43 protein-coding genes and 2 tRNA genes are annotated in these 57,671 nt (G+C 55.0%); 17 read left to right on the forward strand and 28 right to left on the reverse strand.

Features of this window, described 5'->3' with window-relative positions:
- Window positions 1-163 precede the first annotated feature (163 nt).
- Both C5O23_RS08095 and C5O23_RS08100 read left to right on the forward strand, forming a co-directional pair.
- Window positions 164-2,641, forward strand: a complete 2,478-nt coding sequence (locus C5O23_RS08095; RefSeq protein ID WP_107032445.1) for a hypothetical protein — start codon at window positions 164-166, stop codon at window positions 2,639-2,641.
- Between the two features lie 39 nt (window positions 2,642-2,680).
- Entirely contained in the window at window positions 2,681-4,546 is a 1,866-nt protein-coding gene (locus tag C5O23_RS08100; RefSeq protein WP_107032446.1) for a hypothetical protein, read from the forward strand.
- A 126-nt stretch (window positions 4,547-4,672) separates the two neighbouring features.
- Here C5O23_RS08100 and C5O23_RS08105 read toward each other — a convergent pair whose 3' ends face one another.
- Complete coding sequence (locus tag C5O23_RS08105; protein WP_107032447.1) at window positions 4,673-4,846, reverse strand: histone H1; 174 nt, start codon at window positions 4,844-4,846, stop codon at window positions 4,673-4,675.
- Between the two features lie 239 nt (window positions 4,847-5,085).
- On the opposite strand from C5O23_RS08105, the gene C5O23_RS08110 reads away from it, so the two are divergent.
- The 7 genes from C5O23_RS08110 to C5O23_RS08140 all read left to right on the forward strand — a co-directional run bounded on the left by C5O23_RS08110 (window position 5,086) and on the right by C5O23_RS08140 (window position 14,769).
- On the forward strand, window positions 5,086-6,387 hold the full coding sequence (locus C5O23_RS08110; RefSeq protein ID WP_107032448.1) for a M16 family metallopeptidase: 1,302 nt from the start codon (window positions 5,086-5,088) through the stop codon (window positions 6,385-6,387).
- Window positions 6,388-6,530: 143 nt separating this feature from the next.
- Window positions 6,531-6,998 carry a ribosome assembly cofactor RimP gene (gene rimP, locus C5O23_RS08115; RefSeq protein WP_107032449.1) on the forward strand — a complete coding sequence of 156 codons (468 nt, stop codon included), beginning with the start codon at window positions 6,531-6,533 and terminating at the stop codon, window positions 6,996-6,998.
- 71 nt (window positions 6,999-7,069) lie between these two features.
- A complete protein-coding gene (nusA, locus tag C5O23_RS08120) occupies window positions 7,070-8,431 on the forward strand; it encodes a transcription termination factor NusA (RefSeq protein WP_107032450.1) in 1,362 nt (453 codons plus the stop codon).
- A gap of 84 nt (window positions 8,432-8,515) precedes the next feature.
- Entirely contained in the window at window positions 8,516-11,611 is a 3,096-nt protein-coding gene (infB, locus tag C5O23_RS08125) for a translation initiation factor IF-2 (RefSeq protein WP_107032451.1), read from the forward strand.
- A gap of 69 nt (window positions 11,612-11,680) precedes the next feature.
- Window positions 11,681-12,175 carry a 2-amino-4-hydroxy-6-hydroxymethyldihydropteridine diphosphokinase gene (folK, locus tag C5O23_RS08130; protein WP_107032452.1) on the forward strand — a complete coding sequence of 165 codons (495 nt, stop codon included), beginning with the start codon at window positions 11,681-11,683 and terminating at the stop codon, window positions 12,173-12,175.
- 91 nt (window positions 12,176-12,266) lie between these two features.
- Window positions 12,267-13,715: a lipopolysaccharide biosynthesis protein gene (locus C5O23_RS08135; protein WP_107032453.1), complete on the forward strand. Its 1,449-nt coding sequence runs from the start codon at window positions 12,267-12,269 to the stop codon at window positions 13,713-13,715.
- 31 nt (window positions 13,716-13,746) lie between these two features.
- The gene (locus C5O23_RS08140; RefSeq protein WP_107032454.1) at window positions 13,747-14,769 is read left to right on the forward strand and encodes a TIGR00180 family glycosyltransferase; all 1,023 of its coding nucleotides are present in this window, start codon (window positions 13,747-13,749) and stop codon (window positions 14,767-14,769) included.
- A gap of 680 nt (window positions 14,770-15,449) precedes the next feature.
- Here C5O23_RS08140 and hpf read toward each other — a convergent pair.
- From hpf to C5O23_RS08160, 4 genes are all read right to left on the reverse strand, one after another.
- Window positions 15,450-15,743 (reverse strand): ribosome hibernation-promoting factor, HPF/YfiA family, encoded by a 294-nt coding sequence (gene hpf / locus C5O23_RS08145; RefSeq protein WP_107032455.1) that lies wholly within the window; start codon window positions 15,741-15,743, stop codon window positions 15,450-15,452.
- Window positions 15,733-16,665, reverse strand: a complete 933-nt coding sequence (locus C5O23_RS08150) for a tyrosine-type recombinase/integrase (RefSeq protein ID WP_107032456.1) — start codon at window positions 16,663-16,665, stop codon at window positions 15,733-15,735. The genes hpf and C5O23_RS08150 overlap by 11 nt, the downstream gene beginning before the upstream one ends.
- 158 nt (window positions 16,666-16,823) lie before the next feature.
- Window positions 16,824-18,029 carry a PspC domain-containing protein gene (locus tag C5O23_RS08155; RefSeq protein ID WP_107032457.1) on the reverse strand — a complete coding sequence of 402 codons (1,206 nt, stop codon included), beginning with the start codon at window positions 18,027-18,029 and terminating at the stop codon, window positions 16,824-16,826.
- 1 nt (window position 18,030) lies between these two features.
- A complete protein-coding gene (locus C5O23_RS08160; protein ID WP_107032458.1) occupies window positions 18,031-18,405 on the reverse strand; it encodes a PadR family transcriptional regulator in 375 nt (124 codons plus the stop codon).
- A 214-nt stretch (window positions 18,406-18,619) separates the two neighbouring features.
- Between C5O23_RS08160 and pncB the strand changes: the two genes are divergently transcribed.
- Window positions 18,620-19,834, forward strand: a complete 1,215-nt coding sequence (gene pncB / locus C5O23_RS08165) for a nicotinate phosphoribosyltransferase (RefSeq protein ID WP_107032459.1) — start codon at window positions 18,620-18,622, stop codon at window positions 19,832-19,834.
- Between the two features lie 304 nt (window positions 19,835-20,138).
- Here pncB and C5O23_RS08170 read toward each other — a convergent pair whose 3' ends face one another.
- From C5O23_RS08170 to C5O23_RS08195, 6 genes are all read right to left on the reverse strand, one after another.
- On the reverse strand, window positions 20,139-21,422 hold the full coding sequence (locus C5O23_RS08170) for a hemolysin family protein (protein ID WP_107032460.1): 1,284 nt from the start codon (window positions 21,420-21,422) through the stop codon (window positions 20,139-20,141).
- Window positions 21,423-21,620: 198 nt separating this feature from the next.
- Window positions 21,621-22,508, reverse strand: coding sequence for a 4-hydroxy-tetrahydrodipicolinate synthase (gene dapA, locus C5O23_RS08175; protein ID WP_240597745.1), 888 nt, complete (start codon window positions 22,506-22,508; stop codon window positions 21,621-21,623).
- Window positions 22,509-22,753: 245 nt separating this feature from the next.
- Window positions 22,754-23,569 (reverse strand): M23 family metallopeptidase, encoded by an 816-nt coding sequence (locus tag C5O23_RS08180; RefSeq protein ID WP_107032461.1) that lies wholly within the window; start codon window positions 23,567-23,569, stop codon window positions 22,754-22,756.
- 46 nt (window positions 23,570-23,615) lie between these two features.
- Window positions 23,616-24,128: a nucleoside-diphosphate kinase gene (gene ndk, locus C5O23_RS08185; RefSeq protein ID WP_107032462.1), complete on the reverse strand. Its 513-nt coding sequence runs from the start codon at window positions 24,126-24,128 to the stop codon at window positions 23,616-23,618.
- 332 nt (window positions 24,129-24,460) lie between these two features.
- A tRNA-Val gene (locus C5O23_RS08190) sits at window positions 24,461-24,538 on the reverse strand.
- Between the two features lie 62 nt (window positions 24,539-24,600).
- A tRNA-Val gene (locus C5O23_RS08195) sits at window positions 24,601-24,678 on the reverse strand.
- A 425-nt stretch (window positions 24,679-25,103) separates the two neighbouring features.
- Between C5O23_RS08195 and C5O23_RS08200 the strand changes: the two genes are divergently transcribed.
- The 5 genes from C5O23_RS08200 (at window position 25,104) to C5O23_RS08220 (ending at window position 31,962) form a co-directional block, all read left to right on the forward strand.
- Window positions 25,104-25,844 (forward strand): polyprenol monophosphomannose synthase, encoded by a 741-nt coding sequence (locus tag C5O23_RS08200; RefSeq protein ID WP_240597748.1) that lies wholly within the window; start codon window positions 25,104-25,106, stop codon window positions 25,842-25,844.
- A gap of 40 nt (window positions 25,845-25,884) precedes the next feature.
- Window positions 25,885-27,276 (forward strand): dihydroorotase, encoded by a 1,392-nt coding sequence (locus C5O23_RS08205; RefSeq protein WP_107032464.1) that lies wholly within the window; start codon window positions 25,885-25,887, stop codon window positions 27,274-27,276.
- A 58-nt stretch (window positions 27,277-27,334) separates the two neighbouring features.
- Window positions 27,335-29,185: a 2-oxoacid:acceptor oxidoreductase subunit alpha gene (locus tag C5O23_RS08210; protein WP_107032465.1), complete on the forward strand. Its 1,851-nt coding sequence runs from the start codon at window positions 27,335-27,337 to the stop codon at window positions 29,183-29,185.
- 2 nt (window positions 29,186-29,187) lie between these two features.
- Complete coding sequence (locus C5O23_RS08215; protein ID WP_107032466.1) at window positions 29,188-30,201, forward strand: 2-oxoacid:ferredoxin oxidoreductase subunit beta; 1,014 nt, start codon at window positions 29,188-29,190, stop codon at window positions 30,199-30,201.
- A gap of 417 nt (window positions 30,202-30,618) precedes the next feature.
- Window positions 30,619-31,962 carry an inositol-3-phosphate synthase gene (locus C5O23_RS08220; protein ID WP_107032467.1) on the forward strand — a complete coding sequence of 448 codons (1,344 nt, stop codon included), beginning with the start codon at window positions 30,619-30,621 and terminating at the stop codon, window positions 31,960-31,962.
- 105 nt (window positions 31,963-32,067) lie between these two features.
- On the opposite strand, the gene C5O23_RS08225 is transcribed toward C5O23_RS08220, so the two are convergent.
- The 17 genes from C5O23_RS08225 to C5O23_RS08310 all read right to left on the reverse strand — a co-directional run bounded on the left by C5O23_RS08225 (window position 32,068) and on the right by C5O23_RS08310 (window position 55,621).
- Window positions 32,068-32,481: an N-acetylmuramoyl-L-alanine amidase gene (locus C5O23_RS08225; RefSeq protein ID WP_107032468.1), complete on the reverse strand. Its 414-nt coding sequence runs from the start codon at window positions 32,479-32,481 to the stop codon at window positions 32,068-32,070.
- 890 nt (window positions 32,482-33,371) lie between these two features.
- Entirely contained in the window at window positions 33,372-33,857 is a 486-nt protein-coding gene (locus C5O23_RS08235) for a gliding motility lipoprotein GldH (RefSeq protein ID WP_107032470.1), read from the reverse strand.
- Between the two features lie 39 nt (window positions 33,858-33,896).
- Complete coding sequence (locus tag C5O23_RS08240; RefSeq protein ID WP_107032471.1) at window positions 33,897-35,270, reverse strand: regulatory iron-sulfur-containing complex subunit RicT; 1,374 nt, start codon at window positions 35,268-35,270, stop codon at window positions 33,897-33,899.
- Window positions 35,271-35,285: 15 nt separating this feature from the next.
- Window positions 35,286-36,827: a ribonuclease Y gene (gene rny, locus C5O23_RS08245; RefSeq protein ID WP_107032472.1), complete on the reverse strand. Its 1,542-nt coding sequence runs from the start codon at window positions 36,825-36,827 to the stop codon at window positions 35,286-35,288.
- Window positions 36,828-37,050: 223 nt separating this feature from the next.
- On the reverse strand, window positions 37,051-37,362 hold the full coding sequence (locus tag C5O23_RS08250; RefSeq protein ID WP_161553574.1) for a cell division protein ZapA: 312 nt from the start codon (window positions 37,360-37,362) through the stop codon (window positions 37,051-37,053).
- Window positions 37,362-37,655, reverse strand: a complete 294-nt coding sequence (locus tag C5O23_RS08255; protein WP_107032474.1) for a DUF3450 domain-containing protein — start codon at window positions 37,653-37,655, stop codon at window positions 37,362-37,364. The genes C5O23_RS08250 and C5O23_RS08255 overlap by 1 nt, the downstream gene beginning before the upstream one ends.
- A 167-nt stretch (window positions 37,656-37,822) precedes the next feature.
- Window positions 37,823-41,383 carry a fibronectin type III domain-containing protein gene (locus tag C5O23_RS08260; RefSeq protein WP_107032475.1) on the reverse strand — a complete coding sequence of 1,187 codons (3,561 nt, stop codon included), beginning with the start codon at window positions 41,381-41,383 and terminating at the stop codon, window positions 37,823-37,825.
- Window positions 41,384-41,484: 101 nt separating this feature from the next.
- On the reverse strand, window positions 41,485-42,444 hold the full coding sequence (locus C5O23_RS08265; RefSeq protein ID WP_133166528.1) for a hypothetical protein: 960 nt from the start codon (window positions 42,442-42,444) through the stop codon (window positions 41,485-41,487).
- Window positions 42,445-42,636: 192 nt separating this feature from the next.
- Window positions 42,637-44,700: a RagB/SusD family nutrient uptake outer membrane protein gene (locus tag C5O23_RS08270; protein WP_107032477.1), complete on the reverse strand. Its 2,064-nt coding sequence runs from the start codon at window positions 44,698-44,700 to the stop codon at window positions 42,637-42,639.
- A gap of 29 nt (window positions 44,701-44,729) precedes the next feature.
- Window positions 44,730-47,978 (reverse strand): SusC/RagA family TonB-linked outer membrane protein, encoded by a 3,249-nt coding sequence (locus C5O23_RS08275; protein WP_107032478.1) that lies wholly within the window; start codon window positions 47,976-47,978, stop codon window positions 44,730-44,732.
- A 410-nt stretch (window positions 47,979-48,388) separates the two neighbouring features.
- A complete protein-coding gene (locus tag C5O23_RS08280; RefSeq protein ID WP_107032479.1) occupies window positions 48,389-49,987 on the reverse strand; it encodes a tetratricopeptide repeat protein in 1,599 nt (532 codons plus the stop codon).
- A 123-nt stretch (window positions 49,988-50,110) separates the two neighbouring features.
- Entirely contained in the window at window positions 50,111-50,833 is a 723-nt protein-coding gene (locus tag C5O23_RS08285) for an RsmE family RNA methyltransferase (protein ID WP_107032480.1), read from the reverse strand.
- A 92-nt stretch (window positions 50,834-50,925) separates the two neighbouring features.
- Window positions 50,926-52,257: an MFS transporter gene (locus C5O23_RS08290; protein WP_107032481.1), complete on the reverse strand. Its 1,332-nt coding sequence runs from the start codon at window positions 52,255-52,257 to the stop codon at window positions 50,926-50,928.
- Between the two features lie 116 nt (window positions 52,258-52,373).
- On the reverse strand, window positions 52,374-53,018 hold the full coding sequence (locus C5O23_RS08295) for a bifunctional nuclease family protein (protein WP_107032482.1): 645 nt from the start codon (window positions 53,016-53,018) through the stop codon (window positions 52,374-52,376).
- 54 nt (window positions 53,019-53,072) lie between these two features.
- Window positions 53,073-54,149: a tRNA 2-thiouridine(34) synthase MnmA gene (gene mnmA, locus C5O23_RS08300; protein ID WP_107032483.1), complete on the reverse strand. Its 1,077-nt coding sequence runs from the start codon at window positions 54,147-54,149 to the stop codon at window positions 53,073-53,075.
- A gap of 53 nt (window positions 54,150-54,202) precedes the next feature.
- Window positions 54,203-54,712, reverse strand: a complete 510-nt coding sequence (locus C5O23_RS08305) for a DoxX family protein (RefSeq protein WP_107032484.1) — start codon at window positions 54,710-54,712, stop codon at window positions 54,203-54,205.
- A gap of 21 nt (window positions 54,713-54,733) precedes the next feature.
- Window positions 54,734-55,621: a DUF5106 domain-containing protein gene (locus tag C5O23_RS08310; protein WP_107032485.1), complete on the reverse strand. Its 888-nt coding sequence runs from the start codon at window positions 55,619-55,621 to the stop codon at window positions 54,734-54,736.
- 169 nt (window positions 55,622-55,790) lie between these two features.
- Here C5O23_RS08310 and xseA point away from each other — a divergent pair, with 169 nt between their 5' ends.
- Together xseA and C5O23_RS08320 are read left to right on the forward strand one after the other, a co-directional pair.
- The gene (gene xseA, locus C5O23_RS08315) at window positions 55,791-57,095 is read left to right on the forward strand and encodes an exodeoxyribonuclease VII large subunit (protein WP_161553575.1); all 1,305 of its coding nucleotides are present in this window, start codon (window positions 55,791-55,793) and stop codon (window positions 57,093-57,095) included.
- 108 nt (window positions 57,096-57,203) lie between these two features.
- Window positions 57,204-57,554: a hypothetical protein gene (locus C5O23_RS08320; RefSeq protein WP_107032487.1), complete on the forward strand. Its 351-nt coding sequence runs from the start codon at window positions 57,204-57,206 to the stop codon at window positions 57,552-57,554.
- The last annotated feature ends 117 nt before the right edge of the window (window positions 57,555-57,671 follow it).

The raw sequence follows: 57,671 nt of genomic DNA on the forward strand, positions 1-57,671 counted from the left end.
AAAAGCATGGGGACTGAACGTTAGTCACGGGTTTTGCCACCCCCTAATCTGCCTTGTTCCATGCTTGTGATGCCTGATATTTGAAGATAAATTTATTCAAAAACATTTAACCGTACAAATGTACGACCCTCTAAGCCTCAGTCAATGAACCCGCTTCCTGCTCATGAAAACCACACCTCCACCAGCTCTCCGTTTCCCTATTGGCCCGCTGCGCGATGACGGATCAGTCAGCCGTTGCCACAATCTGCGTCCCGCCGCCGCAGGCAGTTCCCTCGTGCCTGTCGGACCGCCCCGTCACCTCACATCCCAGGTCATTCCCGGCGCCAGGCTTCTGCCCGGCGGAGTTTTCTGCGACTCCGCCGGAGTGCTCACCCTCTTCTTTGCCGATGACAGCGGACTCCTCTGCTTTGACGGTCAGGAAGTCTACCGTCCAGCCGGAGCCTCAGGCACTCCCCGCTGTGCCGTGGCCACCGGCGAAAGTCTTCTGCTAATGACCTCCGAGGGTGAAGACCCTCAGATGCTGAGCCGCGACAGCCTCAGCGGACTTTGGACCACCCGCAGTGCCTCTGAACTCCCGCCGCCCCTGACCATAGAGCGCACTGACCAAGGCCTGGTCTCAGCCACGATCGACGCCCGCAGCCTCCGCGGCAGCTACAGCTCGCGCTCCGCCGGTCTCACGTCGGCCGATCTTGCCTCCATGCAGTCGGCGCTGACCGAAGCCTATCTCGCAATAGGCGACAGGGCAGTGGCCCGGCGGGTGTTCTTTCAGCCCGTCATAGCCCGCTACCGCCTCCGCGGGGCCGACGGCCGTGTCATCTACACCTCCCAGCCCGTGCTCCTCGGCCCTGACAGCGGACCGCAGCTCACCGGAGCCGCCTTCAGCCTCAGCGGCGGCTCTCTCAGCGAGGTAGCGGCCACTACTCTCACCGCCCGCACATTCAGCCTGCGTCTGCGCGGCAGTCTTGACGGACTGTGGGCCCGGACGATCAGCAGCGTCGAGCTCCAGGTAAGCCCGCAGCTCCATCCGCTTGAAGAGAACCTCCGTGCCGCCCACACCCTCGGCTCGTTCACGGCCACCTCGGCAGTGCTCTCGCTGCGCCTGCCGGGAGTGCATGACAGCCTCGCCTCACCGGCCGCTCCGGCCACGCTGCTCAGCTCGCAGGTGGCCGCCGTCCTTGCCCGTCTTGACAGCGGCGCGCTCGAAACCCTCGGCTCAGCCCGCTTCGACAGCGCAGCCGGAGAGTGGGAAGGGCTTGAAAATCCCTGGTATGCCGACCGCCGCGACTGCCGGGCCGATCTTAAAGCCCTGCGCTCTGTGACCGGCGCACCGGTGAAGCCGCTGACTCCTGTCGGCGAGGCCATCCGCGCTCTGAGTCCGCCCCACGTGATGAACGCATCAGTCATGGGCCTCAGCGGCGACTGCATAGTGGCCGGCGGACTGTCGGCCCGGCGTTTCAGCGGCAGTCTGCCGGCCGAAATGGCCGTGAAGCTTGACAGCGGCTCCGGCGAGGTTCAGCCAATGGCCGTGAAAGTTGTCTTTGCCGACGGATCGTCGGTGGTACGCAGTGCCGTAGGGAAAAGCCCTGCCGTCAGCCTCCTGTCGCCGCTGCTGGTCTATCCCTCGCCTGACGCGGTGGAGATGAGGCTCTATTGCGGCCGCTCGGTGCTCCGCGTCAGCCTCCGCCCCGATCCTTCCGGCTCGATGGCCTACTGGCTCCACCCCTCGGCCGCTCCGGTGGAGCTGACCGAGTCGCTTCCGGCCTTCGTGCTCCCCGCCTCAGCCCCCGTGTCGCGCCGTTTCCCCGGAATGCTTGCCGTCAGCACCCTTGCCTCGCCGCTTTCGCCTCAGGCCGCTGTGGAAAACGCCGGATCCGCCCCGGTAGCCATCACAGCCGCCGTAGGAGGAGCCTCAGGCTGGGACTCTGAAAGCTCACGCTTCTATCTCTTCGGGCAGTCGGGCATACAGAGTCTGACGGTCAACTCCTCGCGCAGCCGCCTGACGGTGCGCACCCTCGATCCGCGCCCCACTTCCTGCAGTGAGGCAGTCTGCGTTATCTCGGCCTCGGTCGCCGCCATTGCCGGAGGCGATCTGGTCAGCGTGAGCGGGCGCCGTGTCACCACCATCAGGCCCTCGGCCGGAGCCGTCAGACTCGGCTATTCAGGCGCTGCCGATGAATTGTGGTGCTTCCCCGCCGCGGCCTCAGATCCGGTGACCGTCACCTCGCCTGACGGTCGTGTGCGCTTCACCCGCAGTTGTCAGCCTCTTGCCTCGCTTCTGAGCCATCCGCCCGGACTTTGGGGCGCAGGAGCTGACGGCAGGCTCTATGATCTCACCCAAGAGCTTGATGAGGAATGCGAGATAGCCTTTGCGGCCTCGGTCTCGGTCAGCCCCGGCGCACCGTCAGCGCTTTGGCGCCGATTTGTGATGCCCTTCAGAGGGCAGGTTGGCGAAGGCAGCGTCAGTCTGCTCGGCGACAACGGCTGCGGCGGTGCCTACTCCGATCTGCTTGCGTCTTATGAGATCGCCGGGTTGCTGACCCATCTGCCTCCGGTGGCACTCCACGCTCCCCACCGTCACCGCTTCACACTCTCGCTCACCGCCCGCGTGGCAGTCGGAGACTTCCGCATCGGGCAGTACTAAGAGGTTGTTATTAAACACCCTCTGAAAACCTCTTGACTTATGAAAGAAATACTCCTTGAAAACGCGCGGCGCAATGCCGCACTTGCCGATGATCCGGATCCGGTGACAGGCGATGCCTCGGATCCCACCCGCGTCCCCTACAGCTTCGGCGGAAAGACCTACTGGATTCCGGCCGAAATGCTTGACGACCCGAAACTCCGTCTTGCAGCCTCTGAACGCGACTTAGCCCGCCTGCGGTTCAGATATGACTTCCCCTTCTGGGCCGTCAGCTGCGTAGTGATCACCGACAAGATCTCCTCGCGCGACATCCCTTTCCGCCTCAACCGTCCGCAGCGCAGGCTCGCAGCGCTTCTTGAGGCCGAGCGCCGCGCCGGACATCCTCTGCGCCTGATCATGCTCAAAGCGCGCCAGTGGGGCGGCTCGACTCTGATACAGATCTACTTCGCCTGGATACAGATAATCCACTGCCGTGGCTGGAACTCGCTGATCTGCGCCCATGTCAAAGACACCTCGGCCACCATCAGAGGCATGTATTCACGCCTCCTTGCCCGCTATCCCGAAGAATACTGGGAAGAGGAGGTGAAACCCGAATTCCGCCCCTTCGAGCGCATGACCAACACCCGCGTCATTCCCGGCCGCGAGTGCAAGGTGACGGTCTGTTCGAGCGAGAATCAGGAAGCCACACGCGGCCAGGATTATGCGCTGGCCCATCTCAGCGAGGTGGCTTTCTGGAAAGACTCGCCGCTCCACAATCCCGCCGACCTGCTGCGCTCGGTCACCTCAGGCATTGCCTCCAAACCGCTCTCGTTCATCGCTATGGAAAGCACCGCCAACGGCACCGGCAACTTCTTCCACCGCGAATGGATGCGCGCCTGCACTCCGGGACGCAGTGACAAGATTCCATTCTTCGTGCCCTGGCATGAGATAGACATCAATCGCTCCGAAGTAGACGATCCGCAGCAGCTCTGGGACTCACTCGATGCCTACGAACGCAGTCTGTGGACCGACCACGGCTGCACTCTGGAGGCCATAAAGTGGTATCACGACAAGCGGCTCGGTTTCCCCGACCACCGCTCGATGAAGGCCGAATATCCCACCGTGGCCGCCGAGGCCTTCGAGTCGACCTCGCGCGGAGTCTTCGCCCCGGCTGATGTGGAACGCCTGCGCGCAGGCTGCGGCGAGGAAGGCGAGAGGGGAGAGGTGGTGCTCTCGGAGCAGGGCGATGTCAGCCGTCCCGGTGGAGTGCCCCGCTTCTCACCCTCGCCCCAAGGGCTTTTCGTGCGCTGGAAAGAGCCGCGGAGGGGCGGGGCCTACATTGTCTGTGTCGACATCGGGGGCCGCTCGCGCGGGTCGGACTATTCGGTTATCTCCGTGCTCGACCGCCACACCGACACCCTCGGACGGCCGGAGATAGTGGGCCAGTGGCGCGGCCACATCGACCATGATCTTCTCGCAGCCAAGGCTTCGGCTATCGGACGCTATTTCAACAATGCCATGCTCGTTGTAGAAAGCAATTCATGGGAAAGCTCCTCGGAGGGCCACGGCCACTACATCTTCGAAACTCTCAGGCAGTCATATCCCTACCTCTACTGCCGCAGCGGCGAGAGCGGTCAGCGTCTGCCGGGCTTCCACGTCAATGTACGCACCAAGGCGGCGCTGATAGCCAATCTCGTGGCCTATGTGCGCGACGGGGCCTACACCGAGCGCTGCCCCACGGCCTGCGATGAACTGATGCAGTATGAGGCCCTGCCTGACGGCGGCTATTCGGCCATGAAGGGCTGCCATGACGATGTGCTGATGACGCGCGCCATCTCGCTCTACATCCACGCCTCCACCCAGTCCTCGGTGGCGCTCCGCTTCACCCGCGAGGATCTTAACGCCATCCTGCGTCACTGCATCAGGTGAACACCCTCTTAAAAAAACAAACCGTTGCCGGTCTTTTCGACTGACAGCGGTTTATATTTTTTGCTCTCTTTTTGTTTGTTGAAGGGGGGCAAAAAGAGATAATCCCCCAGGAGGCGGGCTTTCTGATTACTTGCCTGCTGCGATAGACTCCTTGCGGAACTGCTTGAGGAGTTTTTCGATTTCGAGAGATGCTTTGCGTGCGCGGGCACCGGCAGCTTTGTTGCCGTTTTCAACCTGAGCCTGTGCGTCTTTTGCGAAAGCTTCAAAGTTGGAAGCGAGCTGTTCAACGAGAGTTTTCATTGCGATGAGTTTGAGATTAAAAGATTAATAAAAGATAATTGAGAGTAAGAGGGCCGGAAAGTATAGGCTTGCCATTATGACCTATTGCTCATGTTGCAAATATACGGACAAAAAAGTTATATCTCCAAGAAATCTGTTAAAAATTATTTGCTAAAAGCCCTATAATCCACTCTTTTTGCTTTTTTCGATGCCATATCGGCGCTTTTTTATAACTTTGAAGTCCAGATTTCAGCAAAAAAATGATCGACTGCCATAAATTCACACTCTCTAACGGACTGCGGGTCATCCACAACTATGATCCTTCGACGGCAATGGTTGCCGTCAACGTTCTCTACAACGTAGGTGCCCGCGATGAAGACCCCTCGATGACCGGCCTGGCCCACCTGTTCGAACACCTCATGTTCGGAGGCTCGGTCAACATCCCCGATTTCGATGCCGAGATGGAACGCGCCGGCGGCATGGACAACGCATGGACCTCGAATGACTTCACAAACTTCTATGACGTGGCCCCGGCCCGCAATTTCGAAACACTTCTCTGGCTCGAAAGCGACCGTATGCTCGGCCTGGCCTTCTCGCCAAAGGCGCTCGAAGTGCAGCGCAGCGTGGTGATCGAAGAGTTCAAGGAAACCCATCTCAACCGCCCATACGGCGATCTCCACCACTATCTGCGCGGACTGGTCTACACATCGCACCCCTACCGCTTCCCGACCATCGGCAAGGAGCCCTCTCACATCGAGAAAGTGACCGATGCTGATGTCAGACAGTTTTTCTTCACCCACTATGCGCCTAACAACGCCGTGCTCGCCGTCAGCGGCAACGTCAGCCCGGAGCAGGTGCGCGAAAGTGTGGAGCGCTGGTTCGGCTCCATCCCCTCGCGTCCGGTCAGCCCGCGCCAATACTACCGGGAACCTCCGGTCACTGCGCCCCGCGAGCTTGAAGTAAGCGGAGCCGTCCCTCAGACCTGTGTGGTGGTGGCATATCCCATGCCAGGCTACGGAGAGCCCGGCTATATAGAGTGTGACCTTATCACCGACATTCTCGCCTCAGGCCACTCGTCGCGCTTCTATCGCCGCCTCGTGCTCGGCGACGACCTCTTTGCCACAGCCGACGCCATGATCACCGGAAGCGAGGAGCCGGGAATGCTGATGCTCCAGGCGCGTCTGACCGACAACTCGGCCCAGGCGGCCTGCACAGCCGTCAGCCGTCTCAAAGACGAGGCCTCGCGGCTCTGCTATCATGCCGGCCGCCCCGACCGCCTCTCCTATGTCCACGCCGAAGCCCGTCCTGACGGCGTAAGTCCCTTCGAGGTCGAACGCGCCATCAACCGCTTTGCCAGTGAATTCACCTTCTCATCGCTCAGTTATCTGCAGCGCGCGCAGTCACTCGCTATGGCCGAGATGCACGGCGAGGATATCAATGACATCGTCCCGGCCTACCGCAGGGTGACCACCTCATCGGTCGTAGCCACCGCACGCCGTGTGCTCGATCCCACCCATGCTTGCACGCTCATCTACCGCCCCGAAGAACGAATCGGAGGTTAAAAAAACTTAAATAAGGCGCTCTTCCTCTGTGGGTAAGTCGCTTGATTTGCTGAAAAAACTAAAATTTATTAACTTTGCACTCAGAAAGTCACGGAGGAGGCCACGAGCTTCCTCCATTGTTTTTATAAGTGCGAAAAGTACAAATGATTGACAAGAACGAAGTCCGCCGCCTGGTGGAAGAGGCCATTGCCGGAACCGATGCCTTTGTGGTTGACGTGACCGTCTCGGCTGCAAACGATATTGTGGTGGAGCTTGACAGCGCCACCGGCATAGATCTCGACTTCTGTGCCGACCTCAACAGAAGTCTCAACGAAAAACTCGACCGCGAGGATGAGGACTACAGCCTCGAAGTGGGCACCGCTTCGCTCACCGCACCATTCAAAGTCAAAGGCCAGTATGAGAAGAATCTCGGCAACGAGGTCGAAGTGCTGACCCGCGACGGCAAGAAACTCAAGGGTGTGCTCACAGCCGTGACTGACGAAGACTTCACCCTCGAAGTCACCCGCAAGGTCAAGGAACCCGGAGCGAAGCGCCCCGTGATGGTGGCCGAGCCGACGGTGATCCCTATGGCCCAGGCAAAGCAGGTCTGCTACGTCATCAACTTCAAGTGAGCGGCCGCAGACCGGTTTTTTAACAGACAGAAGAATAAAAAAGTAAACACAAAGATATCATAACCACCCCTATGGCAAGAAAAGAAGAAGCTCCCAACATGGTGGAGCGTTTCGCCGAATTCAAGGAACTGAAAAATATCGACAAGACCACTATGATCAGTGTGCTTGAAGAGTCATTTCGCAACGTGCTCGCCAAAATGTTTGGCACCGACGAGAATCTCGACGTCATCATGAACCCCGACAAGGGAGACGTGCAGATCTTCCAGAATCTCGAAGTAGTGCCTGACGGCGAAGTCACAAACCCCAACCTCCAGATCTCGCTCACCGACGCCCGCGCCGATGACGATCCCGACGTGGAGATCGGCGAGGAACACACCAAGGAAATCTTCTTTGCCGACTTCGGCCGCCGCGCCATCCTCAACCTCCGCCAGACCCTCCAGTCGAAGATCCTCGACCTGCAGAAAGAGGCAATCTACACCAAGTTCAAGGAACTTGAAGGCCAGCTCGTGTCAGGCGAAGTATATCAGACCTGGTCACGCGAGACTCTGCTGCTCGACGATGAGAAGAACGAACTTCTCCTCCCCAAGAGCGAGTCGATTCCCGGCGACTTCTTCCGCAAGGGTGAAAACGTGCTTGCCGTTATCGCCAACGTCGACAACAAGAACAACAACCCGAAGATCACCGTGTCACGTACAAACGAGACCTTCCTCCGCCGCCTCTTCGAACGCGAGGTTCCTGAAATTGTCGACGGTCTGATCAACATCCGCGCCGTGGCCCGCATTCCGGGCGAACGCGCCAAGATTGCAGTCGAGAGCTTTGACGACCGCATCGACCCCGTGGGCGCATGCGTGGGAGTCAAAGGTTCGCGAATCCACGGCATCGTCCGCGAGCTCCGCAACGAGAACATCGACGTGATCAACTACACCGCCAATCCCCAGCTCTTCATCCAGCGCGCTCTCAGCCCCGCCAAGATCTCAAGCATCCACCTCGATGAAGAAGAGAAGAAGGCTGAAGTCTTCCTCCACCCCGAAGAAGTCTCGCTGGCAATCGGTAAGGGCGGTCTCAATATCAAACTCGCCTCGATGCTCACAGGCTATGTGATCGACGTCTACCGCGACAGCCCTGAAGAAATCGACGAAGATATCTATCTCGACGAATTCAAGGACGAGATCGACGGCTGGGTTATCGACGCCCTCAAGGACATGGGCTGCATCACCGCCAAGAGCGTGCTCCGCACCCCGCGTCAGGAACTCATTGACAAGGCCGACCTTGAGGAAGACACCGTTGACAACGTGATCCGCATCCTCAGCGCCGAATTCGAAGACGAAGCTCCCGCAGCGCCTGCTGAGGCTCCCGCGGCCGAAGAAGCCGCTCCCTCGGCTGAAGCCGCTGTCTCTGCCGAAGAAGCTCCCGCCGAAGAACCAGCTGAATAAGCACACAAGGCACTGTGATGCCTTCCGCCGGCGGAATTCCGCACCTCTCCTCCTCAATAAAAATTGTAACACCAATCTCTCAATATGCCGAGAATAAAAATAAGTCAAGCCGCTAAAGAATTCAACGTCACTATCCAGTCGTTAGCTGACCAGTTGAGTAAAAAGGGTATCACAATCGATGCCTCGAATCCTAACACCCGTCTGGATGAGAGCGCCTATGATATCCTCGTCGAGGCTTTCCAGCCCGACCGCAAGGAGCGCGAGCGTATCGACCGCATGCGTCAGAAAGAAAAAGAAAAATCAGCTGTCGCTACTTCATCTGACCGTGAAGCGGCTGCCTCTGTCTCCCACGGACCCCGTGTCATTGGCAAGATAGAGCTTGACAAAAACAATAACCCCATACCTGCGGCTCCCGCAAAGCCTGAGCCTGCGGCAGAGACCATAAAGGACGCTGCTGCCGAGGCTCCCAAGGCTCCTGAAGCCCCCAAAGCCGAAGCTCCTGCGCCTAAGACTGAGCCTGCGAAACCCGCAGCTCCCGCCCCTGAGGCTCCGAAGGCTGAGACCAAGCCTGCCGAGCCCGCTCAGGCTGAACCTGCCGTGAAGAAGGAAGAGATGAAGGCCGAAGCTCCCAAGCCCGCCGCGCCTGCGGTCGAGGCCCCCAAGGCTCCTGAAGCCCCCAAGGCTGAGGCTCCCGCGCCCAAGGCTGAAACTTCTGCCCCCAAGGCAGAACCCGCCAAGGCCGCCGCGCCTGCAGTCGAGGCTCCGAAAGCCCCTGAGGCTCCCAAGCCGGCGGCCCCCGCACCCACGGCTCCGGCGGCTCCGAAAGCTCCTGAGGCTCCTAAGGCCGAGGCGAAGCCTGCCGAACCGGCTCCTGCAAAACCTGCGGAAGACGAAGTGTTCCGCTATCAGTCTGACGCCCAGGTAGTGGCTCCCAAAGTGGTGGGCCATATCGACCTGTCGGCCCTCAACCAGTCTACCCGTCCGAAAAAGAAATCAAAGGAAGAGCGCCGCAACGAACGCATCAAGGGTGCGGCCGGTGCCAATGCCTCATCGCAGGGCGGCGACCGCAAGAAGCGTCGTCGTATCGGTGGCAAGGTAGACATCGAGAAAGCAGCCCAGGGCGGTGAGAACGCCGGTGGCAACAACGGCGGAGGTGGCAACAACCGTGGCGGAAACGGCGGCGGTAACAACAACGGCGGCGGCAACCGTGGCGGCAATGACCGCGGACGTGGCCGAGACCGCGAACGCAACAAACGTCCGGTTCACACCGAAGTCAATGAAGAAGACGTTCAGAAGCAGGTGCGCGAAACTCTCGCCCGCCTGACCTCGAAAGATAAGAACCAGAAGAAAGGCGCCAAGTGGCGCAAGGAAAAACGCGAGGCTGTGGCCCACCGTGCCCATGAAGCGGCCGCCGAGGCAGCTGCTGAAAGCAAGGTGCTCAAGCTCACAGAGTTTGTGACCGCCAATGACCTTGCGGTAATGATGGACGTGCCCATCAACAACGTCATAGCCACCTGTATGAACCTTGGTGTGATGGTGTCTATCAACCAGCGTCTCGACGCCGAGACCATCAACATCGTGGCCGAGGAATTCGGCTACCAGACCGAATACGTTTCGGCTGAGGTTGTGGAAGCCATCCAGCAGGAAGAGGATTCGGAAGACGAACTCGTGACCCGCCCGCCGATCGTGACCGTCATGGGCCACGTAGACCACGGCAAGACTTCGCTTCTCGACTATATCCGCAACGCCAACGTGATCGCAGGCGAGGCCGGCGGCATCACCCAGCATATCGGTGCCTATAACGTGAAACTCTCGGACGGCCGTCACATCACCTTCCTTGACACTCCGGGCCATGAGGCCTTCACCGCCATGCGTGCCCGCGGTGCCAAAGTGACCGACCTCTGTATCATTATCGTCGCTGCTGATGACAATGTCATGCCGCAGACCATCGAGGCCATCAACCATGCCTCGGCTGCCGGTGTGCCCATCGTATTCGCCATCAACAAGATCGACAAGCCCGCTGCAAACCCTGACAAGATCAAGGAAGAGCTGGCCCAGATGAACTATCTCGTAGAGGAATGGGGCGGCAAATACCAGTCGCAGGACATTTCTGCCAAGAAGGGCATCGGAGTAGAGGACCTCATGGAGAAAGTGCTTCTCGAAGCCGAACTCCTCGACCTCAAGGCCAATCCGAACCGCCGCGCCACCGGTTCGATCATCGAATCGTCGCTTGACAAGGGCCGCGGCTATGTGGCCACAGTGCTCGTGCAGAACGGCACACTCCGTGTGGGCGACATCATTCTTGCCGGAACCCACTTCGGCCGCGTGAAAGCTATGTTCAACGAACGTAACCAGCGCATCACCGAGGCCGGTCCCGCCGAACCTACCCTCATCCTGGGTCTCAACGGCGCTCCGACTGCAGGCGACACCTTCAATGTGATGGAAACCGAGCAGGAAGCCCGCGAGATCGCCACCAAGCGCGAACAGCTCCAGCGCGAACTCGGTCTGCGTACCTCCAAGCGCACCACTCTCGAAGAGATCGGCCGCCGCCGCGCCATCGGAAACTTCCACGAGCTCAACATCATCGTCAAGGGTGACGTCGACGGCTCGATCGAGGCTCTTTCCGACTCGCTCATCAAACTCTCGACCGAAGAAGTCAAAGTCAACGTGCTCCACAAGGCTGTCGGCGCCATCTCCGAAAGCGATGTTACCCTCGCAGCCGCCTCTGATGCCATCATCATCGGCTTCCAGGTGCGTCCCTCGCAGGCCGCCCGCCGTGCCGCCGAGCGTGACGGTGTGGAGATCCGCCTCTACTCGGTCATCTATCAGGCCATCGAGGAGGTCAAGGACGCGATGGAAGGCATGCTCGCCCCCGAAATCAAGGAAGAAGTCATCGGTACCGCCGAAGTGCTTCAGACATTCCGCATCTCCAAGGTCGGCACAATCGCCGGTGCCATTGTCCGCGAAGGACGCATCAAGCGCAGCTGCAAAGTGCGCCTGATCCGCGACGGCATTGTGCGCTACACCGGTGAGCTCGGATCGCTCAAGCGCATGAAGGACGATGTCAAGGAAGTCACCTCTGGCTATGACTGCGGTCTCTCGATAGCCGGTTACAACGACGTGCAGGAAGGCGACCTCATCGAAGCCTACGAAGAAGTCGAGGTTAAGAAGACTCTCTGACCTGGGGGACTGATACGGACCCTGAAAGGAGAGTGAAAGGAAAATGAAAGGATTAAGTGCCGCAGCTCTATGACGCACAATATCCATATCAACATAGGCTCAAACAGCGGCTGCCGCCACGCTCTGATCGAGCGCGCGGCAGCCGCCGTTTCTTCCGCTCTGGGCGGAGAGGTGCTCCGCTCGGATATCATCGAGACCGAACCCTGGGGCTTCGAGTCAGACAATACCTTTCTGAACCTTGGTCTCATGACCGTGGTCTCCCTGCCTGACAGCACCGACATGGAAGCATTTGCCATAGGTCTGCTGAGGTGTCTCAGAGAGATTGAGCGCGGAATCGACCCCTCGCCCCACCGCGACAGCGAGGGCCGCTACATTGACCGCGCCATAGACATCGACCTGATAGCCGTAGGTTCAGTTGTGGTCTCGCTTCCGGAGCTCATCATCCCGCATCCCCGCATGCATGAGCGCTATTTTGTGCTCCGGCCTCTGTCGCAACTCGATCCGTCGTGGCGCCATCCGCTCCTCGGACTGACCGCCGTGCAGCTTCTCGACAGCCTTGGCTGACCTCGCGGCAGGTCTGAATCCCTCTCCCGGCTCTGGGAAACAACAGTCGACCAAAAACAACCCGAACCAATCCAACAATCACATCAACCGAATGTCAGACAGCGGACTCAAACAGAAAACCGCCAAGGGGCTTCTCTGGGGCGGAATAGGCAGCGGCACCATGCAGCTGCTCAATCTGCTTTTCGGCATATTCCTGTCAAGACTTCTCTCTCCGGCCGACTACGGTGTGGTCGGGGCGCTGACCATATTCTCGGCTATGGCCGGACTCTTTGCCGAAAGCGGCTTCACTCTGGCTATAGTCAACAGGAAAAACATCAGCCATGACGACTACAACGCCGTGTTCTGGTTCAACATTGTGGCTGGACTCGGCCTCTACGGGCTGCTTTTCGCGCTTGCCCCGCTGATAGCCCGCTTCTATAATCAGCCCGAAATGGTGTGGCTCTCGCGCTTTCTCTTCCTGGGCTTCCTTTTCGGAGGAATAGCCACCGCGCCGTCGGCCTACTTCTTCCGCAATCTCAATGTCAAGCTCCGCAGCCAGATACAGATCTGCGCCATACTTCTCTCCGGCACCGTCGGTGTCACCTGCGCCGCGTTCGGATGCGGCTACTGGGGCATAGCGGCCCAGACGGTCACCTATTCAGGCTGCAACGCGCTGCTGCTGTGGCTGCGTTCGCCCTGGCATCCCACGCTATCGTTCCGCATGGCCCCGCTGCGCGAGATGCTACCATTCAGCACCCGGCAGCTGATGACCTCGCTCTTCACCCACATCAACAACAATTTCTTCTCCGTGCTGCTGGGCCGCTTCTACGGAATGCAGCCCACGGGTTATTATACGCAGGGCAGCAAGTGGACCACTATGGGCTATTCGACCATCTCCGGAATGCTCAACAGTGTGGCCCAGCCGGTGTTTCGCGAGGCATCCGAAGAGCGTGAGCGCCTCTGCCGGGTGTTTCTCAAAATGCTCCGTTTCACCTCCTTTGTCTGCTTTCCGGCCATGTTCGGCCTGGCAATCGTGGCCAGAGAACTGATTGTGCTGAGCGTGACGGCCAAGTGGCTTCCGTGTGTGCCGGTGATGCAGATTCTTTGTGTCTGGGGCGCATTCATGCCTGTGGCTACTCTCTACGGCAACCTCTTCAACAGCATTGGCCGTCCGAACATATATATGTGGAACACTATCTCGCTGGGGCTCATGCAGCTTCTCTGTGTGATGCTCAGTTACCCCTACGGGCTGACGGTGATGCTTGAGGTCTATGCCGGAGTCAATGTATGCTGGCTTTTTGTCTGGCACTATTTTGCGGCCCGACACATCGGGCTGCGCCTCTCCGGGGTGCTTAAGAGCATGATGCCCTACATAGCTGTGTCACTTGCAGTCATGGCCGTCACGGTAGCCGCTACCGCACGGATCGAAAGCGCCATTGTCTCGCTTCTTGCCAAGATCTTCATGGCCGCCGCGCTCTACGGTCTGCTGATGTGGAGGCTGAAATCCGTAGTGTTCCGCGAGAGCATCGGCTATCTGACCAAAGGGCGCCTGAAACTCTGAAAAAATTTATTTGCAATAACTCTGAAAGGATATGGATATACTTGAGAATGTCACGGTGATAATCCCGGCCCACAACAGGCCGGAGCGTCTGCAGCGCCTGCTCGATTATTACAGAGGCACAGGCTTGCGGGTGATTGTCCCCGACTCGTCAGACGCTTTGTTTACCGGGCGTATGGATCCGGAACAGGTGGTCTATCTCCACCGTCCGGGTCTGCATTTCCTGCTTAAGATAAGGGAGATACTGCCCATGATCAGCACGCGCTATGTGTTTTACTGCGCCGACGATGACTTCATAGTGCCCGAAGCGGTCAGTGAGATTGCGGAGTTTCTTGACCGGAATCCGTCATACAGCTGCGCGCAGGGCCACTATCTGACCTTCACCCCCTGCGGTGACGGCGTGCGCTTCACTCCCCGCTATATCCGCAATTTCGACAGCCGTGTGGACGGTGACAGCGCCGTGGAGCGGCTGACCGGCCAGCTCGGAATGTATGCTTCGGTGCTCTATGGGGTGGTGAGGACCGATGCTTTCATCCGCACCTATCAATATTGTTTCGACAGCAAGGGTGAGCCGCGTTTCCGCAATCTGTATCTCGCAGAGGAGTTTTTTCATAACTCGATGCTGATCCACGGCTGCTATGCCACCTTGCCTTGCTTCTACAGTGCCCGCGAGCAGATACGCAATTCAGCGGCGCAGATCACCGTGCCTTCGTCGGTGATCAAGAATTCGCCGGAATACCGGCCGGAGTTCGACGGCTTTGTCCGCGGGCTCACACTTCTGCTTTCGGAGTGCGCCGGGATGCCGGAGTCTGAGTCCGAGGCTCTGATCAGACGTGTGGTTTCGGCGCCTGCCGACAAGCCTTCCGTTTTGTTCAAGCGCCGGGTCAATGCTTTTCTTGACCGCCATCCTCTGCTTGGCTGGGCCTCACGGCTGTCAGTATGGCGCTATCATCAGAAGGGGCTGAAAGCCGTGAGAGGACTTCAGAGCTATCCATGCACCTTCTCCACCCCGGCCACCGAGGCTATTGTCAGGGCGGTCAGGTCGGGGGGACAATGAGGAAAAGAGTTGTTGAAAAAGAATTTCTGCAAAGATAAGACATCCGCCGGGAGTGCGATAATGCGGAGAGGCCCCTTCCGGAGCGGTAAATCGGTGTCCTCGACCGGACACCATATGCAGGAGGTGATCGCAAACCCGTGACACCTGCGCGCTTTGCGCTTCGGTGTCACGGGCTATGAGTAAACCGATGTCCTGTCGGACATCACCATCCGGCCTCAGTACGCGCAGCGTGATCCGGACAGTTCCCATGTCAGACGAGATGTGTTCCGTCCGGGCTGTTGATGTCGGGTTTCCGGCAATGCGGGTTTCGTCCTGGCCGTGGTCGGCGGGTGTCCGGCAGGACACCGATTTACTCATAGCCCCCGACACCGTAGCGCATTGCGCGTAGGTGTCGGGGAGAAGACATTAAAACCAATGTGGTGTCCGGTTGAGGACACCGATTTACCGCTCCGGATGGTCTCGGAATTCGCGGCACCCGGAATCCGCTGTGCCTAAATCATTTCACATTCGGATAGTTTTCGACGTTTCAACCGGGTTTTGCAGCGAGACCCGAAAAAAGTGCCTCCGGATGCTGAAAGACCAGGCATCCGGAGGCGTTATGATTTCAGTGTTCCCCGATGTTATGCTGTGGCGCATTCAGAGGGGGGCGGTTGTCTTAGAGGTCGTTTTTAGACAATCTCTTATTTCTTGTTTTTGATTTTTTCGAGCTGACGGTCGAGGGCTTCGAGACAGAGGTCAATGGCTTCTTCAAAAGTGTCGGCGGTCTTGTCGGCTACCTGTTCGCGTTCCTGGGGTACGCTCAGGCTGACGATGGCCTGTTTATTGAGGGCTGTTTCGGGTTTTACCACACGAAGCGAAACCTCGGCGCTCATCACTTCGGGATAACGGCGGGTCAGCTTCTCGATTTTCTTGTTGATGAAAGAGGTCAGTTTTTCGCTGATGTCGAAGTGGATGGCTTTGATGTTAGTTTCCATTTTTTCCTCCTTTTTTTAATGCACGCGGATGTGCGAGTTGGTAATTATGTTTAAGTTCACTGTAGGTCACATGGGTGTAGACCTGTGTAGATGTCAGAGACTGGTGTCCGAGCAGGGTCTGGACTGAGGTGAGAGGCGCTCCGGAGTTGAGCATGTCAGTGGCAAAGGAGTGGCGCAGCACGTGGGGGCTCAGCCGGCTGGCATGGACTCCCTCTTCGGAGAGGGTGCGGTGGACCACGTTGTAGACAAATTTCCGGTAGAGCGGAAGTCCGTCGTCGCGGACCAGGAGCGGTGCTGTCGGGTCGGCCGGAGAGATGGCGGTGGCCGGAGAGGAGTCGCGCGTCAACCGATAGTCTTCTATTGCCTGGCAGAGTTCGGGCCCGATCGGGATTATTCTCTCCTTATTACGCTTTCCGAGCACTTTTAGTTCACCTCTGGAGGTGTCGGTGGCGCGGTCGAGCAGGCCTGTCAGCTCAGAGCAGCGGATGCCGGTGGAGTAGAGCAGGTCTATGATCAGACGGTCGCGGAGTTCGGCGAAGGTGTCGGTCGGGGCGTCGTCAAGAACGCGGGCTGTGTCGTCGGGGCGTATGTAGACCGGAAGGTCTTTGGGTATTTTGGCGAGTGTAAGAGCCGATGCGGGGTTTGATTTGAGCCCGTGGTGACACATCAGAAAGCGGAAAAATGATCGCAGCGATGAAGCCTTGCGGCGGATGGTGCGGGGCGAGCGGCCTTCGCGGCCCAGAGAGCCGATCCACTGGCGCAGATCCGAGGTGGTGACGTCAAGCGGGTGCAGGAGTTCGGGACGGCCTGCCGTGGCAAAATCGGCCCACGCCATGAGGTCGGTGCGGTAGGCACTGACTGTCAGCATCGAGTAGTTGAGCTCGTGGCTGAGGTGGTCGAGGAATTGATTGATCAGTTCCATAACATTCGGGGCTTCGGTTGGTTTGCCGTTAGCGCGAATATAGGAAATGTTTTTGTAAGAAGCAAATCTTTTTGCGCTGATTTTGCAGGAAACTTCTCAGGCGGGTGCGGGTTGAAGGTGGGAGAGGAGAGAGGAGAACGGGCCTACAGGCTGATGGATCAGGCTGATATGGAGGGGGCGAGGAGCATGCTGGCGGGTATGGCGGCGCCGAAGGGGAGCAGGCAGTGGATAGGGTCGGCTCCGAGGCTGCCGGTGGTCTGCACGACGGCGAAGACGGTGCCGGCGCTGTCGAAGTTGTAGGCTATGTTGTAGAGGACCACTGTGGCGGTGATGAAGAGCAGTTCGATGATGATGGCGGTGATGAGCGTTGCTGCCGAGGGTACTTTGAAGCGCAGGAGCGGGACGGCAGCGTAGCGGGCTATCAGTATGAAGGGGAGCATGATGGAGAAGAAGAGGCAGATGAAGGCCCAGGCGGTGGTGACGGGTGAGTTTTCGGAGAATATGTCGAGTCCGTCGAGGATGTTGGGGTTGCCGGTGACGGAGTAGACTATTATGCCTGCTACGAGCGAGAGGATGAGGCAGAGCATCACGAAGGCTACTATGGCGCAGACCATTCCGAAGAATCCGAGGATGAATTTGGCGGCTATCGAGAAGAAGGTGTTGATGAAGGTGGCGAATGACGATGAGTTTTCGTCAGGCACGGGGGCTGCGGGGGGTGTGGAGTTGTTGATCACGGTCTGGCCTATGTTGTCAAGCGTGACGGGCTGGCCTTGCATTTCGAGGATCTGACGCGGGGTGTGGGCCACGGGGATGATCATCCATGCCACCATGTAGACTATTACGCAGGGCCAGAAATAGGTGCAGACGGTTAGGATGGTGGCGAGGATGCGCATGACGGTTACGTCCCAGCCGAGATACTGCGCGAGGCCGGCTATGACGCCTCCGAACACTTTATGGCGCACGTCGCGGTAGAGCCGTTTGTGGATTGGCGGCGGGGGCGGTGTGGCCTGACCGGTGCTGTGGCGGCTCTGTGGGGCTGCTTTGGGGTCGGGAGGGGTGGCGCCGGTCGGTTCGCTGCTGTGGCGGGAGGTGCTGTCAGGGTCTTCTTCGGAGAGTTCTTCGGGACGGCCCATTGTCTCGATGACGCGGTTGACGTCATCAATGACGATTACGTTGGCTCCGCGGGCAATGCGTTCTTCGAAGTGTTCGGAGATGCGCTGTTCGATGTCGTTGACTATCTCGTCGGCTTCGTTGTCGGCGAAAGTGGCCCGGAGCTGGGAGAGGTAGTCGAGGAGGAGAGTGTAGGCGTCTTCGTCGATGTAGAAGATTTTGCCGTTTATGTTGGCGGGGAAGCTCTTTTTCATGTCAGTCTTTGAGTCTGAGAGGGTTGGGTGTGATGGGTGTTATAATAGGAGGGTTTGCGAGGAGGAGGTTGACGGAGTTGCTGATCTCGTCCCAGGAGGCCTGGAGCTGTCCGAGGAATTCGAGCCCAAGCGGGGTTATGGAGTAGTATTTCCTCGGCGGCCCCTGGAGGGATTCTTCCCATCGGTAGGCGAGGAGTCCGTCATTTTTGAGGCGGGTCAGCAGCGGATAGAGAGTGCCTTCCATTACGATTAGATGCGCTTCTTTTAGCCGGGCTATCATCTCGGAGGCGTAGGCGTCGCCGCGCCTGAGTATGAGCAGTACGCAGAATTCCAGCATTCCTTTGCGCATCTGGGATTTCAGATTGTCTATGTTCATGATTTTTGGATATTTTTCTGTCGGAGTGACTACCGGTTTTGTCTCTCGGACGTTGCAAAGGTAGGGATTGGCAAGGTACTATGCAATACATAGTACTATGAATTAACAAAAATTAAATCTTTCACCCTCTTAGTGTCGCGTTTTTCTGTTCCGGATTGTTATATTTGCAATAAACAATTGCATAAAGATATGCTAATCTCCAAAAATAAATTATATGCGCCAGATAATACGACATTTTACTGATGACGACTTGTATAAGTTCACAATGTGTTGCGCGGTAATTGAAAACTTCCCACGCACACAGGTACGTTACAAATTTAATGACCGGGACAATACCGTTTATCCTGATGGCTTTGCCGATGAGCTCCTTCGTCAGATACAAATGCTTGAAGACGTGATAATCACCGAAGAGGAAATTGCGTTTTTGCAAGAAAAATGCAGCTATATCCCCGCTTGGTTTTGCAGCTATCTCAAAGGATTTCGGTATGACAGCAAATGGGTAAGGATAAATCAAGATGAAAACGGACATCTTGACATAGAGTTCGAAGGCTGTTGGAGCAACACAATACTTCTCGAAGTGAAAGTCCTCGCAATCATCTCGGAACTGTATTATATAATGACGGGAGAAGCAGAGAAACTCGATTATGAAGGATACTACCGAAAATCGCATGACAAAGCACGGAGACTGATTGAGGCCGGTTGCACGTTCAGTGATTTCGGCACCCGCCGCCGAGCATCATTTCAGGCTCAGGACACGGTGGTCAAGGCAATGAAAAATTGTCAGGACACAATGTCTGGCCCCGGAAGATTCATAGGCACCAGCAATGTGTATTTCGCCATGAAATATGATCTCGTGCCAATAGGGACGATGGCCCATGAACTTATATGTGCCATTGCCGGAATGTATGGTCCGCAGATGGCAAATTATCTTGCCATGAAAACATGGGCATCTACATATCGGGGTGCGTTGGGCACATTCCTTTACGACACCTATGGCTGGCGGATTTTCAGCCTTAATTTCTCTGAGGATTATGCCAATATGTTCAAGGGGCTGAGAGTGGACAGCGGCGATAACTGCCATGAACTCGATCTCATTGTCGAAAAATACAGGAGTCTTAACATTGATCCACGCACCAAGCAGATTGTGTTCAGTAACGGCTTGAATGTTGATAAAGCAATCGAGATACAGAGATATGCCGAAGACAAGTGCATACCATCATTTGGCATTGGCACTCATTTTACCAATGATTTCGAGGATGTCAGACCACGTAACATAGTCATCAAACTTGTCGCGGTGAAGATTACCGAATCATGGACATTCTATTGCAGCACATGTAAGTTAAGCGAAGACAAAGGCAAATATTCCGGCGATGAAGCAACAGTGTGCCGATTTCTTGAAGCACTTCATTTGACAGATGGCGAGTTATGACTTTTCGGACCAATCGTTCGGATGTAATGAACTATAAGAGGGTGTTTCATAACAAGAGTTAAAATCTGAGTGGTGTATCTTTTGGATAAATTGTTGCAAGGGAGGAAGAAGTATAGCGAGCTATGCGACTGACGAGCTTCAACAATTTAGCAAAAGAGACACCAAGGCTCAGGTAACTCAAAATTTTTCACAAATGGAATACTCCTATTTAACGTGAGTTCGGTATAGGCACTTGATAAGAACCGTACAGCTGAAGTGTTATGAAGGGCTTGTATAAAAAACGGAATCTTTCGTCCGGACATGATTATAGGTTGCCGGCAGTAAGACGGGACACCGCGACCTTGTCGATGCGAACACGGTCCATGTCCGCGACTTCAATTTTGAAAGAATGCCATTTTATTGTGTCGCCCTCAGTGGGTACTTTGCGCAGAGTCTCCATTATCAGACCTCCGATTGTCGTATATCCTGCCGGTTTGTACAGCTCCTCACAGTCAAAATATGCAAGAAAATCATATATGGGGCACTGCCCGTCAACAAGCCATTCGTCCACATCCGGACGCTTCACAATCATAGGCCCTTCTCCGGACTGGGCGATATTGCCAACAAGACCGTCGAGTATGTCGCGGAGTGTTATAATGCCTTGGAAGCTACCGAACTCATCGTAAACAAGAGCAAAGTGGTTGTCGGTGGTTTTGAACGTTTCGAGCGCGTCATATACCGTCATGGACTCAGGAAGACACATAGGAGGTATAATCGCTTTTTCGATATTGAAGTCGGGCTTGCCGAGCGACAGCACGAGACTTTTAAGAGATATAACACCACAGATGTCTTCTTTATCTCTGTCGAAAACGGGATATGAGGAATGAAGGTCATCGCATAATACCTTCCGGATGCTCTCTTCATCCATATCAATAGTCAGAGTCGCCACTTCTTTACGACTGGTCATAATCGCGCCGATACGGCTGTCACCCATAACTAATGCTCGCTCCATGATGTCCTGTTCAACCTCACGCACTTCTCCGGAATCTATGCCTTCCTGAATCAAAGATTTGATTTCTTCCTCAGTTACTTTTGATGTATTGTTTCCAAGTTTGAAAATCTTGACAATGGCCGATGTTGACGCAGACAGCAGCCATACAATGGGATATGTTATTAGAGAAAGCAGTCTCATTGGACCCGCCGCCAGTTTGGCAATCCCGTCAGCATGTCCCATGCCGATTCGTTTCGGCACAAGTTCACCAACAACTATCGACAGATAAGTTACTATCGCGACAATGACAAATTTCGCAATATTCATCGCCATTTTTGGGGCGAGACCTATTGATGTCAAATAATTGCCTGCTTCCGTTGCTATTGTAGCACCTGAAAACAAACCGGTAAGAATCCCGATAAGTGTTATTCCGATCTGTACGGTCGATAAGAACCGATCTGGCTCACTCTGGAGTTTCAAGGCATTGGCGGCACTACGATTGCCGTCTTTGGCTTCTGCCGACAGCTTGGATTTTCGTGCTGATATAAGGGCGACCTCCGACATTGAGAATACACCGTTGAGAAGTATTAAAGCGATTATTATAATCAGGTCATCCATATAAAAAAAGTGCAAATTATCTTTAGAGATTGTCTAAGAGGGTATTTCATAACAAGAGTTAAAATCCGAGCGAAGGATTTCCGTAAGGATTTTTGCTTGTGATGAGGGAGCGTAGCCGTAGCTACGTGACCGAAGAATAAGTAAAAAGACACCGACAAGGCCTTCAAAAGCAAAGTGATATAAATTTTAGACAATCTCTTAGAGTTTTTCGCGTTCGAGGCCGTGGCGGGTTTCGTCGGTGGCGGGGACAAGGGGGAGGCGGAGGACTTCTTTGTAACGCGGGAAGAGGATGTGGAGCAGGCATTTGATGCCGGCGGGGTTGCCGTCTTTGAATAGGAGGGAGTAGAGGGCTGAGAATTGCTGGTGGAGTTTGGCGGCGTGATCGGGGGTTTCGTCGGTCATGCTCGCGTGGATCATTTCGTTGAAGCGTTCGGGGTAGGCGTTGCCGAGCACGGAGATTACGCCGTCGCCGCCGATTCGGATCATGCTGTGGGCGAGGGAGTCGTCGCCTGAGATTACGAGAAAGCCTTCCGGGCGGCGGGTGATTACGTTCTGCGCCTGCTCCATGTTGCCGCTTGCTTCTTTGATGCCTATGATTTTGCCCTGGAATTCGCGGGCGAGGCGGATGATGGTGTCAACGTTCATGTTGACTCCTGTGCGGCCGGGTATGTTGTAGAGGATTACGGGGATGGGCGATGCCTTGGCTATTTCGGCGAAATGGCGGTACATGCCTTCCTGGGTCGGTTTGTTGTAGTAGGGGACCACTGAGAGGATTGCGTCGAATTCGTCGAGGCGCTCTGTGGTCAGGAGTTCGTTGACTACGGAGCGGGTTGAGTTTCCGCCGATTCCGAGCACTACGGGGCAACGGTGGTTGATGTGGTCGAGTATGTGGAGCGCGAGGCGGTGTTTCTCGTCGGGGGTGAGTGTCGGTGTTTCTGCTGTTGTGCCGAGGGCTACAATGTAGTCGGCTTTGCCGTCGACCAGATAATCAAGGTGGGCGTCAAGTGTCTGAAAGTCGATATCTCCGTTTTCGAGAAATGGCGTGGTGAGTGCAACTCCCATGCCGCGCAAGTGCTCAGATGACATAAAGAAATTGTAAGATGGATTTGCGTTAGAGCCGTCGATTTGATGTGTTTTGTGTCAAATAAACATCAAAGTCTCCGGTTTGGTTGCAAAATTACAAAATATTTGCAAATTAGCCAAGAAAGAGGAGACGATGAGGATCTGAAGTGCCGGTAGCTCCGGATGGTCTGAAACTTCCGGTGTGGCTTGAGGTGGCTAGGGTGTTCTGGTCAAGGGTGGGTGGCCTGAGGGTTCTTTTGGGACCTGGGTTATTTGCGGGCTCGTTTGGTTCTGCGTTTGCGTGATGCTGTGGTTTTGGCTTTGCGCTTTTTGGCGGGGGCGTATTTCTGAGATTTTCCGTAGGTGCGTTTGTCGAAGGCGAATATGTCTTTGTGGGGCACCTGGTTTTCAAAGTCGATGATTGCTGCTGGGTTGATGGGGATTCCGAGGTAGCGGCATTCGAAGTGGAGGTGTGGTCCGGTGCTACGGCCTGTGTTGCCTCCGAGAGCTATGGGGTCGCCGGCTTTGACGTATTGGTTGGGTTTCACGAGGAAGCGGCTGAGGTGTCCGTAGACTGTTTCGAGGCCGTTTTCGTGGCGCATCACTACGTAGTAGCCGTAGCCGCGTCCTTCATATTTCGTGAGTCGGATTTTTCCGGAGAATGCTGCGCGGACGGTGTCGCCAACCTGGAGCTTGAGGTCAGTTCCGTAGTGCATGCGTCCGAAGCGAGAGCGGTAGCCGTAGTTTGATGTGATGTGGCCGGGACAAGGTGACACGAATTCCGAGACGTCGATGTCATGATGGTCAGGGATTGTGACTGCTGTTCCGTAGGGGTTGACGCTTTCGCTGTTCCAGAAAGAGTTGAAGATTTCGTTGTCAATGGCGGCTTCGCGAGCTTTGATCTGGTTTAGGAGAAGGTCGTTGTTTTCGATCTTGAAGGGGTTGACTGATGGCCGCTGGTTGGCTATCAGTGAGTTGTGCTGGTTGGTGTGTGATTTGGGGAGTTTTAGCTGTGCCTGTGCGGTGAATGCTGCCGCTGAAGCGAGGAGTGAGATGAGGAGTGTATTGAATTTTAGTAATTTCATTGGAGTATTCAAAATTTTTTCCGGCAAGAAGATGGAGAGTTGATGGTTATGCTTTTTTATCCTGGCTGTCGGTTCCCTGCGGGGGACTGGCCGGGATGCCGAGCTCGTCGGTTGAATTGATGAATGGGGTGGCTGCTGCAGTGCGCGGGAAGAGTTCTTCGGGGCGGAAGAAGCGTCGGATCTCGGTTTCGGCATCTTCGGGTGAGGAGGATGCGTGGATGATGTTTTCCTGATTCGACATTGCGAAGTCGCCGCGGATTGTTCCGGGAAGAGCTTCGCGTCCATTAGTGGCGCCTGTGAGCGATCGGACCACAGAGATGGCTTGGATTCCCTGGAGGACCATGACGATGACGGGCGATGCGGTCATCGAATGTAGTATCAAAGGGAAGAATGGTTTGCTGACGAGGTGAGAGTAGTGCTGGTGCAGAAGCTCTTCGGAGAGTTGCATCATTTTCATGCCGGTAATGGTGAGGCCCTTCTGCTCGAAGCGGGAGAGAACTTTGCCGACAAGAGCGCGCTCGATTGCTGATGGCTTGAATATGATTAGAGTCTGTTCCATTTAGAGTGACGATTAACAGATGTTTACGGTTTTCGTAAGCACTTTCCAAATTTAGTCATTTTGAGGCGATTGAAAAAATTCGGGCGGGATAAAAAGTGTGAATTTTGGGAAACAGAGTTTAATTTCGGTTTGTATCGAATTGTTTGTCAGGCGTTTGGATGTCAATGTGAAAATACTATAAAATATGTCGGGCGGTTTCGGCTTTTGATTTTGCGTGTGAATTTATGTAAAATATTGTAATTTGAGAAGGTCTTGTTTTAACATTTGCCGCCAGAAGCAAAGAAAAACGGCCTGATTCAAGGGGTGGTGATGAATCTGACCGTGGGTTTCTTTGGTGGGCGCTGAGGGATTCGAACCCCCGACCCTCTGCTTGTAAGGCAGACGCTCTGAACCAGCTGAGCTAAGCGCCCGGATTTTGATTGCGCCGCTTGCGCTATCCGGTTTTGCTTTAGATGCGAGAAAGTTTCTGAGTTGGTGGGCGCTGAGGGATTCGAACCCCCGACCCTCTGCTTGTAAGGCAGACGCTCTGAACCAGCTGAGCTAAGCGCCCTTTCTCGCTTAAAGCGTTGCAAAGGTAGAGAGGATTTTTGAATTGACCAAATGTTTTTGAAAGTTTTTTCGATTTTTTTGAAAAATAGGGCTTAAAAGGGAGAAATCGTAGAATTATTGGTCGGAATAGCGGGCGAGTGGATGATAATGGTTGGCCCTGACAGTTAAAAATGATATGAAAGGGGTAGTGAAAAAAGATTGCATGGGTGTGGATTTTTTTGAAGGAAAGGTTGGAGGGATCAAAGTTTATTTTCTAAATTTGCAAAAATTCTTAATTGCAGAGCTTTTTTTAAACGGAAATCTACAAGTGTAATTTGGAATTTAACCAATCTCTAAAATATCTAACGGCCTGACATCATGCAGCAGGAACAGAAAGAGCCGGCCGGCGGCGAGCAGCTTACTTCCGGACCGGCTTCTGAGAGAAATATTGTCGACAGTGTGGTCATCATTCCCACCTATAATGAAAAGGAGAATGTGGCTGCGATTATCGAGGCTGTCTTCGGGCTGCCCCGCGAGTTTGATGTGCTGATAATTGATGACAATTCTCCTGACGGCACAGCCGCGATAGTGAAAGATCTCCAGAAGAAGTATGCCGGACGCCTGCATCTGGTGGAGCGCGCCGGCAAGCAGGGGCTTGGCACGGCTTATATAGCCGGATTCAAGTGGGCTCTGGCGCGGGACTATGAGTTCGTGTTTGAAATGGACGCCGACTTCTCGCACAATCCCGCCGATCTGCTGAAGCTCTATGACGCCTGCGCCAATGACGGCGCTGATTTGGCCATCGGGTCGAGATATGTGACGGGTGTCAATGTGGTCAACTGGCCTATGGGCAGGGTTCTGATGTCGTACTACGCCTCGCGCTATGTGAGGGTTGTGACCGGGATGCCGATCAACGATGCTACGGCCGGATTTGTCTGCTACCGCCGCCGGGTGCTTGAGACCTTGCCTCTGGATGGTATCCGTTTCAAGGGCTATGCATTTCAGATCGAGATGAAATTCCTGGCCTATAAGTATGGATTCAGGATCAAGGAAGTGCCCATCATCTTTGTGAACCGTGTGCTCGGAACTTCGAAAATGAGCTCCGGTATCTTCAGCGAGGGATTTTTCGGGGTGATGAGGCTGAAATGGTCGAGTCTGTTTACGAAATATGAACGCAAGACAGTGTAAGCCTCCTCTATCTGATAAATTTTAAACTCAAGCGTTGCAGATGGCTACCACCTTATTATATAATGCAGAGATTGCCAACGAAGGCCGCCGGTTCAGAGGCTATGTGCTTGTTGACGGGCAGAAGATAGGCCGAGTGGGCGAAGGCACGGCCGACGGCGCCGAATGTATGCGCCTGAAGCAGACAGCCGACAGGGCTGTTGACTGCGGAGGGCGACTGCTGATACCCGGAGTGATTGACACGCATGTGCATTTCCGCGATCCGGGTCTGACGGAAAAGGGCGACATGGCCACGGAAAGCCGTGCGGCGGTGGCCGGAGGTGTCACCTCGGTTGTCGATATGCCAAATACGAAGCCTGCCACTGTGACTTGCGCGGCGCTTGGGGACAAGATCAGGCGCGCAGCTGAAGTCTCGGCTGCAAACTTCGGCTTTTTTATCGGCGCCACAAATGACAATGCCGATGAGCTGCTGAAGGCCGACTACAGCCGGACGGCCGGCATAAAACTGTTTCTCGGATCGTCGACGGGCAACATGCTTGTTGACGACAACAATACACTTGAAGAACTTTTCGCCTCCGCTCCGGCGCTGATAGCCGTGCATGCGGAAGACGAGGCGACGATCCGTGCGGCCCGCGAAAGGCTGCTGGAGGAATGCGGCGGCTCGATTCCGGTTGAAAGACATCCGGATGTCAGGCCCCGCGAGGCTTGCGTGAAAGCCACACGCAAGGCTATAGAACTTGCCCGGAAAACGGGTGCGCGTGTGCACATCTGCCACTTGTCCACTGCCGAGGAGCTGCAGCTTGTCAGCGAAGCCAAGGCCGAGGGAGTGAAGGTGACGGCTGAGACCTGCCCGCAATATCTACTTTTTGACCGGAATGATTTTCAGAGAGCCGGCGCGCGCATCAAGTGCAATCCGGCTATCAAGGAACCGTCTGACCGCATAGCGCTGCTGCGCGCTCTCCAGCCCGGAGGCTGCATCGACACTATTGCCACTGACCATGCTCCGCATCTGCCCGCGCAGAAAGAGGGCGATGCGCTGACTGCCGCGTCGGGTATGCCTATGGTGCAGTTTTCGCTGCGCGCCATGCTTGAGCTTGTGGCGTCAGATCCGCAACTCGAAGGCTGCGGACCTGAGCGGGTGGTGGAACTGATGTGTCACCGTCCGGCCGATCTGTTCGGCATCAAAGGGCGCGGTTATATCCGCGAAGGTTACTGGGCCGATCTGGTGCTGGTGGATCCTCTCGGATGCCGGACTGCGGTGAGCGATTCGGAGGTGATCAGCCGCTGCGGCTGGACTCCGCTCGCCGGAATGACTCTGCCGGCGCGGATCGAGATGACAATGGTCAACGGAACGGTGGTCTACGAGGCCGGTTCCGATCCGCAGAGCGGCGCGGCTATGGCGCTCGAATTCGGCACGACCGGCGAAAAGCCCTGAAACAGGAACTTATAATCAACCATGATAACCACATTCATCTAATCAAACCAATCTAATTATGTTAGACAAGACCAATGTCAAGACCCTTGACAAGGTTGTGGTCCGTTTTTCCGGTGACTCCGGTGACGGCATGCAGCTTGCAGGCAACATTTTCACAAATGTTTCCGCAGGGTTAGGAAACAAAGTGTCAACTTTCCCCGACTATCCTGCCGAGGTTCGAGCTCCGCAGGGATCGCTCAGCGGAGTGTCGGGCTTTCAGGTAAGTGTAGGTGTCGACGTGCACACTCCGGGTGACCTCTGCGACGTGCTCATCGCCATGAACCCCGCGGCTCTCAAGCAGAACATCAAGTTTCTCAAGGCTGGCGGTGTGGTGATTGTCGACATCGACTCATTCAAGGAATCAGATCTCAAAAAGGCGCTTTTCGAGACTCTCGATCCGTTCAAGGAACTCGACATCAAGGCCCAGGTGGTGGAAGTGCCCGTCACTTCGATGACCAAAGCCGCGCTGGCCGAGTCGGGACTGGACAACAAGAGCATCCTCAAGTGCCGCAACATATTCGCCCTCGGTCTTGTCTGCTGGCTTTTCGACCGTCCGCTTGAAGGGGCTCTCCGTATGCTCAAGGGCAAATTCGCCAAGAAGCCCGCTATCTATGAAGCCAATGCCAAGGTTATCGAGGCCGGCTACAATTACGGAAACAACATCCACGCCAGTGTCAGCACCTACCGCATCGAGACCGAAGAGGCTGTGCCCGGCGTCTATACGGACATCAACGGCAACACCGCCACTGCATGGGGCTTCATCGCAGCCTCTGAAAAGAGCGGGCGTCCGCTCTTCCTCGGCAGCTATCCCATCACTCCCGCCACCGACATACTCCAGGAACTTGCAAAGCGCAAGGATCTCGGAGTGAAGGCTCTGCAGATGGAAGACGAGATTGCCGGAGTCTGCTCGGCCATAGGCGCATCATTCGCAGGCCATCTTGCGGTCACTTCGACCTCAGGCCCCGGTCTTGCTCTCAAGAGCGAAGGCATCGGTCTGGCTGTGATAGCCGAACTTCCGCTGGTGATTGTCGACGTGCAGCGTGGCGGTCCCTCCACCGGTCTGCCTACCAAGACTGAACAGACTGACCTCATGCAGGCGCTCTACGGCCGCAACGGCGAGTCGCCTCTGGCAGTAGTGGCCGCATCGACTCCGACCGACTGCTTTACTATGGCGTTCGAGGCCGCGAGAATAGCAATGGAACACATGACACCGGTGATTCTCCTGACCGATGCTTTCATCGGCAATGGTTCGAGCGCATGGCGTGTGCCCGAAGCGTCAGATCTGCCCGAAATCCATCCTCCGCTGCTGGCTCCAAATGCCATCGACGAAGCCTGGCAGCCTTACACCCGCAAGGACGAGGATCTGGTCCGCTACTGGGCTATCCCCGGAACCGAAGGAGCCGCACACCGTGTGGGCGGTCTTGAAAAAGACTATAACACCGGCGCTATCTCGACCGATCCGGTCAACCATGAGAAAATGGTGCAGACCCGCCGCGAGAAGATAGAACGCATAGCCAACCACATCCCTGCGCTCGAAGTGCTCGATCCGAAGGGTGCTGACACAATTCTTGTGGGCTGGGGCGGTACCTACGGCCATCTGCGCACTGCCGCCGGCGAACTCTGTGCCGAAGGCCGTCCTGTGGCATTCGCTCACTTCAACTACATCAATCCGCTGCCCGCCAACACAGCCGAAGTGCTGCGCGGCTACAAGCGGGTGATCGTGGCCGAGCTCAACACCGGCATGTTTGCCGACTATCTCCAGGCCAAGTTCCCTGATCTGCACATAGAGCGCATCAACAAGATTCAGGGACAGCCATTCCTCGTAAGCGAAGTTGTCAACGGTGTCAAAAAAATCATGGAGGACAAATAATCATGGAACAGACTCAATATACCCCCGCCAATTATAAGAGCAATCAATCAGTGCGCTGGTGTCCCGGCTGCGGTGACCACGCGATCCTGAACACACTCCACAAGGCTATGGCAACCGTGGGTGTGCCTCCCCACAAGACGGCAGTCATCTCAGGTATCGGCTGCAGCTCGCGTCTGCCTTACTATATGAACACCTACGGTTTTCATACCATACACGGACGTGCGGCCGCTATCGCTACCGGCTTCAAGGTGGCCCGCCCCGACATGAGTGTCTGGCAGATTTCAGGCGACGGTGACGGTCTCGCCATCGGCGGCAACCACTTCATCCATGCAGTGCGCCGCAATGTGGACATCAACATGATTCTGTTCAATAACAAGATCTACGGTCTGACCAAAGGGCAGTATTCGCCCACGAGCGACCGCGGCTTCGTGTCGAAATCGTCGCCCTACGGCACAACCGAAGATCCATTCATCCCGGCGGAACTTGTGTTCGGCGCCCGCGGCAATTTCTTTGCCCGCAGCATAGACGTAGAGCTTCAGATCTCGCAGGAGGTGCTTGTGGCCGCCGCTCTCCACAAGGGAGTGTCAGTTGTAGAGGTGCTTCAGAACTGTGTGATCTTCAACAACGGTATCCACAATTTCATCACCGACCGCGAACACCGTGCTGAACGCACCATCCATCTGGTGCACGGCGAAAAGATGCTTTTCGGTAAGGATAAGGAGATGGGCCTCGTGCGCGACGGCTTCCTGCTGAAAGCAGTGAAGGTGGGCGAAGACGGCTATACGATGGATGATGTGCTGGTTCATGACGCGCACACGCAGTCGAACTTCCTGCACCAGCAGCTCGCCATGATGGACGGCCACGATCTGCCGCTGGCATTGGGTGTGATCCGCGATGTTGACTCTCCGGTCTATAATGAAGAGATCGACGCTCAGATCGAAGAGGTGCGCGGCCGCAAGAACTTCTCGTCGTTGCGTGACATGGTTCTCGCCGGTGAGACCTGGACTGTGGAATAAGCAGATTCTCAATAAGAGATTGTTTTTGAGCAAGCTCTAAAATTCATGGCCGGATATGGTTTTCCGGCCTGACGTGAAAGGCAATGACCGCTGGCAGAAGGATTTCTGCCAGCGGTCTGTTATATCTGTCGGTCTGGAGGAGTGGCTATTACGGATTTCGGGGCTGTGTTAACATATATTTGCTGATAATCGGTATTTTTGTGCACATTTTAATTAAAATTAAGTGTTATACGTTCTATTTTGCATATTTTAAAATTAATAAGGTAATTTTTAAATAATAATAATTTCACAATCCGAAAAAACTCAGTACTTTTGAAAGCTCAAATGTAAAGTTGGAAACTCTCTTTGCGACGAGCTAAAGACCAGATATCAAAAATTAACCTTAATAAACTACTATTCAGTTAGTAACGAACAATCATGACTAAATCTACTGTAAAACCCGCCAATGGTAAACTTGGCGTACTCGTAGTAGGACTTGGCGCCGTGACTTCCACGTTTATGACCGGCGTCCTCATGGCCCGCAAAGGTCTCGCAAAACCTGTTGGCTCAATGACCCAATATGACAAGATCCGTGTTGGCAAGGGAGCTGATAAAAAATATCTCCACTACAAGGACATCGTTCCGATGGCCGACCTGAACGACATTGTGTTCGGCGCATGGGACGTTTATCCTGCAAATGCTTATCAGAGCGCAGTCTATGCTGAAGTGCTTCAGCCCAAGGATATCGAGCCTGTGAAGGACGAACTCGAAAAGATCGTTCCGATGAAGGCCGCTTTCGACCACAACTATGCAAAGCGTCTCGACGGTGACAACGTGATGGCCGGCAAGACCCGCTGGGAAATGGTAGAGCAGCTCCGCGAAGATATCCGCAACTTCAAGAAAGAAAAAGGTGTTGACCGCGTTGTTGTGCTCTGGGCAGCTTCAACTGAAGTATATGTTCCGGTTGACGAAAAGATCCACGGAACTCTCGAAGCTCTCGAAGCAGCAATGAAGGCTGACGACAAGGAACACATCGCACCCTCAATGTGCTATGCCTACGCAGCCCTCTGCGAGGGCGCTCCCTTCATCATGGGCGCTCCCAACACAACCGTTGACATCCCCGCAATGTGGGAACTCAGCGAAAAGACCGGCATGCCTATCTCAGGCAAGGACTTCAAGACCGGCCAGACTCTCGTGAAGTCAGGCTTCGCCCCCATCATCGGCACCCGCTGTCTGGGTCTCAACGGCTGGTTCTCGACCAACATCCTCGGTAACCGCGACGGTCTCGTGCTCGACGAACCCGCAAACTTCCGTACCAAGGAGGTTTCCAAGCTTTCTACCCTTGAGTCAATCCTCGTTCCCGAAGATCAGCCCGATCTCTACAACGCAAACTGCGGCGGTGCTGAGGAAGGCGGCCACCAGGGCTACTACCACAAGGTGCGCATCAACTACTATCCCCCGCGCAACGACAGCAAGGAAGGCTGGGACAACATCGACATTTTCGGCTGGATGGGCTATCCGATGCAGATCAAGATCAACTTCCTCTGCCGCGACTCTATCCTTGCCGCTCCTCTTTGCCTTGACCTCGTGCTTCTGAGCGACCTCGCAGCACGTGCAGGCCGTCACGGCATCCAGCGCTTCCTGAGCTTCTTCCTCAAGAGCCCGATGCATGACTACACCAAGGGTGAAGTGCCCGTCAACCACCTCTTCCAGCAGTACACCATGCTGAAGAACGCTATCCGCGAAATGGGTGGCTACGAGGCTGACGAAGAAATCGACTAAGCCTATTCATCACATCTTGATTATATTGACAGTTCCGGAAGAGCAATCTTCCGGGACTGTCTGTTTTTTCAGGGGTGGCCGAGAGGGGGAGGGGTGAAGCGGTTTTTAGATGGAGGCGTATTCGGCGGTGGCGTCGAAGCAGGGGCAGGCTTTGGCGGCAAAATCGCGGTGGGAATGTATGCGGGCCTTGGGATAGGCGAGGCGGAGATCGCTCAGGAGCTTCAGGAGGGCGGTTTTCTGGGCTTCTGTGCGGGTGTCGGCGGGTTGACGGGTGCTGTCGGCTGTGAGGCCTCCTGCGTAGGCTATGCCGATGCTGTGGGAGTTGTGGCCGAGGCAGTGCGCGCCTGTCTCGCTCAGGGGGCGTCCGGTGTGGATTGTGCCGTCAAGGTCGATGAGATAGTGGTAGCCGATGGTGCGGAAGCCTCTCTGGCGGTGCCAGAGGTCGATTTCGGCCACGCTGACGTGGCGGCCGGCGGGTGTGGCGGTGCAGTGGATGATGATTTCGGTGATGGTGCGCATGGGAGTGGGAGAATTGGAGGTTGTTGTTGAAAATGGAGTGTTATGTGTGCGGGCGGGAGGGGTTGTGCTTGCAAAGTTAATGCCGGGAATGCCCGGTTTTAGTGCGATGATGCGGAGATACTGCGGAGATACCGGAAATTTTTAGTATTTTTGGCCTCGCACTTTTGCGTTTTTAAGTTTTAGTATTCTGATGTGTAGTTGCTTCCTCTCATCTTGTCAGAATCAACATCTTGAAGAACCTAATGTGACATCTTGCGCATGAGACTTTATAAGAATATTCTGCTCGCTATCTGGAGCTTGATCTACGTTGTGACGGTCGTGTTTTTTGTCAGAGGATCTTTGACATCGGTGCCATTCGGATGTCTGACAATCGGCTTTTTGTGCTATCTGATTGCTTTCTTTCATAACCTTTCAAAGGAGGTGAAAAGATAAGTGGTTGTTGCAGCAAGTTTTGCAATATCCTATAAACGCGAGTTCGGGATAAGGAACGCCATAAAAAGTTGAATCGGCTGCGCCTATTTTGACACAGCCTCCTATGAGTAAATCGGTGTCCTGGCGGACACCCGCTGAGCGAGGTTCATCCGGAATCTGTCTTGCGGGGCATCTGCCGGGTGCAGATCGTCCGAAGCGCGCTTTGTCTGCCATCTACGAGCCGTCCGGGGCGGTAAATCGGTGTCCTCGACCGGACACCACATTTGTTTGAATGTTTTTACCCCCGACACCTACGCGCTGAGCGCTGCGGTGTCGGGGGCTATGAGTAAACCGGTGTCCTGGCGGACACCCGCTGAGGGATGATAAACAGACAGAGGCTGCTTTCGGTTTTGGAGCCGATAGGCAGCCTCTGCATTTGTGCGGGCGGTGGGAGAGGGTGTTCTGTTATGAACTGCTCTCTAATTTTTCTCTACAAGGATTCCGATCTGTTCGACTCCGCGGAGGGTGTCGACGCGCATTATGTGGCGCAGGGCCACGGGGCGCGTGAGGTCGATGCGGGTGTCGGGGTTGACAATGAGTTCGTGCTGGTAGCCGGCACCGAAACCGCTTCCGAGCCAACGGCCGTAGAGGTCGGCGAGGGGCATGTTGATGGTGTCACGCAGCAGATAAGGACCGTCACCGTGGTAGGTCAGTTCAAGCCAGATGTTGGAGTAGGGATAGGCGTTGCTGTGACGCAGAGCCACGTGGAGTGTGCTGCCGTTGAGTATCGAGTCGTTGTCGGTGAGCGTTGTGTCGACCGGCAGGAGGCTGATGGTGTCGTTGTAGGCCCATCCGTCAGCCGGAAGCTGCTGCCAGCTGCTGTAATCGCGCTTCCCGCGGCCACAGGCTGCGAGAAGCGCGAGAATTGAGATTGCTGCTATAATAATATAGGTGGTTGATCGCATCTGGATAATCTCTTCTGGAGGCGTTGTCAAAACGATCGCTTATTCCTGGTTGTCGCGGAAGGCTTTCGGGATGCGGTTGGGGCGTTCGGCGGGAGCGTCGGGCTTTTCAGTCTGAGGGGCATTCTGCTGACGTGGCTGCTGGGCTTTTGGCTCGCGGCGGTTGTCTTTGTTGCGCTGGCGCTGGTTTTTCTGCTGGCCGGGCTGCTGGGTGGCGGCGTTGGCTTCAGGGTTGTCGTTGCGTCTGCGCTGCTGTTTCTGGGGCTGTTCTCCGGCGTTTTTGGGCGCTTTTGGTGCATCCTGTTTCTCGGCCTGAGGTTTCTGCTGCTGGCCTTCCTGTTTCTGTCCGTTGCCGCCTCCGCTTTTCTTTTTGCGCTTTTTCTTTTTGGCTTTGTCGAAGCGGGTGAGGTCGTCCTGCGAGGCGAGGTCGATTGGCTTGGCCTTGGCCGAGCTCTTTTCGGCATCGTCGGCCTGAAGCTGGAGCGGTTTTTCGCCACGGCGGTTCATGTCGATGACCTCGAAGGCGCGGGCTGCGGAGATGGTGACGAGATTGGCTGCTATCTGCTTGTCGGTCGAGTAGGTTATCTCCTTCTTGAAGATGTCGGTCTTGAAGTGGAAATAGGTGTTGTCAGCCGTTTCGAGGCGAATCTCGCGGCCGGGGAGATGGCGGGCGCTCTCAACGTAGGTGTCAACCTCGAAGTTGAGGCAGCATTTGAGCTTGGCGCACTGTCCGGCGAGTTTCTGGGGGTTGAGCGAGATGTCTTGATAGCGGGCGGCGCTGGTGCCTACAGAAACAAAGTTGGTCATCCAGCTCGCGCAGCACAGCGGGCGTCCGCAGGAGCCGATGCCGCCTATGCGTCCGGCTTCCTGGCGGGCTCCGATCTGCTTCATCTCGATGCGCACCTTGAAGGTGTCGGCAAGGACCTTGATGAGCTGGCGGAAGTCCACTCGCTCGTCGGCTATGTAGTAGAAGATGGCCTTGTTGCTGTCGCCCTGATATTCGACGTCGCCGATCTTCATGTTGAGGTTGAGCGATTCGGCTATCTTGCGTGCGCGGATCATGGTGTCGTTCTCGCGGGCCTTTGCCTCTTCGTATTTCTCAAGGTCGGCGGGTTTGGCTTTGCGGAACACGCGCTTGATCTCGGCGTCGGGCTTTACGTTGGCGCGGCGCATCTGCAGGGCCACGAGCTTGCCGGTCAGGGTGACCACACCGATGTCATGGCCGGGAGCCGATTCGACGGCTACGGTGTCGCCTATGGCCAGGTCGATGTTGGCCGAGTTGCGGTAGAAACCCTTGCGGGTGTTCTTGAACTGTACTTCGACTATGTCAAAGTCTGTCACGCCGCCGGGAATATCCTCCATCCAGTTGAAGCAATGGAGTTTTCCGCGGGGGCATTTTCTGTCTTTTTCTTCCATGACGCAGACCCTCCCTTACTTGGCGAAGCTTACGGAGCGGGTCTCGCGGATTACGGTGATTTTGACCTGTCCGGGATATGTCATTTCGTCCTGGATGCGGCGGGCGATTTCCGATGAGAGCTTTTCGGTCTCGACGTCGTCGATCTTGTCGGCTCCGACAATCACGCGCAGTTCGCGGCCGGCCTGGATGGCGTAGGTCTTGATCACGCCGGGATAGCTGAGGGCGAGCTGTTCGAGGTCGTTGAGACGCTTGATATAGGCTTCGACAATCTCGCGGCGGGCGCCGGGACGTGCGCCTGAGATGGCGTCGCAGACCTGGACGATGGGGGCCAGGAGCGAGGTCTGTTCGATTTCGTCGTGGTGGGCGCCGATGGCGTTGCAGATCTCAGGTTTTTCCTTGTATTTTTCGGCGAGTTTCATGCCGAGGAGTGCGTGGGGCAGTTCGGGCTCTTCGTCGGGCACCTTGCCTATGTCGTGGAGCAGGCCTGCGCGACGGGCTTTCTTGGGGTTGAGTCCGAGCTCGGCGGCCATGATGGCGCAGAGGTTTGCGGTCTCGCGCGAGTGCTGCAGGAGGTTCTGTCCGTAGCTTGAGCGGTATTTCATTTTTCCGACCATGCGGATGAGGTCGGGGTGGAGGCCGTGGATGCCGAGGTCAATGGCTGTGCGCTTGCCGGTTTCGATGATCTCTTCCTCGATCTGTTTGCGCACTTTGGCTACAACTTCCTCGATGCGGGCGGGGTGGATGCGGCCGTCGGCCACGAGCTGATGGAGGGCGAGGCGTGCTATCTCGCGTCGCACGGGGTCGAAGCCTGAGAGCACTATGGCTTCAGGGGTGTCATCGACGATGATTTCGATCCCTGTCGCGGCTTCGAGGGCGCGGATGTTGCGGCCTTCGCGGCCTATGATGCGGCCTTTGATCTCGTCGCTGTCGATGTGGAAGACTGTCACGGAGTTTTCAATGGCGGTCTCTGTGGCGAGGCGCTGGATTGACTGGACCACGATGCGTTTGGCTTCCTTGTTGGCGGTCATCTTGGCTTCGTCCATGATGTCGTTGATATAGGCGCTTGCGGCGGTCTTGGCTTCGTCTTTGAGCGATTCGATTAGCTTTTCCTTGGCTTCTTCGCTTGAGAGTCCTGAGATGTGTTCGAGGGTGTCCTGGGCGGTGCGGCGCAGGCGGTCGAGTTCTTCCTTGCGCTGGTCGACCACGGCGAGCTGGGCTTCGAGGTTCTGGCGGGTCTGTTCGTTTTCGTTTCTGGCGCGGGCGTTTTCGCTCTGCTGCTGGTTGAGCTGAGTCTGGCGCTGTTTGAGTTTCGACTCTTCGCTCTGGATGCGCTGCAGGCGCTGGTTGGCTTGCTTTTCGGCTTCGGTCTTGATGCGGAGTTCCTGTTCGCGGGCTTCGAGAAGTTTGTCTTTCATGATCACTTCTGCCTCGCGGTTGGCATCGTCGATTATCGTTTTGGCGCGCGAGCGGGCGGTTGATCGCTGGACGGCTACCATGATCACTATTCCGATGGCGGCCCCTATGAGGGCGGCGCAGATGTAGAATAATATATCCATAAATTTAAGGACTACAAAAAGGTATGAAAAATATATGTATATAAAAAATGCACGTGTCAAACATCCGGACCTCTCAGGCGCCGCGGCATCCCGCGGGAGAGGCGCTCGTCAGATGTGTTGAGCGTGCGTGAATTCGGTTTTTCGGGTCTGACCGTCCGGTAGTCTCAGCCGGCACTCCTGTCGGGCATGGGGACGAGGTCAGGGAGAAGAGGTTGTCAGCATGTCAGTCTGCGCAGTCATGGAGATTGTGGATTATGCGGTCGAGGCTTCTCTCCAGGCTCTCCAGAGTCTTGTCGGCTCTGACTGACGCTTCCTCGGCGCTGAAATAAAGCTGGGCGAACCTGAAGGTCACCATTGCCAGTATCTCGGCTGAGGATTTATCTTTGAATTCCGCCATCGCTGACCATTTTCGCCAGAGTTCGTTGATGTTGGCCTCGGCTCTTCTGACCACCTCTTCCTGTGAGGCGGGGATTCGCAGCGCCATTCGTGGCTGGTCGGCTATGCGGATTGATATATTGAGTATCTTTTCGTTCATCAAATGCTTAACTGGTTGATGCATTTGTCGATTTCGCGCACTAATTCGGAAAGCACCGCGCGCGTGGCTTCAACGTCTTTGTGGTCTGGGGTGAGCACTGAGGCCACTTTGAGGTATTCAATCTGCCTGTTGAGGTCGCCGATGGTGCGTTCGAGGCGCTCCACAGTGCCGGTGAGCTCTCTCACTCGGTTTTCGGCTTCCTGTCTGGCCTGCGATATCAGCCTGTAGCGCTCAAGGATGAGCGCGGCCTTTGATTCGATTTTATCGACCCGATGCTGAAGGTTGGCGGCCATGCTTGTCTGAATTATATCACAAATGTAAGCATTAATTCCCGAACGGCGGGAAGTTTTGACACGGAAATTAAATCTATGAAACATTATTTAACCAAAGCGCCGCCTCCGGGGTGAGCGGAGGCGGCGCTGATGGATGTCATGCCGTCAGTGTGGCGGCAGGCCGGTTGTCAGAAGCGGATCTTGAAGGTCTTGCCTGCGGCGCTGACCAGATAGAATCCGCCTTTGGCGAGAGCGAGCTCGGTGTCTGATCCGTCAGAAACAGCGATTGCCACTGTGCGGCCGGCGATGTCATAGACGTTGACACGGATGCCGGCTGCGAGGCCGCTGACGCGGATGCCTTCGGCGGTGGTGCTTACTCTGAGGTCTGAGGCGATGATGCCGGCTATGCCGCTGAAGTCAGGGCCGAAGTTGCCGTCGGCATCTGAGATGCGGAAGGCGTTGAGGGTGACGTCGCCGCTGACAGAGGCGGGGACGATCTTCACGAAGCGCGATTCGGGGTTGAGTTCGAGTTCGCCCTTGAAGGGAAGTTCGTCCTGGGAGAGGACGCGGATTGTGCGCCAGGTGGGTGCGATGTCGGCGTTGCGGGTCTCCTGGATCTTGAGGCGGCAGGCCGAGCCTTCGCTTGCCGATACTTCGAGGTAGATTTTCTTGGCAGTGCCGTCGAAGTAGGCCATCACCTTGTCGTTGCTTGAGGCTGAACGGAAGGTCACGTGGTCGGCGGTTACTTCGCCTGCGTTAGAGCCGCCGGCGGTGTAGCACCAGTGGGGGTAGTCGTTCTGCGAGGTCTGCACGAGGCCGCCTACGGTTTCGAAGGGTGCCACGGTGTTGAACGGTGCGAAGTTGACGGGGAGGGTCTTGATGGCCTTGCCCCAGTGGGTTTCGCCGCTCTGCTTGGCGCGGGGGAAGTCACCGGTGGTGAGTTTCACTTCGCCTACGAACGACTTCTCTCCGCCGGCATCTGTGAGAGCTCCTGCGGGGAAGCTGATTGTGTATTCGGAGTTTGCGTCAAGGGCTTCGTAGCTGACAGTCATGCGGGTGCCGCCGGCAGCAATGGTGATGTCTTCGTAGCTCTTGATGCCGGAGATTGTGGCTCCGCCGTTATATTTGACTTCCTGGTTGAAGCCGAGGCTGATGTTGCCGTCGGTGTAGTCGATCGAGTTGTTCTGTTCGCCGGAGGTGAGTTCAAGGGGCTGGTCTCCTTCGGGGGCAACGTAGCGCTCTACGAGGATGTCGTTGATGTTGAACTTCTTGCCGTTGGCATCAATGCGGAACTTGACTGCACCGGCGTTGGTATAGGTCTTGGTGTATTTGAAGATGCGCTTCTTGGCGCCGATGGCGTAGCTTTCGGTGCTTTCCTCGCCGCCTGCTATGGTGACGATCTTGACAGTCTGCTGAGAAGAGCCGGTGTTGCCGAAGTAGACGGTCAGCACGCAGGGACCCTGCACTTCGGGGGTCTCGATGTAGCCGCCTGCCTTGGTGGTGTAGAACTGGAGGGCCTTTGCGGTTGCACCGCGGTCTTCTTCAGAAGCCGGGCCGTAGTCGGCGTTAAGGTCTTCAGAGAAGCAGCCGCTCATAGCTACGACGCGGATGGCGTTGGAGCCGGAGCCGATCACCAAGCCGTCAAAATCCATGCTCTGGTTTGCGGCGTTGAACACGTTGGGGTTGTTTGTCTTCGAACCGAATTTTTCGGCATATGATGCGGGGCATGTGTGGAAGTCGGTGTAGAAGAGCACACCGCCTGCGGTAGTGGTGAAGCTGTAGACTTCGCTGGGGGTGGTGCCGAGAGAGTTGGTGGCATCGACGCGCCAGTAGTAGGTCTTGTTGGCTTCGAGAGTGGTGCAGTTCCATTCAGTGGCAGTGAGGCCTGAAGCGGCTTCGGTGAGGTTTTCGGCATCGGTTCCGAGGAAGAGGCTGTAGGTCACATCTCCGCCGTAGGCCTTGCGGTCGTTCTTCCAGGTGAAGTTGATGCCGTTGGCAATGCCTTCCTTGGCACCGTTGGCAGGGAAGATGAGTTCAGAAGCGAAGGGCACGGTCGGGTCGCCTGAGGTCTCGAACGAGAGGGTGTCGGTGTAGTCCGAGTAGAGACCCTTGCCGTCAGTTGCGCGCAGGCGGATCTGATAGGCCGTCATGGGCTGGAGGGTTGTCAGCTCGGCGGTAGTGGCGCCGGCGGGGGCGGTGGCCACTTCGGTGAAGGTGAGGCCGCCGTCAGTAGAGACTTCAATCACGAAACCGTGGTCGGTGTTCTTGTTGACATCCCAGCTCAGAGACAGCGAGGTCTTTGATGGAGTGCCGATGGCGAACTTGATTGGCTTCTTGATGTAGGGGAAAGCCTCGGTGATGGAGTTGGCGTAAAGTTCTATCCAGGCGTAACCTGTGGCAGGATCGATTTTTGCAGCGTCGGAAGCATCATTCGGGTTGAGACCGTTTGCTGTTTCCCAGGAATCGGGAATGCCGTCACCGTCAGTGTCGAGGGGCTTCACGCCGCCTGAGATTGTGCCTGTGCCTCTGTGGGGAAACTGCGATTCGCTGCTGATGCCGTTTTTGGTTCCTTTGGCACCGTATGATGCGAGTTCATCGATAATATACTGGTCCACTTCATCTCTGACAGGAAGCGTCGGGCCTACATTCTCAAGAATCCAGGCATAAGATTCTTCAGCAGTCATCATGTTCTGTATCGGAGTTATATGCTGGACTTCAATCTGAGTACCGGCTGCGATCTGAGCGGCGTTTGCAGCATTGAATTCATCAATTGTAGCATTTACGGCATCAATGCTTTCAAGGTATATGCTCTGAGATCCGTCTGACTGAGTGCCGAGCATCTCATCTACGGGCATGAGGTAGCCGTTGAGAATACCGTCTTTGTTGTCGTCATAGTAGTTGCCGGCTCCATAGAAGCGGAATCCCTGTTTGCCGCGTGAGAAGGGCTTTGTCGCACCGTTCCAGGGGCCTCTCATGAAATAGTTGTTCTGAATGTCAGCCCAGGAGTCACCTTCGGAGTCGCTCATGATATAGCATCCTCCGTTACCCCAGTTGTAGACCACATTGTTGACATACTGGTTGAGCCCTTTGACTTTCGGGTTGCGGGTCTTGTTTTCGATATAGAGGTTACGGTATAGAGTCACACCGCCGTCAGTCTGAATCAGGCCACCGCAGGAGTGAGTCTGCAGGCCCTGGCCGATGATTGAATTCTGGACAGTGATGTTCTGCGGACCAGTGCCTTTTGAGTTTGATGAGATCGAGAAGTTTTCGTCACGACCCCAAAGCACGGAAAGATGGTCGAAGATCATGTCATGACCGCTGGCCACACCGGCGGCATCTTTGCCGTTATCGCCTTTAATGCCCATGCGGAAGCGGATGTAGCGAATGATAGTGTTGTTTGCGTTGGAGAATGAGACGCGATTGCCATATACCTGTATGCCTTCGCCTGGAGCTGTCTGGCCGAGGACTGTGAGGTTGCTGCTGAAAACCAGAACTGATTTCAGCTCGATGACGCCGCTGACGTCAAAAACTACAATGCGGTTGGGTTTGCTGACGGCATCGCGCAGAGATCCGGTTCCGGAATCGTTAAGGTTGGTGACGTGGTAGATTTCTCCGCCTCGGCCGCCGGTGGTGAATCTACCGAAACCTTCAGCACCAGGAAAAGCGAGGATGCCGTTGTCAGCAGCCATCGCTCCTGTGCTCATAGAGAGCGCACAGCAGGCAATAGCAAGTTTTTTAAGAAATTTCATGGTTAAATTTTGATTGGATTAGATTTTGAAAACCCCGCAAGGTTTTATAAGCAACCCTGCGGGGCAATTTCAGATTTTTTTAGATTATCAGTACTGACTGATTATTTCTGAATGTACTTTTTACCGTTTTTGATGACGATACCCTTGTAGTTTTCGTCAACCTGAACGCCGAGCACGTTGTAGATAGGTGCGTTTTCGTCAGCTTCAGGATTGGCAATGATATCTTCAATGCCTGACTGTTCAGGTGCAGAACCTTCCATTACCACATGGTAGAGGCCGAGTTCGCTACCGCCACAACCGATGCGGAATGCAACGTTGCCTGTGAGACCGGCGGGGAGGGCGACTTCCTGCTTGTAGTAGCGTTTTGCTTTTGCATCAGAGGGACCGTTGACTGCGATTGTTTCGCCTACAACACCGTTGACAACGGGAGTTACTTCTGCGTAAAGGCCTTTGTCAATGTATTTGCCACCTGCATGGCCGATCCAGATAGTGAGCTTGGTCGGGTTGCCGATAGCGGGGAACTGGATGTAAGTACCTGTGCGGCTGCCGGTGTTTGAGTTACGGTTGAAAGCAATGGCGTGAGTAGTTTCCACTGCATCAGCTTCTGAAGCTGCACCGTAGTTAGTATCTACGCCATGATTTCCACCCCAGCCTTTCATGAGGAGTGTACGGGCCGGGCCAACACCATCCTGGTTCCAGCAGATGAAAGGATGAGTCATGTCAATAGCAGTGAAGTCACCGTCTTCTCCTTCGAGAGTGTAGGTCTGGCCGTCAACGAGGTCGATGCAACGGTTTTTGACAGCTTCCCATTTGCCATCTGCATTTTTTACATTGAACATTGAACCGCAGGTGTTGAGAGCCATGCCGGTTTTGTCAATGAAATCATAGTTTGATCCGAATCCGAGGCCTTCGAGTTCAGTTGCTTCGTCAACGATTTCGCCGGCGGGGCTGAAGATAGCCTTGCAGTAGAGAGGAGTGTTATTGAAGTCATAAGTGAAGACTTCTGCATTAGCTCCGAGAGCCGCCATCATAACGGCGGAAAGGATTAATGATTTTTTCATTGTGTAGAAATGTTTGATAGAATATAAAATTATTTGGTTAATAATGATCTGAATATATGAAAGCGGAAACGGAGTTCTGATCAGCCGGATGCCGGAGTGTCAGAACTCCGTTTCTGCTTGCGGTTTTTGACCGCTGTATAACACAGAGGTCATGAAAGACTTTTATTATTCAGTTGCTAATTGAGACCGTCCTTACTTGTAGGCGGGATGCTGGGTAAGGTTGGGGTTGTCGATCAGCGGATGACCTGCGCTCTTGCCGGCAAACGGGCAAATCTCGGTTTTGTTCTTGACGAAACCGTGATAAATACCGTATTCGCCTGCAACCCAATCGGGATATGCTCCGTTGTTTTCGGAGCTGGCAAGCGGTTTGGTATAAACCGTAGAGCCGATGTTGAGGGCGGTTATCGCGGCTGGAGAGTAACCGGCGCAGCGGCGGGAGTTCTTGTTATAGGTGCTTGTCCAGGCCTGGAACATGTTTACAGTGTACCATACTTCGCTGTCAGAGGGAGTTATGCCATGTGCTGCAAGAACCTCCTTCACAGCCTGATTGTGCTTGTTTCGGTTGCTTGCGGTCGAGGCATTCTTCATGGCTGTGAGTTTGGAAATTTCAGCCGGATCTGAGATTTCGATATATGGCACTGTGAGAGCCTTTTCGCCATATTCGCATGAGCTCATCTGGAGTTTGACAATGCGCAGAGCGGGGACATCGGCATATTTGCCTGTGCGGTCTGAAAGATCCTTTATGTCTTGCTGAGCCTGGCGCACTTCTTTTTCGATAAGGTTCATGCGGATAAGGTCGCCACGGACAAGAAGTTCATCGCCAAGTTCCCATTTGCGTTCCTGCATGATGGTTTCGAGGAATTCTTCCTTGTTAGCGGCTGCGATAGGCATGGCTCCGATTCCGGCTCGGTCGCGAACCTGCTTTAGAGCAGCTTTGGCGGCGTCATTGGGGCCGTGGAGGTAGTTCTGGGTTTCGGCATACATGAGAAGTATGTCGGCATAGCGCAGAAGAGGCACGTCAACGTTGCGTTTTGCAGCAGCCTGAGGAGCCTGACACCACTGGATGCGGTATTTGCCGGGCATGATGCTTGAGAAAGTGGTAGCGCAGTTTGTACCATCGAACTTTTCAGCATCGCTAAGGAATGTGATAGAGTAGTTGGCGCAGATCACATCGCGACGCATATCTGCCGGATCAAACGAAAGGTAATACGTAGGCAGTTTGACCTGGAGAGTCTTGCGGCCACCGAAGGGGCCACCCATACATCCGGGCTGTCCGTTGTAGATACCGAAATCCGAGTTGGTTGATTCGCCAAGCTGGGCTATCTGCCACATCATTTCCTGAGAGCTGACACCGAAATTGCGCTGGCAGTAGTTGTAGAAAAGAGTATGATAGGGGCTCATGCCGTCTCGACCCTGGGTGATGAGGCTGTTTTCACCTTTTCCGATTACCTCTGCAAGAGCGGCATCTGCGATTTCATAAAGTTCTTTCACGCGGGCTTCATCCGGGCGACGGTCAAAGTGGAGCGAAGAGGCATCGTTGGTCTCAATGTCCCAACGCAGAGAGTAACCGCCTGCATACAGACAGATACGTGCAAGAATGCCTTTTGCAGCCTGACGGGTCAGACGTTCCGGGGCAGAACCGTAATTTGATTCAGAGAACCAGGGGAGATCGTCCACACAGTCCTGCATCTCTCCGATGATACGGTCATAGATTTCATCGCGGCTGGTGCGCTTAGGATACCATGACTGGTCCTGCTGTTCGCTGATCGGTGAAAAAGCGGCAGGCACATCGCCATAGAAGCGGATAAGTTCGTTGTATGCGAAAGCCCGGATGAAAGTCACCTCAGCTTTCAATGCTTTGAGCTTAGCAGTCTCATGGAGTCCGGCAAGGCGTTTGAGCGCAACGTTGCAGGATTCGATGGTCTTGTATGACTGGCTGTAGACGGTAGTGGCTGTTGCGGGGAGGATGGGGTCATAGGCGAAGTTTGCCGAACGGGGGCGTCCGCCGTCAATCGCGTCCTCGCTGATTACAGTGACACCCGGGTCAATGAATGGACGCCAGAGTTCAGAGAAAACGAGTGCGCGGTAGCAGCCTTTCACGTAAAGTTCTGCCTTGTCTTCGTCAGAAAAAACGAAATCAAGGTCATCAGCAGTGAATGACGGTTTCTCCAGCAGATCCTCGCATGAGGTGAGCGCCGGGGCGGCACCGAAGAGAAGGGCAGCCGCGAGGATGCTATATATTTTGTTCTTTTTCATGTTGAATTCTTGATGTTAGACTACTAAGGTTAGAACGAAAGGTTGAGACCGATAACATAGCTGCGTGAGAGGGGGTAGGTCGATGAGTCGTAGCCCGGAGTACAGATGATGTTGTCGTTCTTCGACGATGCGTCTGGGTCATAGCCTGAATAACCGGTGATAGTGGCAAGGTTATTGGCTGTGAAGTAGAGACGAAGGTTGCTTACATGGACTTTCTTCATCCATTTTGAAGGGAAGGTGTAGCCGAGAGTAACCTGGGCGAGGCGCAGGTAGCTGCCGTCTTCAACGAAGTAGGAGTTCGGGTAGGAGATATATTCGGCATTGGTCTTTGTCAAGCTCCAGGTGCGGTCTGACTCATTGGGGTTGAGTGCCTTGATGGTTGCCACATCTTTGGTCTCGCGTCCGGTTGACGGATCGATGAGACGGTAGTAGTTGTTGCCGAACTCGGTGGGTACGTTCTCGAACGATGCATAGGGGCTCATGGCATGCTTGGTAGCATTGTAGATGTCGTTGCCGATATTGAACTTCATGAATACGTTGAGATCAAAACCTTTGTATGTGAAGGTGTTGCTGAAACCTCCAATCACATCGGGAGTGCCGTTGCCGATCTTGACGAGCTTGCGGGTGAACTGTTTTGTGCCGTCTTCGTTTTCGGTGTCGGCGGCAAATTTCATGTCACCGGGTTTGGGTGTGCCTGAGTAGGGACGCACAACGCCGTCTTTAAGGGCGCCGTAAGTGCCGTCTTCATTGAGTTCGAAGTCATCAGTGGTGTAGATGCCTTCATATTTGTAGCCATACATGTCACCGAGGCTTTCACCGACAGTAGCATAATATGTGACTGTGCCTGCACGGCTACCGCCGGCTCCGAATGTCTTGTGGTCTTCGCCGCTTTCAAGGGAGATGACTTTTGACTTGTTGAGTGAAATGTTGAGTGATGATGTCCACTGGAAGTCGCGGGTGGCGATGTTTACAGTGTTGAGCTGGAATTCCCAACCGCGGTTGCGCATCTTGCCTACGTTCTGATACTGCTTGGAGTAGCCGGTCGAAGTGGGGATCACACAGTTCATAAGCATGTCGGAGATCTGGTTGTTGTACCATTCTACTGTAAGATTCAGGCGGTTGTTGAACATGCCGAGATCAAGACCGACGTTGGTTGCATGGAGGGTTTCCCATTTGAGCTTTTTGTTGCCGAGGGTTGAGCCGACCACATAGGCGGGTGAGTTTACATCGCCGTCCATCGGGTAGGTTGTCATCGAAGCGTTGGTTACGTAGAGGTTTGAACCGATGCCGTTGTTACCGGTGACACCGTAGCCTATACGGAATTTGAGGTTGTTGAACCAGTTGTTGATTCCTGCTTCCTGCCAGAATTTTTCCTGGCTCACTCGCCATGCGGCTGATGCTGAGGGGAAGTAGCCCCACTTGTTGCCTTTGGCGAATTTCGAAGAACCGTCGGCTCGCATTGTGGCGGTCAGAAGATAGCGGTCGTCATAAACGTAGTTCACACGGCCGAAGAAAGAAAGCATGTTGCCTTCTGAGTAGCCTGATTCCTTTTCATAGACTTCGACATTCTTGATGTCGTTGAGCCCGTGGTTGGGATAGGGGAACTTGCGCATAGACCAGTTGTTTTTGTCACTCTTTGAGAAAGAGTATTCCTGACCGACCATGACTGTGAGGTCATGTTTTTCAGCGAAGGTCTTCACGAAGTTGAGGGTGTTGGAGATATGCCAGGCTGAACTGCTTGAGTTCTTGATAGAACCCTGCATTCCGGTGTTTTCGGGATCTGAGAGATAGCCGGTAGAGCGTTCATCGGCAAAAGATGTGCCTTTGCCCCATGAGGTGGTATAGTTGCCCTGTGTACGCCATGAGAAATACTTGAGGAAGTCAATGGTGATGCCGGCGTTGGCTTCAAAGCGTTTGGTGTGGCTTGATGAAACAGATGCAAGATTCTGGACAAGCGGGTTGTTAAGGTTATAGAAAGAGTCGAGCTTTTTGAACTGGATTGAAGTTTCTGAGTTCATGAGTTCGTCCTGAGTGAAGAGTGTGCCGCCGTTGATGGGCTGAAGAAGCACGTAGTCCATATGACCGTAGTTACCGCCGCCATGAGTAAGATTGTCATAGAAGAATGAGTTGAAATCAATCTTTACACCTTTCCAGAGTTCGGCGTTGATTTTCGCGCGAAGGGAGTTGCGGCGATAGTCATGGTTGGCGAGAAGACCGTCCTGGTCGACATGGTTGTAAGAAAGCAGGACTCTGGTTTTCTCAGTGCCTGTCGAGATAGATACGTTGTGGTTCTGGGTGGTTGCGTGGCCGCCGAAAGCCTCGTCTTGCCAGTCGACAGAGTAAGGATTGTTGCCATAGCGTGATGCGATACGGTCAAATGCACCGGTGTAGAAATCGTCCATGTCTACTCCATAGTCATCGTCATAGACTGTGGACCAGTTGTTTATTTTGCCTTGGAGCTCTGCAAGTTCATATTGATATCCGACGTAGTCGCGGACATTTTTCATCATGCTGAGTTTTTTTGACAGTCTGTCAAAAGAAACATAGCCGTTGTAATCGACTTTGGTTTTGCCGGCTGCAGCTGATTTGGTGGTGATCACGATGATGCCGTTAGAGCCGCGGGCACCGTAGATGGCGGTAGATGAGGCATCTTTCAGCACGTCGATTGTCTCGATGTCGTTGATGTCGATGTTTGCAAGTGCGTCAGACATTTCGAAGCCATCGACGATGTAGAGCGGCTTTGTGTTCTGGGTCAGAGATGCACCGCCGCGGACAGTGACGTTCATCGAAGCACCGGGAGCACCGTTCTGTGACACGATGTTCACACCGGCAGCTTTGCCCTGGAGGGCTGCTGCCGCGGAGGTCACGGGCGCCTTGGCGAGTTCAGAACCTGACACGGAGCTGACGGCGCCGGTGAGGTCTTTTTTCTTGACTGTACCGTAGCCGATGGCCACTACTTCGTCAAGCATGGTTGCGTTGGTGGAGAGGGTGATGTCGAGGTGTGTCTGGCCGTTGACGGGCACTTCCTTGTTGTCATAGCCGATGTAGCTCACAACGAGGACGGCTTTGGCCGGAACGCTGATAGTGAAGTTGCCGTCAAGGTCGGTGGCAACACCGTGTTGGGTTCCTTTCTGCATGACGGTGGCGCCGAGCAGGGGCTCGCCGGTGTCGTCAACAACTGTTCCGCTTACGGAAATGTTTTGGGCGCAGATTGAAAGTGAGAAGGTTACGGTCAGCAAGAAGACAAACCAGTAACGGAGTTTCTGACTAAAATTCATACACGCATGGTTTAGATTTGGATATTTATTTAATTACTTGTTATTTCCCTTTTTGCTACTGTGATAGTATGAAATGCGATGGCATATAGCATGGCGTATCTCTTGCTTAGAGATACTAAATATTCGGCAAAATTAAGCAAAAAAAATGAAATTATGGGTATTAAAGTGTGATTATTGGTTAAAACGATATGTTAATATGTCGGAAGATGTTTCACATATTTCTTCCGGCTGCATGGTTAGGGGCTTGTTATATAATATGTTGTGCGGGGTGGAGATCTCTAAGCAAGAGAATTACGGTTCCGAAACACACGTGTGGCCGGTCTTTGGGTTAAAGACCGGCCACAAATCAAGGGGGCTGTCTGACGAAAATCAGACAGCCCCCGGTTTAACAATTTGCCTGTGGGTGCGGATCAGCGGCCGAATATGGCGCCGTTGGCTTTGAGCAGCGCGCTGAAGCGCGGGTCTTTGCGGATGGGCTCCACGTTGACATCGGCTTCGGTATTGACGGCCCAGTTATAGTAGTTGGCATAGCCTTTTTCGAGCGATGCGGCCATGCACTTGAAGGCTTTGTCGCTGTTGCCGGCCTGGGCGTAGTAGCAGGCGGCGAGATAGTTGACTTCGCCGTCATAGTCATCGGTTATGGCGAGCACTCGTTCTATCCAGCGGTCGGCTTCTTCCTTGCGGTCGAGCTGCAGGAGTGCGAATCCGCGGTATGACTTTATCTGGTCGTGGGCCAGGTCCATGTCAAGCACACGTTCGAAGCTCATGTCGGCGTTTTTCTTTTGCCGGCGGTAGTCTTTGAGCACCCATCCGCGGATTATGGCGAGATAGGGGTCTTCAGGGGCGTTCATCGTGGCTTCGCTGAGACATACGGAGGCATCGGCGCTGTTGCCCAGGCGCAGCTGTGCGAGGGCTTTGGCTATGAGGGCTTCGTTTGAGTCCGGTTCTTTCTCAAGGGCGGTTTCAGCGCAGGAGAGGGCGCTGTCATAGTTGCCTAAGGCGCGCTGGATCTGCGATTTGATCACATAGTAGCGCTCGTTGTCGCGGGTGGCGCTGATGGCATAGTCGATGTTGAGCAGGGCGGTGTCGAACTTGCCGAGGGCGAAGTAGCATTCGGCGAGTGCGGCGTTGAGGCCGGGATATGAGTCGAGGTTTTCGTTGATGATGCGGTCATAGTCGGCTATGGCTGCGAGGTAGTTGCAGTGGCCCTGGGCTATCATGGCGCGGATGAAGTAGTACATGCCGTTGCGCGGGGCCTGGCGTATGGCGGTCGATAGGCCGGCTATAACTACGGGGTAGTTGGTTTTGGATATTTCCACCAGTTCGCGGAGTGCCCGCGGGGTGTTTTCCTGGTCGGTTGAGATGGCGAGGATGTAGTCATCGACGGCTCCCTGCTCATTTCCGGCGAGGGTGCGCACTGAGGCGCGGCGCAGGTAGACCTGGCTGTTTGACGGGGAGAGTTCCACGGCCTGGTCGCAGAGTTCGTCGGCCAGACCGAGGTTGTTTTCCTTGACGGCCACGCGGGCGAGCCCGAAGAGGGCTTCCTGGCTGCGGGGATTGCGCTGCTGTAGCAGGCGGAAGTCGGCTTTGGCTTCGGGGTAGCGGCCGAGTTCGTAGAGGGCCGTGCCTCGCTGGTAGACGGCCACATAGTTCTGCGGGTCGAGCGAGATTTCGGAGTTGAGGTCGCCGATGGCCTGCTCGTAGCGGTGGAGCATCATGTTGATGTTGGCCCGCAGCTGTATGGCCTGGAAGCGGGTGTCAAGGTCTTCCTCCGGGAGATATTTGAGAGCGTTGTTAATGTCATCGAGTGCCTTGATGTAGTCGTTGCGCAGGTAATATTCATTGGCACGGCGGAAGAGGGTCTCTGCATCGTGCGGATCTTCGTCGAGTAGGGCCTGGTAGGCCTTCATGAGCGCTTCTTTCATCGGGTTGGGCGCTTCGGCCGATGCTGTAAAGCCGAATGCGCCGGCTGAGAGGATGAGTGAAATTGCGATTTTTCTTAGGTTCATTGCAGAATTGGATATGATGGAGTGTCCGGCCTGATTCCGGCAAAGACCGGAGGTGATTGGCGAGGGGACTGTGAAATAGTTGGCGGTGATTATATATATTGTTCAGCTGAGGGGTGCCGGCGGTCAGCCGCCGGAGACCGGGCTGCTCTGGTCGAGGATGTGGCAGGCCGAGAGGGCGTAGAGGGCGGCGGTTTCGGTGCGCAGGCGGTTGTTGCCGAGGGTGACGGGGCTGAATCCGGAGTCAAGGGCGAGGCATATCTCCTGAGGAGAGAAGTCACCTTCGGGGCCGATTAGGATCAGTGTGTCGAGCCCCGGCCGGTAGACCTGCGTGAAGTCTCTGCGGGGTATGTCGGGGTCGCAGTAGGCCATCAGCCGTTGTGCTCCGGGCATCATTGCGGCTACTTCGCGGAGCGGTGTCATCGGCATGACGGTGGGGAGGGTGGCTTTGAGTGACTGCTTCATGGCGGCCACGGCGATTTTTTCGAGTCTTTCGATCTTGATCTCACGGCGCTCGCTGCGGTCGCAGAGCAGCGGAATGATGGTGTTGACTCCAACCTCGGTCATCTTTTCCACGAGCCATTCCATGCGGTCCAGATGCTTGGTGGGTGCCACGGCTACTGCAAGCTGCTGGCTCCAGGGCAGGGGCATGGGGCTGACGGAGAGGATCTCTACCGAGGCATGTTTCGGGTGGGCGTCGGCCAGCCGGCAGCGGTAGGCGTTGCCGTGGCCGTCGATCACCTGGAGTTCGTCGCCCTCGCGCATTCGCAGCACTCTCACGGCATGTCGTGAGTCGCTTTCGGGCAGCTCAGGAGAGGTGGCTATGTCAGGAGCGAAAAATTGTATCATCTGTCAGTGAAATTCTTGGTTTATAAGAGGAGGCCCTGGGGGCGCCGTCGCCGGTTGAGACCGAGAGGCGATTCCCCGCGGGCGGGGGAGGGTCAGTCGTTGACGATGCCGTCGGCAGCCGAGCCGTTTCCGTCAATGACGGCTTCTTCCATCTGCGGGGTCGCTTTCTTGCTGTCATCCTTGAAGATGAACATGAAGAGCACGGCCACTACGAGGGCATAGCCGGCGAAGATCATCCAAGAGGTGACCCATCCTTCGTGCTGGGCTTCGGCTGTGGTCTGTGAGAATACGAAGTGGTTGACTACCGCCTGGGCGCAGAGGGTGCCGATGGTGGCTCCGAGGCCGTTTGTCATCATCATGAAGAGGCCCTGGGCGCTTGAGCGAAGGTCGCTGGTGGTTTCCTTGTCGACGTAGAGACCGCCTGAGACGTTGAAGAAGTCAAAGGCCACGCCGTAGACAATGCAGGAGAGAATCAGGAGCCAGAGGCCGCTGCCGGTGTCGCCGATCCCGAAGAATCCGAAGCGGAGCACCCATGCGAACATCGACATCAGCATCACGCCTTTGATGCCGAAGCGCTTGAGGCAGAAGGGTATGAGGAGTATGCAGAGGGTTTCGCTGATTTGCGATAGGGATATGAGGGCATTGGCATTGTGGGCACCCCAGGTGTCGGCGAATTCGGCAAGATTTTCAAATGAGGTGATAAACGTGTTGCCGTAAGAGTTGGTGATCTGGAGCGAGACACCGAGGAACATGCTGAAAATGAAGAATATGGCCATGCGCTTCTGCTTGAAGAGTTTGAAGGCTTTCAGTCCGAGGCTGTCGGCCAAAGAACTTTTCTGGCCTTTCTTGACTTTGCAGGCAGGCATTGTCAGAGCGTAGGCCGCGAGAATGAAACTCAGGGCCGCCGAGGTTATGAGCTGGTAGGCGTTGGTCTGGAACTGGGTGAAGTTGACGAAGAGCATCGAGCAGATGAAGCCTACGGTTCCGAATACGCGGATCGGCGGGAAGTGTTTGATGGTGTCGAGATTGGCTTCTGTCAGAGCGTTGAACGCAACTGAGTTGCCGAGGCCGATTGTCGGCATGAAGAAGGCCACTGAGAGGGTGTAGAGAGCGAAGAGTGGTCCGAACTCCACCTGAGATGTGGTAAGGCAGTAGACACCTGCGGCCCCCATGAAGCAACCGGCGAGGATGTGGCAGAGACTGAGCATTTTCTGGGCCTGGATCCAGCGGTCGGCAAGGATGCCTATGATAGCCGGCATGAAGAGAGAGACTATTCCCTGGACTGTGTAGAACCAGCCGATCTGAGTGGCCAGTCCGATTCGAGCCAGATAGTTGCCTAATGAAATCAGGTAAGCGCCCCAGACTCCGAATTCAAGGAAGCTGAGGAGAGCCAGTTTTACTTGTAGGGATCTTGCTGTTGCCATATCCGTGTAGTTTTAAATTCTGTTTTATAGTAACTTGTATGAATTACTTATAGTTGCATGGTTTAGATAATTTAAGCTATTGGGAGTCATGTTTTTCTGACGTCAGTGTGATTCTGTCAGGCCTGATCGGTGTCTTTGGCGCGTTTGCGTTTCAATATCTCGGCTACGCGGGCGGCTTCCTCGTATTCCTCACGCTCTATGTGGCGGGCGAGAGTTTTTTCGAGTTCCTCAATGGCGTAGTTTTCCAGCTTGGGTTCGGAATGGCTGCCGCTGTGTCCGTCTTCATCGCCGAAGGCCGGAGCTTCTACGTCTCCATCGTCTGTCGTTTCATCGGCTATTTCCATTTCGAAGCCCGTGGCTTCGAGTATGTCAGGAGTGGTATAGATAGGTGCGCCGGTGCGCATGGCTATCGCTATGGCATCGCTTGTGCGGGAGTCGATGGTCACAGTCCGGTCACCGTCAGAAAATGTGATTTCCGAAGAGAAAATACCGTCTTCGAATTTGTAGATGAAAACTTCGGTCAGTTTCACGCCGAAAGCGTGGGCGAAACTCACGAAAAGATCGTGGGTCATAGGCCGTGGCGGTGTGATGTTTTCCATCTTCATTGCGATTGACTGGGCTTCGGCCGCGCCGATCACCACCGGAATGCGCATCGGACCACCCACCTGCGCGAGAATCAGCGCGTAGGCTCCTGACTGGATCTGGCTGTAGGAAAGGCCCATCACTTTGAGCCTTACCCGGTTTTCATCGTTCTCTGACATGAGCTCTTGCTATATATATTATATATGTGGCGTTTTTCGGTTATTATTTTCAGTCTATGAGATATTGCGGCCGGTGATCACTCCGCTGCCATAGCAGAGGCGGGCATCGCGGTCATAGATGACTCCGAACTGGCCGGGGGCTATGCCCTGGACCGGGACCTCGGATTCGATGATATATTCGCCCTGCCCCATGCGGCTCAGGCGGGCCGGCAGAAATTCGGGCGAGTGGCGGTTTTTAAACCGGATCTCAACGCCGTCACAGTCATCGGGCCACGGATCGCGGGTGATCCAGTGCATCTCGTCAAGATGGATCAGTTTGCCATATTGCTTTTCGGTGTCGTAGCCCTGCGAGACGTAGACCACGTTGTCATTGACGTTTTTCTTCACCACATACCACGGGCCTCCGCTCAGCCCAAGGCCTTTGCGCTGCCCTATGGTGTGAAACCAGAATCCGCGGTGCTCTCCGAGCTTGCGGCCGGTCTCGATCTCGATGATAGGGCCCGGCTTTTCGCCAAGGTGGCGGCGGATGAAGTCGTTGTAGTTTATCTTGCCCAGAAAGCAGATGCCCTGACTGTCGCGGCGGAATGCGTTGGGCAGCTGTGTGGTCACTGCAATTTCCCTTACGCGGCTTTTGGGCAGGTCGCCGATAGGAAACATCAGATGGCTCAGCTGAGGGTAGCTGATGCGGCATAGAAAATCGGTCTGATCTTTGACGGCATCAATGCCGGTGCCGAGATAGACAAGACCGTCGATCTCATGGGTAGTGGCATAGTGGCCCGTGGCGGTTTTGTCGAACTCATGGCCCCAGCGCTCTTCAAAGAAGCCGAATTTGATCATCTTGTTGCACATGATGTCGGGGTTCGGAGTGAGTCCGGAGCGCACGGTCCGGAGCGCATAGTCCATCACATTGTCCCAATACTCCTGGTGGAGCGACACCACATCAAATGGCAGTCCGTAGCGGCGTGCTATGAACGAGCACATCTCGATGTCTTCCTCGGCCGAGCAGTCGCCCTCGCCGTTGTCAAGCCCGATTCTTATATAGAAAAGGTGCAGGTCATGGCCTTCCTCCACAAGCCGGTGGACGGCCACGGCGCTGTCAACGCCTCCTGATATCAGTGCGGCAATCTTCATTCAGTCGTTCTTTGGTTTTGCTAAAGTCATCGGTAGGGTTTTCAGGGGGAGAATCAGACCTCCTCCATCTCTTCTTCCTCTGATTTGCCTTTGAGGTTGATGATATAGAGTGATATTAAATAGTCGAGTGATATTTTGCCCGGTCCGGCTATGAGCAGGTAGAAATAGATGCCGATAAACATGATGGGCAGATAGCCGGGGTCGGTGCTGTCAAGACCGTAGACTGGCAGGAAGGGCACCATGTCGTGGAGTATGTAGTACTCGGCGGCTATCATGGCGAAAATAGGCGGGAGGGTGCTCAGACGGGTCATGAAACCAGCCATGATCAGCAGCGAGCAGACGAGCTCGATGGTGATCATGATGATCAGCGAGCATTCCGATGACATGTTCAGAACCGTCGGGAAAGAGTTGCAGAGCACACTGTAGTTTACCAGATGGCGTATGCCGAACTGCAGCAGCATCATACCCACAAAGAGACGGATAAACAGTCGTGCGAGATTCGAATAAGTGTAGCCGGAAAGCTTTACGAAGCAGTTGACCGGCCAGGAATTATACCAACTCATAGATTTTTTTGATCTCTCTGATTAGCGTTTCTTTAACTGTCGGGCCACATCAAGCACCTGGTCTATGGTAAGATGCTTGAAGCGCACGTTGTGATTCTTGTCGATGATGTAGAAATCCGGAGTGCCGTTTCTGAGGTCTACAGTAAGGTCGGCGTCGGGATTGGCTCCCACGCTCCATGCCGACGGGTAGGAACCCACGGACTGTTTCCATTCATCCGAAGGTTCTGTCAGCGAAATGGCCACTATTTTGGCTTTGCCCTCGCTGATAAGCTCGGTCATTGATATGTCGGCGTCGAGGCGTATGCGGGCCATGTTGCAGTCATCGCAGTCAGGATCGTTGAAAAACACTACCAGAACCTGGGCCGAGTCACTGTCGAGATTCCTGCTCTGTCCCTCGCGGGTAGTGTAGGGCAGAGAGGCGAAGCGCTTGCCGGTCATAGAGTTTTTCAGTATTTTGGCCTGATGCGCGAAGCGGGCTTTTGAGGCTTTGTCAATGCGCTTGTTTGAAGCCACAGCCTCGGCAAAGGGCAGATAGAGCTCATCGATCCACATCTCGGCGGTATCGCCATAGAGTAGGTTTTCGGCACATTCGGCCATGAACAATTGGTCAGCCGGCTGCTTTTCAAGCTTCTTGGTAAAACGGTTGACCGAGGCTATTGCCGAATCGGGAGTGGCGTTGCGCAGTATCGAGATATAGACATTGAACTCCTGGGCCATCTTGTGTTTGGCCGAGAAGGCCTTTTTCAGCTCGCAGAAGTCCCAGAAATGGCGAGCCATATAGTCGCAACGGCTCTGAAAGAGCTTGATCGAGTCAGGCACTATGGGATATTGGAAATATGTGTCGGCCTTGGCTCCGAGGCTTACGCCGAGGAAGACCATGAGGCAGAGAAGCAGTCGTTTGATTTTCATTCGTTCTGGCTAATGTATAATTTTGCAATCACAAAGATAAACAAAATCTCTCAAAAGCGAAAAAATAATCCTCCCGCTCCGCATTATCGCACTGAAATGCCCGACGCAGGGATGTATTTTTGCAGTGTGGGTGACTGTGGATAATATGAATTTCTGTAATTTTGCACTTATGAATTCTGAAACGCTGACTCTTGAAGAACTTACCTCGCGTCTGGGTGCGGTGCTGGCCTCCGAACCGTCGCTGCGCAATGTCTGGGTCACGGCCGAGACCTCTGACGTGCGCCGTGCCATGCATTGTTATCTCGAACTGGTCCAGAAAAATCCGTCGACCGGTGAGCCGGTAGCCCGGATGCGCGCCACTGTCTGGCGCTCGGCTCTTGCCAGGATTGACGCTGATTTCGCAGCCGCTACCGGCAGCCGTCTTGCAAGCGGCATGAAAGTCAGAGTCCTTGTTTCGGTCAACTACCATCCCTCCTACGGGATTTCGCTCAATATCACAGATATAGATCCGGCCTACACTATGGGCGATCTGATGCGTCTGCGTCTCGAAATCCTCTCACGGCTCCAGAAAGAGGGAGTTCTGGAACTGAACCGTGAATTGCAGTGGCCCGATGTGCCTTCGCGTATCGCTGTGATTTCCGCCCCCGGAGCGGCCGGCTACGGCGATTTCATCCATCAGCTCTACACCAACCGCCGTCATCTGCGTTTTGCCACCCGCCTTTATCCGGCGCTGATGCAGGGGCGTGAGGCTCCCTACACTATAATCGAGGCTCTTGAACAGATAGCTGCCGACGAGGAAATGTGGGATGGGGTGGTGATCATACGCGGCGGCGGAGCCACGAGCGATCTTGCCGCGTTTGAAAACTATGATCTTGCCGCCAACATTGCCCAGTTCCCGCTGCCGGTCATTATAGGGATAGGGCATGAACGCGATGTCACGGTGCTTGACTATGTTGCCAACATGCGTGTCAAGACCCCCACAGCAGCCGCCGAATGGCTGATTGGCCGTGGCGCAGAAGCCCTTGATCGTCTCGATCAGCTTGCCTCGGAGATCCATCACACAGCTTCAGCCATGCTCAGCGGAGCCCGTGAGCAGCTTTCATACATTTCAGCGACTTTGCCGCACCTCCCGGCTACAGCTCTCAAAAATTCATCGCGGCGGCTCGACCGCTATGCGATGGCTCTTTCAGAAACCGTCCGCGGACGTCTGCGTCCGCGCATCTCGCAGCTCGATATGATCTCGGAGCGGATTCCAGCTCTTGCACGGGCGGCTGTCGACCGACAGAAATCGCGCCTTGAGTCAGCCGGCCGGCTCATTGATGTGCTCTCGCCCCTGGCCACTCTTCGCCGCGGCTATTCCATCACCCGTGTCAACGGCCGTGCAGTGACATCGGTTGCCGATATCGCGCCGGGCGTAAGGATCGAGACCACTCTCGCCGACGGTACTGTAGGTTCTGTAGCTGACACCCTCTAAACATTCTTTAAGCTCATTTAAGACACTCTGCTGCAACTCCCTTTCTTAAGGGTTGTTATAAAGATGTGAGAAAAAACATAACAAACAACCTTTAAAGCTTAATGAATTATGGAATCAATGCAGCAGAACATAGCCGACAAGGCGGGCCAGGTGTCCGCTCAGGCTGCCAAAGTCAGCGCGGAAGCCGCTGAAGTCGCCGCCAAAGCCCAGTATAAAGCCGATAAGGCTGAAATTAAAGCTACTGCAGCTGAAGCTCAGGCAAACGCAAAAGAAAAACTTGCTGAAGCCAAGGAAAACCTTGCCGACAAGATTGCAGACGCCAAAGAGACATTGGCAGATAAACTTGACGATATTAAAGAAAAATCATCTCCGCTGATCGACAAGATCAAATCAGGAGCTGCCAGCGCGCTCAATTCGATAGCCGATACTGCATCGAATCTGGCCGATAAACTCGACTGAGATCCCCCTAATATCATAAATCCAACACATTTACAAATTCCCCCGGTCCTCTCGCGTGACGTGTTGCTCTTTCTACCACCGCAACCCGCGCCTGACCGGGGTTTCTTTGTGGGATGC

This window comes from Duncaniella muris (assembly GCF_003024805.1).
GTDB classification, from domain to species: Bacteria; Bacteroidota; Bacteroidia; order Bacteroidales; family Muribaculaceae; genus Duncaniella; species Duncaniella muris.

Bases quoted from the DNA above. Each gene is read 5' to 3' on its own strand.
- C5O23_RS08095 (WP_107032445.1), top strand. From the start codon at position 164: ATGAAAACCACACCTCCACCAGCTCTCCGTTTCCCTATTGGCCCGCTG.
- C5O23_RS08100 (WP_107032446.1), top strand. From the start codon at position 2,681: ATGAAAGAAATACTCCTTGAAAACGCGCGGCGCAATGCCGCACTTGCC.
- C5O23_RS08105 (WP_107032447.1), bottom strand. From the start codon at position 4,846: ATGAAAACTCTCGTTGAACAGCTCGCTTCCAACTTTGAAGCTTTCGCA.
- C5O23_RS08110 (WP_107032448.1), top strand. From the start codon at position 5,086: ATGATCGACTGCCATAAATTCACACTCTCTAACGGACTGCGGGTCATC.
- rimP (WP_107032449.1), top strand. From the start codon at position 6,531: ATGATTGACAAGAACGAAGTCCGCCGCCTGGTGGAAGAGGCCATTGCC.
- nusA (WP_107032450.1), top strand. From the start codon at position 7,070: ATGGCAAGAAAAGAAGAAGCTCCCAACATGGTGGAGCGTTTCGCCGAA.
- infB (WP_107032451.1), top strand. From the start codon at position 8,516: ATGCCGAGAATAAAAATAAGTCAAGCCGCTAAAGAATTCAACGTCACT.
- folK (WP_107032452.1), top strand. From the start codon at position 11,681: ATGACGCACAATATCCATATCAACATAGGCTCAAACAGCGGCTGCCGC.
- C5O23_RS08135 (WP_107032453.1), top strand. From the start codon at position 12,267: ATGTCAGACAGCGGACTCAAACAGAAAACCGCCAAGGGGCTTCTCTGG.
- C5O23_RS08140 (WP_107032454.1), top strand. From the start codon at position 13,747: ATGGATATACTTGAGAATGTCACGGTGATAATCCCGGCCCACAACAGG.
- hpf (WP_107032455.1), bottom strand. From the start codon at position 15,743: ATGGAAACTAACATCAAAGCCATCCACTTCGACATCAGCGAAAAACTG.
- C5O23_RS08150 (WP_107032456.1), bottom strand. From the start codon at position 16,665: ATGGAACTGATCAATCAATTCCTCGACCACCTCAGCCACGAGCTCAAC.
- C5O23_RS08155 (WP_107032457.1), bottom strand. From the start codon at position 18,029: ATGAAAAAGAGCTTCCCCGCCAACATAAACGGCAAAATCTTCTACATC.
- C5O23_RS08160 (WP_107032458.1), bottom strand. From the start codon at position 18,405: ATGAACATAGACAATCTGAAATCCCAGATGCGCAAAGGAATGCTGGAA.
- pncB (WP_107032459.1), top strand. From the start codon at position 18,620: ATGCGCCAGATAATACGACATTTTACTGATGACGACTTGTATAAGTTC.
- C5O23_RS08170 (WP_107032460.1), bottom strand. From the start codon at position 21,422: ATGGATGACCTGATTATAATAATCGCTTTAATACTTCTCAACGGTGTA.
- dapA (WP_240597745.1), bottom strand. From the start codon at position 22,508: ATGTCATCTGAGCACTTGCGCGGCATGGGAGTTGCACTCACCACGCCA.
- C5O23_RS08180 (WP_107032461.1), bottom strand. From the start codon at position 23,569: ATGAAATTACTAAAATTCAATACACTCCTCATCTCACTCCTCGCTTCA.
- ndk (WP_107032462.1), bottom strand. From the start codon at position 24,128: ATGGAACAGACTCTAATCATATTCAAGCCATCAGCAATCGAGCGCGCT.
- C5O23_RS08205 (WP_107032464.1), top strand. From the start codon at position 25,885: ATGGCTACCACCTTATTATATAATGCAGAGATTGCCAACGAAGGCCGC.
- C5O23_RS08210 (WP_107032465.1), top strand. From the start codon at position 27,335: ATGTTAGACAAGACCAATGTCAAGACCCTTGACAAGGTTGTGGTCCGT.
- C5O23_RS08215 (WP_107032466.1), top strand. From the start codon at position 29,188: ATGGAACAGACTCAATATACCCCCGCCAATTATAAGAGCAATCAATCA.
- C5O23_RS08220 (WP_107032467.1), top strand. From the start codon at position 30,619: ATGACTAAATCTACTGTAAAACCCGCCAATGGTAAACTTGGCGTACTC.
- C5O23_RS08225 (WP_107032468.1), bottom strand. From the start codon at position 32,481: ATGCGCACCATCACCGAAATCATCATCCACTGCACCGCCACACCCGCC.
- C5O23_RS08235 (WP_107032470.1), bottom strand. From the start codon at position 33,857: ATGCGATCAACCACCTATATTATTATAGCAGCAATCTCAATTCTCGCG.
- C5O23_RS08240 (WP_107032471.1), bottom strand. From the start codon at position 35,270: ATGGAAGAAAAAGACAGAAAATGCCCCCGCGGAAAACTCCATTGCTTC.
- rny (WP_107032472.1), bottom strand. From the start codon at position 36,827: ATGGATATATTATTCTACATCTGCGCCGCCCTCATAGGGGCCGCCATC.
- C5O23_RS08250 (WP_161553574.1), bottom strand. From the start codon at position 37,362: ATGAACGAAAAGATACTCAATATATCAATCCGCATAGCCGACCAGCCA.
- C5O23_RS08255 (WP_107032474.1), bottom strand. From the start codon at position 37,655: ATGGCCGCCAACCTTCAGCATCGGGTCGATAAAATCGAATCAAAGGCC.
- C5O23_RS08260 (WP_107032475.1), bottom strand. From the start codon at position 41,383: ATGAAATTTCTTAAAAAACTTGCTATTGCCTGCTGTGCGCTCTCTATG.
- C5O23_RS08265 (WP_133166528.1), bottom strand. From the start codon at position 42,444: ATGAAAAAATCATTAATCCTTTCCGCCGTTATGATGGCGGCTCTCGGA.
- C5O23_RS08270 (WP_107032477.1), bottom strand. From the start codon at position 44,700: ATGAAAAAGAACAAAATATATAGCATCCTCGCGGCTGCCCTTCTCTTC.
- C5O23_RS08275 (WP_107032478.1), bottom strand. From the start codon at position 47,978: ATGAATTTTAGTCAGAAACTCCGTTACTGGTTTGTCTTCTTGCTGACC.
- C5O23_RS08280 (WP_107032479.1), bottom strand. From the start codon at position 49,987: ATGAACCTAAGAAAAATCGCAATTTCACTCATCCTCTCAGCCGGCGCA.
- C5O23_RS08285 (WP_107032480.1), bottom strand. From the start codon at position 50,833: ATGATACAATTTTTCGCTCCTGACATAGCCACCTCTCCTGAGCTGCCC.
- C5O23_RS08290 (WP_107032481.1), bottom strand. From the start codon at position 52,257: ATGGCAACAGCAAGATCCCTACAAGTAAAACTGGCTCTCCTCAGCTTC.
- C5O23_RS08295 (WP_107032482.1), bottom strand. From the start codon at position 53,018: ATGTCAGAGAACGATGAAAACCGGGTAAGGCTCAAAGTGATGGGCCTT.
- mnmA (WP_107032483.1), bottom strand. From the start codon at position 54,149: ATGAAGATTGCCGCACTGATATCAGGAGGCGTTGACAGCGCCGTGGCC.
- C5O23_RS08305 (WP_107032484.1), bottom strand. From the start codon at position 54,712: ATGAGTTGGTATAATTCCTGGCCGGTCAACTGCTTCGTAAAGCTTTCC.
- C5O23_RS08310 (WP_107032485.1), bottom strand. From the start codon at position 55,621: ATGAAAATCAAACGACTGCTTCTCTGCCTCATGGTCTTCCTCGGCGTA.
- xseA (WP_161553575.1), top strand. From the start codon at position 55,791: ATGAATTCTGAAACGCTGACTCTTGAAGAACTTACCTCGCGTCTGGGT.
- C5O23_RS08320 (WP_107032487.1), top strand. From the start codon at position 57,204: ATGGAATCAATGCAGCAGAACATAGCCGACAAGGCGGGCCAGGTGTCC.